Origin of the sequence: Tardiphaga sp. 768_D3_N2_1, assembly GCF_052076105.1 — a bacterium.
Taxonomy (GTDB): Bacteria; Pseudomonadota; Alphaproteobacteria; order Rhizobiales; family Xanthobacteraceae; genus Tardiphaga.
In genome coordinates this window covers 4,534,917-4,590,915 of sequence record NZ_CP197245.1, presented here as the reverse complement: position 1 = coordinate 4,590,915, position 55,999 = coordinate 4,534,917, and the positions used below count along the sequence as shown (strand labels likewise).

Genomic DNA, 55,999 nt, shown 5'->3' with positions numbered 1-55,999 from the left:
CGGCGAGCGCGTTCACGGCGATCGTGAGAGAGATAAGGGGGCCGCCGCCAACCGAGAGTAACGCGTCACGCACGTCTGCGAATGCGGGCAGAGCTGCAACGACAGCGCCGAAGCCAACGAGACTGGCAATCGTCAGGATCGGTAACACGGAGGAAACGGCACCGGCATCCAGACTTCCGCGCAGCGCCGGGAAACGCCTGAAGTTGAAAACAATGACGGTCAGAGTCGCAGCCGCGAGCGCAATAACAACCGACCAGACGCCGGCCACCGCTCCGATCGTGGTCTCACCCCATGCCTCTTTGGCCAAGAAGGAAAAATCCAGCCGCGGGAGGACAACCAGCGACATCAGGAAGTTGGTGCAGATGACGACAGCGAGCGGCAATGCGGCGATAACAATGGGCGGCAGGCTGGCGCTGTGCCCACCATGCTGAATTTCCGCTGGATCAAAATCACCGGCCGCTGTCGCCTGTACGCGAACCGTCTCGTCGATGGCGGGAGACTCTTCCGCACTCTTGCCATAACCCTCGCCGGCTTTACGTGCGGCCGCCTCTGCGCGGCGAAGCCACCACATGCCGATAACCATGATGATGATCGATGCGATGATGCCCAGACCGGGCGCCGCGAAAGCGGTTGTGCCGAAATACGGCATCGGAATGGCATTGTTGACGGACGGGGTTCCGGGCATTGCCGACATCGTGAACGTGAACGCCCCGAGACCGATGGTCGCCGGCATCAACCGGCGGGGAATGTCAGCGGCCCGGAACATTTCCTTTGCCATGGGGACCAGCACGAAAAAGGCAACAAAGACGCTGACGCCGCCATAGGTAACCACCGCCGAAGCCAGCACCACCGAGAGCATCGTGCGGCGTGTTCCCAACCGTTCAGTCAGGAAGCGCGCGATCGAGGTGATCGATCCGCTGTCGTCCATCAGCTTGCCGAATAGCCCGCCAAGCAGGAACATGGGAAACCACTGCGTAACGAATCGACCGGCACCGCCCATGAAGGTCTGCGTCCAATGCGCGAGAAGCGGCTCGCCTGAAATTGCAGCAGCCAGGAGGGCAGCCACCGGTGCTACGATGAGTACGGTCCACCCTCGATAGGCAAGCCACATCATCAAAGCGAGGCCGAGCAGTATTCCGACGAGTCCCATGGTTCAGTTCTCCACCGGCAACAATTTGAAATCCGAGACGTGCCAACGTCCGGGCTTGTCCTGGAGCACTATGAAACCTGGGTAAGACATGTGTGCTTCCAAAAAGAGATCAGCTTGCGCGCGTTGCGGCGGCTTCGTCTGTTGCGGTCGATGCTGGCTCGAAACATTGGCGTGGAAGAAGGAAGATCCATGTGACGAGCACAAAAGGCGCGGTAAGCGCAGGGATGGCGAGCGGCGTCAAGGCAACGTTCAGTGCTGCTTGCGCGATGACCGTAACCAGCGTGCCCAGCATGGCGTAGATCGCTATGCGCCAGCTCGGTCTGTAGAACACGGCACCGAGCGCAATCGCCGTCAGAACGGGGCTGAAACCGAGAAGGCCGCCGGTGATCAGTTCGCTTTCCGCGCCGAAGAGGTGGGCCGCCAGAACTGCCAGTATCGCGCCGGCGAGAGCAAATGCGGCGGCCGCCAGTGAGTTCACGGCCAGGCCAACGAGCAGCAGAAGGGCGGCCACACTGTTCGCCTTCAGGAAGACCTGTGAAATGCTTTGAAGCACACCCTGCAGGAGGTCGATCAGCTTGAGTGGGCTAGCCTCGTAGGATTGAAACGCAACGACAACGTCGCTGGCCGGTAGTGCAGCTCCTACGAGGCCGGAAAATCCATACGTGGCCAACAGAAGGAGCCACGTCGTGAGCACGAATGGAAATGTGAGACTGGAGAGCCCCCATGGTTTGACGGCATTGGCAGTCCCGAGCATGGCGATGACCGAAACTGGCGCCCCCAACACCACATAGACCCACATGAGTGCGTTCGGAGATAGAAATGTCGCCAACGCAAGTCCGACAAGGATGCCGTTATATCCATAGAGCCCCGAATGGAGCGACGCTCTGTCAGCGTTAAGCCATTGGGCCGTTAGATTTGCCACGACAACAGCGACGACGCCGGCAATGGCCACTCGGGGAACACCAGCTGCGTATGAACCCCAGGCGATCGCGACCAGAAAGAGAAGCCCGGTTAGTGGATTGTCCTGAAACATGACTTGCCCGATGCTGCGCAAATTGATGTCCATGAACCGCACTATTCCTGACGAGGCGGACAGGCTTTCCCACTTTCCCGGGATCTCTTTCATTGTTGGCTCCCTGAACGTGTCGGCACCTGCTGTTGGAGATCACCTGCTGTAACCGTCGATCCGCTAGCGCCATAGATAGGGCGGAGGTAGCGCGGCGCCGATGATCTCCTGACGTACCACGCTCCAGAACTCGCGTACCTTGGCTTTCACCTGCGCGGTTTCGCGGCCAAGCACCTTGAAAATCAGGCCGGCGTCATTGGGCAAACGACAAGCACCGAACGCAACACCCTCGGCAAGATTTATATCGGCTCCCGCACGCTCGTGGATACGGTCTGCCTTGTCCTTGGGGGCGCACAGGATCACGTTGGCGAACACATCAAAGGAGTCCATCACGCCGGTCTGCCGCATCACATATCGCCGCGGCTCGATCACGAGCTTCTCTGCGAATAGGGAACGACCGTCGGGACGTGCAGCTGCCGTCGATATCGAGAACACGGTTGCTCCGAAGCACTCGTCCGGATGATGGTGCTTTCGGCCGGGTTGAATAATCTCCGAAAGAAGCAATGTGGCCGATGGGGCGATGGAGATTTGTGTATCGCTGATAAACCGCGAGTGCCGGTGCGGGATCACAGGATCGGGAAGAAATTCAAGGTATGCGTCATCCGCAAGTGTAATAGTTTGGCTTTGCGCCGCATAGTTGGCGTCCATCGCATGGATCTTGGTCGCTGACTGGGAGGTGATGTGTGCTTGCGCGCGCGGATGAAGGATGATGTCCAGAGCGAGTCTGTCTCCCTGCAGCAAGCAGCCCGTGGTGGTGATCAGGAACACGTAGGCCAAACCTGGCATTTGTTCGTCGCAATGCAACGCGCGCTGCACCATGTAGGGAGTCCGGCGTTCCAGATTTGCCAGGATCGTTTCACCGGAGCGGTGCTCGAAGCCCAGACGGAGGAAACCTGTCTTGCCCACGGTGCCACTGCTCATCTGCTGTGGCTCATCCTGGAACGCGGCAAATTCCGGTGCCGATGCGCCGAGTGTTTCGGCGCGTGTCCAGGGAGGAAAGGCCGCCGGTATCATGCGGAACGCCGTGCGCGCGGGGTGATGTCGAACAGAAATTCCCGTTCGATCAGCGCGACCAATTCCGGAATGCCTTCCCCCGTCTTGCAGTTCGTGAACAGGAACGGCTTGGCACCGCGCATCATCTCCGAGTCCTGCTTCATCACCTCAAGGCTAGCCCCGACATGGGGCGCAAGATCTGTTTTGTTGATCACCAGGATGTCGGAATAGGTGATCCCGGGGCCGTTCTTGCGAGGGATCTTGTCGCCCGCGGCGACGTCGATGACATAGATGAAGTAATCTACCAGCGCGGGCGAAAAGGTCAGCGTCAGGTTATCGCCCCCGCTTTCAATCAGCACGACGTCGCTATCCGGAAAGCGCCGTTCCATATCCTCGACCGCAGCGAGGTTCATGCTTGGGTCTTCGCGCACCGCTGTATGGGGGCAGGCACCCGTCTCCACTCCGATAATGCGTTCCTGGAGCAGAATACCCTTGAGGGTGCGCTGAACATGCTTGGCATCTTCAGTCGTTACCACGTCATTGGTGATGATAAGCACCTTGATGCCAAGGTCGAGCAAACGCGGTGTAATGGCCTCGACGATCGCGGTCTTGCCTGACCCGACAGGGCCGCCGATGCCGATACGTGTGATGTTCTTCGACATCCGCAGCTCCCTTCAATATCAGCTCATGAACAGCCGGACATGCGCCTTGGTATGAACGGCGGCCAGAATATCCGTCAGCGGCGCAAAACTTGCCATGTCCGAAAGCCGCGCCGCTGCGGCGGTCTCGTACATTCCTGTCGCTTGTCCGGTGAGCTCGTAGAGAATCGTCTGCGTGTCGATGTGACTGACTTTCATCAACCGCAAGGCCGCGCCGAGGATCGTCGTCGCAACGCCATACTGATGCACGACAAACGCCTGGCTGGCCGGCAGATCCTGTACGGCAAAATTGATCGCGAGGGCTATCGGGTAGCAGCCGGGAGTGACAGACTTTTCGATCAATTCACGCCAGGTGCGAAGCAGCGGCGCGCCCACCACCTCCACACCCATCTCCGTGAACTTCTTGCCCATGCGAACCGACATCGTCCGCGCTTCGTCTGAAAGCTTGCGGGCGTATACCTGCGCATCGATTCGGGTGAGGGTGTCGACATCGCCGGCGGTTGCTGCGCGATGCGCGGCGATCAGGGCGATGCCGTCACCCCGCGCCGCCTGTTCTAACGCGGTGCGCGCGAACGCTCGAAGCGTTGCCACGTTGATGACGACACCTTTCTGAATGGCGGATTCCAAGCCGGAGGAAAATGCGAACGCGCCAATGGGAAACATCGAGTCGCCAAATTGCAGTATCCGCGAGAGAAATGCGGCGCTGCCCGGTGCATCAACGCCATCATTCGCGATGGTCATGCGCGGACCTCGCCGTTGCCGACGATGTTTGTCCCTGAGTTCCCGAGTGGGCATGGACATGCATCGGTGGATGTCCGTATACGCGGCCGCTCCCGGACTCGATACCGGCATAGCTTTCGTGCGTGTGGGAGTGCACCGGTCCTTCCGCGCCACCGAAGAGCCTCCGCGATTCATGTGGAGCGAGATAGGGAACAACGTCTCGACCGGATACGAACTCGTAACGGATTCCCTCAAAACGGTGTGTATTCATGACGGACGCCATCACCTTACGATCGACGGTGAGCGGGACATAGACGACTGTGTCCTTGACTAGCGCCGGCCAATGCTGATTTCCCATCGCGTGTCCTAGTTCAACACATGTCCGCATTGCCACTTCGCGAGTGAGGCTCATGAGTTCGTCCAGATGCACGATCATCACGTCACGCAGCTCGATTCGTGCAACGAGTGCCGAGAGCGCCTGGGCGTCCCAGAGCAGCACATCTCCATCGCGGATATGGGTGCCGCGGTCGATCGAGACTGCGATCTCCAGCCCCTTTGCAGTCGTCTTGCGGAAGCGGCTCTTCTGCGCTTCCCATTGGTCGATCTCCAGCAAGTCCGTATTCGCAGCAGACAAGCGCTCGGCCCATTCGCGATCGCCGATATTGCCCAGAACGGTCTCGATGAGAATCATGGTGAGCGCCTTAACTGAAGAAATACTTCTGGTTTAGCGAGATCGTGGTCAGGGGTTTCACGGTGGCGTGCTTGCCGTCGACGGTCACGGCGAAAGTTTCCGGGCTGACTTCAATTTTCGGCGTCCCGGCATTCCGGACCATGTCGCGCTTGCCGATGTTGCGCACGTTTCGCACCGGCATCACCTGCCGGTGAAGCCCCAGCCGCTCCTTGACCCCTGCAGCATGAGCGGTGCCGGAGACGAATGTGATGCAGTTGGCCGCCAACGCATGACCGTAGGCCCCGAACATGGGCCGATAGTAGGTGGGCTGCGGCGTCGGCAGCGATGCATTCGGATCGCCCATCACTGCCCAGCTAATAAAGCCGTTCTTGATGACGAGCTTGGGCTTGGCGCAGAAAAACGCCGGCTCCCACAGGACGAGGTCGGCGATCTTGCCGACTTCCACCGAGCCCAGCACGTCGGCAATACCATGCGTGATTGCCGGGTTGATGGTGATCTTCGCCACGTAGCGCAGCACCCGGAAATTGTCGTTGCCGGGCGCATCCTCCGGCAGCTTGCCGCGCCCGGTCTTCATCGCATCGGCGGTCTGGATGCAACGCAGCCAGCATTCTCCGATGCGCCCCATGGCCTGCGAGTCGCTCGAGAACATCGAGATGACTCCGAGGTCCTGAAGGACGTTTTCTGCGGCGATGGTTTCAGCCCGGATGCGGCTCTCAGTGAATGCAACGTCTGACGGGATGTCAGGGCTGAGGTGGTGACACACCATGATCATGTCATAGAGCTCCGCCTGTGAATTGATGCCATAGGGGAGCGTGGGATTGGTCGAAGATGGCAAGACGTTAGGAAGGCCGGCGATCTTGATGATATCCGGAGCGTGGCCGCCGCCGGACCCTTCGGTATGAAACGAATGGACCGTCCGCCCCTCAAATGCCTCGATCGAATCGTCGACGAAGCCGGATTCGTTCAGCGTGTCGGTATGGATGCATACTTGAGTATCCGTCTCGTCTGCGACGGTGAGCGCGGACCGAAGCACCGCCGGGGTGGTGCCCCAGTCTTCGTGACATTTCACGCCGACCGCGCCGGCCTCGATCTGTTCAAGCAGGGCCGCTTTGCCGTGTCCGTGGCCCTTGCCGAGAATGCCGACATTGAGCGGCCAGTTTTCGAATGCGCGTAACATCATGCTGATGTTTCCGGGACCAGACGTGACCGTCGTCGCGTAGGAGCCGTCCGAAGGACCGGTACCGCCACCGATTAATGTCGTCGTGCCGTTTGAGAGCGCCGCTTCCGCCTGCTGCGGAGAAATGAAATGGATGTGTGTGTCGATCCCGGCGGCCGTCAGGATCAGATGCGAGCCCGAGATGGCATCGGTGGCGAGGCCGATCTCCAGGCCAGGTGTAACCCGATCCATTGTCTGCGGGTTGCCAGCCTTGCCGATTGCGCTGATACGACCGTCCTTGATCCCGACATCCGCTTTCACGACGCCCAGCATCGCGTCGATCACGGTCACGTTGGTGATCACGAGGTCGGGAGCACCGTCCGCCCGCGTCACCTGGTTGTCCATGCCCATCCCCTCACGCATGCTCTTGCCGCCGCCGAAGACGAGCTCGTCGCCATAGCCGCCGCGTAAATCGCGCTCTATTTCGACAAACAAGCCCGTATCGCCCAAGCGGATGCGGTCGCCCGTCGTGGGGCCGAACAGGCCGACATATTCTTGTCGAGACATCGTAGGCATGGTGGCCTCATTCAAGATTTTCTTTTCGACGCGACCTCATGTCTTAAGTCGAGCGGAAGCCTCGCTTCTTCGCCTCCGCCACCGCTTTGGATTTAACCGTGGCGGCGTCCTTGCCTGCGGTAGGGCCATCGACGAGATTGTTGAAGCCATAGACGGCGCGCTTGCCGCCATAGGGAACGAGTTGAATCTCGCGCTCGTCACCGGGCTCAAATCGCGTTGCCGTCGATGACGGAATGTTCAGGCGCAACCCGAAGGCCGCTGCGCGATCGAATTCCAGCGCAGGATTGACTTCAAAAAAATGGAAGTGCGATCCGACCTGGATCGGGCGGTCTCCCGCATTGCGTACCTTGAGCGTCGTCACCGGACGATCGGCCTCGAATGTAATCGCCACTGAACTGCATATGTAGCCGCCGACAGGTACAACCTTTGTCGCCGGGTCGACATCTTTGGCAACAGCGGGCCCCACCTTTGGTCCAGCCATGCTGACCTCCTGTTAAGCGTTAGGCACTCACTGGACAGGCGTGTGCACCGTCACCAGGCGGCTGCCGTCGGTGAACACCGCCTCGATCTGCACCATTGGAATGAGATCGGCGACGCCATCCATCACATCAGCTTTGGTGAGGGCGGTGCGTGCGTCCTTGGTGACGTCTTCGATTGTTTTTCCGGCACGTGCGCCATCGAGGGCGACCGCTGAGATGACCGCGACGGCTTCGGGATAATTGAGCTTGAGGCCTTTGGCTCTTCGCTTTAACGCGACATCTGCCATCATGTAGATGAGCAGCTTGTCGAACTCTCTCGGAGTGAGCTGCATGCAATCCTCCGCGCTCTGTCTGCCTGGCTTGCTTTACTTGGGGGAAAAGCAGGGGCACGACCGAGCTAATTGGCTGTCGGTTCCATGAAGTGTTAGAAGCTCCATGCAACGACGTTTACCCGACAGTAGGTCCCTACAATTGGATGCGTCAATCAGGGTTCTCCCCCGGTCTTCCATCGGAATCACCCTGATGGACCAGCTGTCACCGGCGGACGTATGGTCCGGGCTATCGGTGCGGAGGTTCTTCGCTCCGATGCTATCTTGAAACGTGCGAATGACCGGAGACGCCCTGAACGTCGTGTCCTTCCTCTTTCTCGGCTTCTTCCTTGGGATGAGGCATGCGACCGACGCTGACCACGTGATCGCCATTGCGACGATTGTCAGCCGCGAGCGCAGCGTGGCGGGCTCGGCGCTGATCGGCGCTGCCTGGGGCGTCGGGCACACCGTCACGGTCATGGCAGTCGGCGCGGCAATCATCGTGTTCGGGGTCGTCATTCCGCCGCGGCTCGGCATGTCGATGGAATTTGCCGTCGGCATCATGCTCGTCCTGCTCGGCGTTCTCACCTTGAGAGGCATGTTGAGAGGTATGGGCCGCACGGGCGGCGAGACCCATGTGCATGCCGGTACTCCTCACAGGCATGAGCTCAATGTTCACGATCACCTCCATGCGCATGGCGACTACTTGCATCGGCACGCGCACGGTCACGGCCCCGGCGCGCACGGGCACACCGATGAGCGCACGCCGCTGGCGCGGTTTGACCGCAGTGGGCTTGGCCGGATCGCGTTCTATGACTGGCTGCGGCCTTTCGTGGTCGGCCTCGTGCACGGCCTTGCCGGATCGGCTGCCATCGCCCTGATGATCCTCTCGGTCATCCGTGAACCGGTCGCCGCGCTCGGCTATCTGCTGCTGTTCGGGCTCGGCACGGTTATCGGAATGATGCTCATCACATTGATCCTGTCGGCGCCGTTTGCGTTCACGGCTATCAATCTCCCCAAAATCAACTGGCGGTTACGCGTGGCATCGGGCGTGTTGAGCTTCTCCTTCGGGGTGGTCCTGATCTACGGCATCGGCTTTGCCGAGGGCGGCCTGTTCACCGATGCGCCGATCTGGGAATCCCATTGACCTGGCGGACGGTTTGGGATCCGTTGACGGATTTCTCGACTGCTGCGCACAAGACTATCTTGCAGCTGCATTCCGCAGTGCGGCAGCGATCGAAGTACTGCAGATGGTGACAGATACATAACGCTCGTTCACTCGCAGCTATAGAAATCCTTCAGAAATCCAAAAATACACTTACCTTGCCTGCCGGGTTGGAATACCCTTCAACCACAGCGTGCGCTGTGCTTCACGCATGTTCTGTCGATGAAACGTTGAGCTAAGTTCGACGAAAGACTTCGATAAGAGGGCGAGATGAACAAGACCCTTGCACACAAGTCCGGTCGGTTCGAAGAAACAAGCGAGACCGATCTGCGCGCGATCCTGGACCAGGTCTCTGATTGCTACCTGACGGTGGATGCCGACTTCAGAATATCGGCGATGAACGCAGCGGCCGCGCGTTGGGTCGGTCAGCCGGTCCAGAACGTACTCGGAAAATATGTGTTCGATGTGTTCGCAGAGACGGATCCGGCCGATCGGGCCGCGCTGATTGATCTTGTCGAAAGTCGTGAGAAGCGCAGGGTTGAGATTTCCAGCAAGACGCATCCGGGCTGTCGGGTGGAAGCGGATTTTCTGCCATCCGGTCAAGGGACCGCCGTCCTCTTCCGCGATGTCACCGATAGAAAAGCAGCGGAACTGGCCGGAGAGAAGGCCAGGGACCTTCTGAACTCGGCCCTCGACGCGACGTCTTCCGAGATCGCGATACTGGATGAGGAAGGGCGCGTCCTTGTCGCGAACCGGGCTTGGCATCGATTCATGACAGATACTGGAGGATATCTGCCGGACAATGGAATCGGTGAGCACTATCTCGATATCCGGGACCTGCATCCAGTCAAACCTCAACTACTCGCTTTCCGGTCCGGCATCAGGTCCGTGCTTACTGGCGAGACGCGGGAGTTCGGCTTGAACTTCAGGACCAAGGTGCGCGGCGGCTACCGCAGCTATCGTCTCCGTGCGTCTCGGATGGAGGTTCGGCGCTGGCGTCGCACTCTGATCTCGCGGGACGATGTGACCGAACTGGAAACAGCACTTCACGACGTGGACAACCTTGCCGTTCGCCTGGTCAATCTGCAGGAACAAGAACGCCAGCGGTATGCGGCGGAACTGCACGATTCCACAGTCCAGCATTTGACGGCGGCGAGCCTTAACTTGATGTCGCTGCGCGATCGAATGCCGGCGAAGGAGTTGGATCGCATCTTGGAGACTGTGGAGGAATCGGTTTCCGAGGCACAGCGGGAGATCCGATCGGTGAGCTATCTGCTCTACCCCCAGGCTTTGGACCAGGACGGGCTACGCCCCACATTATCCCGTTTTGCTTCCGGCTATTCCGACCGCACTGGAATAGCTGTTAACCTGCGCATCTCGGGTACTCTCGACGGTCTGCCGCTCAGTCTGAAGCGTACAGTGCTTCGGATAATACAGGAGGCGATGGCTAATGTGCATCGGCACGCGTATGCGAGCGCGGTGCATGTCGGCGTCGCGGTGGGCGCAAGACGGATCTCGCTGGGCATCGCTGACGATGGCGTAGGAATCGCGCGCGACGTAGAAGGAAAGCTGGCGAAATCGGGTGTCGGTATCTCCGGCATGCGGGCTCGCGCACATCAGTTTGGCGGCTGCCTGAAAATCCGCTCATCGGGCAAGGGCACAGTGGTCTTCGTGCGCATTCCGTTGTCCTCGGCGACCGCAGTCCTTCCGGCTGCCTAGCAGTGCGCGGCATTTCGGGGAGCCGGCTCTGTTTTTCAGGGTTTATACGAATACGGGGAACACCTGGATCTCGCTAATCTCCGTGCCTCGCGGCCCTAATCGGAGGTCGGCTTGCTCAACGGCCCGCCAGCGGTTCGCATTCTGATCGCGGACGACCATGATGTCGTCCGATCGGGTCTGCGCTCGATTCTGGAGCTTCGCGCCGGATGGGAAGTGGTCGGCGAGGCGGGCGATGGAAGGACGGCGCTCACGATGGCACTGGCACTCAAGCCGGATATCGTGATTACGGATTATTCGCTTCCCATGATGAACGGCGTCGAAGTCACCCGCCAGGTTCGGTCACGTCTCGATCGGACCGAAGTCTTAATGTTCACGATGCACGATACGGACGAGATCATTACGCAGGCGCTGGCCGCAGGCGCCAAAGCTTTCCTCCTGAAATCGGACGCGAAACAATACCTTGTCGCCGCAATCGAGGCGCTGGCGAACCGCAAGCCATTTTTTACGGGGCGTTTGTCGGAACGTATGTTGGATTGCTACTTGGCAAAGAAGACCGACAAAGCGGCTCCCTTGCTGACACCGCGTGAGCGTATCGTCGTTCAGTTGATCGCGGAGGGGAACAGTAACAAGGAGATCAGCGCGCTATTGAACGTCAGCATCAAGACTATTGAATCGCAGCGTTCGACGGCGATGAAGAAGATTGATGCGAATTCGACAGCGAGCCTTGTGCGTTATGCAATCCGGAACAAACTCATCGAGCCATGAGCGATGCCATTAGCGCCTCGCCAGCAATACGACCACAGCTATGGCGAGCAGGAGCGATAAGCCCTTCCAGACCATGTTCGGATTGCGCTCCAGGAGCGGCACGGTCGGAGGATTGAGAAACTCCGCCTTCGGATTGCGCAGGTCGTAAATATACTCGGAGAGTTCGTCATAGCGCTTCGCCGGGTCGGGATGTACGGCCTTGCGCAACACGCCGTCGATCCATTCCGGCACATCGCTGGCATTGTCGAGCAGCGATCGATAGCGCAGCTTGCGGTGCTGTGCGGCAGTCGTCGCTTTCGCAACCTCCGCTCCATAAGGCAGCGTCCCGGACAGCATCTGGTAGGTAAGGGTCCCAAGCGCATAGAGATCGGATTGCGATGTGGCGCGCTTGCCGAAAAACAACTCGGGTGCGGTGTATTGCGGCGTGCCGAGAATGTCGCTGTGCTTGCCGGGTGAATCGGCTTCGGCGACGCCATTAACACGGGTCGAGCCGAAATCGATGATCTTCACCGTGCCTGTCCGGTCGATCATGATATTGTCTGGCCGGATATCCTGATGGAGCATCTCCATCCGATGAAATGCCTGCAAACCGCGTGCGATCTGCTCGGTGATGCCGCGCACGGTTTCCAGGTCCGGCTTCGGATTGTCGAGCATCCACTGCTTCAGTGTCTGGCCTTCGATGAATTCGGCGACGATGTAGTGGTAGTTGCGCTTACGCAGCTGTCTGCACGGCTTCAGCACATGCGCGCTGTCGATGCGCCGCGCCACCCACTCTTCGATCATGAATCGCTTGAGATAGACCGGGTCGTCGCGCAGATCGATTGACGGAATCTTGATGACAACTTGCTCGTCGCTTTCGATGTCGACCGCGAGATAGATGTGGCTGCGGCTGCTGCCGTGCAGTTCGCGTATGATCTTGTAGCCGTCGAACACCGCGCGGGCTTCGAGCAATGGCGGTGGAGGTAATTGCGGCATCAAAATGTCGCTGGCCTCGCCATGCGGCACTGCATCGATTCGCACGATCTGCACGGTGAGGTTATCCGGGCTGTTCTGCGCATAGGCCTCATCGACGATCAACTTCGCGGCGGCGTCGAGATCGTCGGCGTGATCGGCGATCGCCGAAGTGACGAAACGCGGGCTGACGAAATCATAGACGCCATCGGTGGCGAGGATGAAGACATCGCCGTTGTCGATCTGCAGGGCCTGATAGTCGATCTCGATTTGCGGGTTCACGCCAAGCGCGCGGGCGAGGTAGCTCTGCTCGGATGAGACCACGACGCGGTGGTCGGTGGTGAGCTGCTCCAGTGCGCGGTCGGATACGCGATAGATGCGGGAATCGCCGACATGAAAGATGTGCGCTGCACGTGCGCGTATCACCATTGCACTCAGCGTGCAGACATAGCCGCGATCCCTATCGTAATGGTACCGGCCACGCTGCGTCTGGGATTGTAGCCACGAATTGGTTGCGGCGATGACGCGCTGCGCCGATGTCTTCACCGACCAGGATTCGGATGTGCAGTAATAGTCGGTGAGGAACGATTTGACCGCAGATTCGCTGGCTTCGCCGCTGACCGCGCTGCTGCTGATGCCGTCCGCGACGACGACGGCAATGCCCTTGAGGCTCAGGAGCGGCTCGGTCGGAATCAGGGCGCCGTGGAAATCCTGATTGGTGTCCTTGCGGCCCTTGTCCGAATATTGGCCGATCGAGATCGTCAGTTCACGCGGCATGGGGCACGGCACTAAAAGGACGCCCCGGCCGGAGAAGCCGGGGCGTCGTTGCGAGGATTGTGGATCGGCCTAGCGGGCGAGACTAGCAGCGCGCTTCGGAGCTGTCTTGATGTGGGTGGCATATAGCGTCAGACCGGTGAAGGTAAGGCCGCCGATGAGGTTGCCGAGCACGGTCGGAATCTCGTTCCAGATGATGTAATCCATGATCGTGAACTTGCCGCCGAGCATCAGGCCGGCGGGGAACAGGAACATGTTGACGATCGAATGCTCGAACGTCATCGCGAAGAAGACCATGACCGGCATCCACATCGCGATGACTTTGCCGCTGACGGTCGTTGAAATCATCGCGCCGACCACGCCGGTTGAGACCATCCAGTTGCAGAGCATACCGCGGATGAACAGCGTCAGCATGCCGGCTGCGCCATACTGCGCATAGCCGAGGGTACGACCTTCGCCGATATGGCCGATCACCTGACCCACCTTGTCCGGCGGTGTCGAGAAGCCGAAGGTAAACACGATTGACATCATGACGGCGACGACGATCGCGCCCATGAAGTTGCCGATGAAGACGAGCCCCCAATTGCGCAACACGCCGCCGGCGGTGACGCCGGGGCGCTTGTCAATCAACGCCAGAGGCGTCAGCACGAAGACGCCGGTCAGGAGATCGAAGCCGAGCAAATAGAGCATGCAGAAGCCGACCGGGAAGAGGATCGCGCCGATGATCGGATAGCCTGTCTGCACCGTGACGGTGACGGCGAACACGGCGGCGAGCGCCAGGATCGCGCCGGCCATGAAGGCGCGGATGATGGTGTCGCGCGTGGACATGAAGATCTTGGATTCGCCGGCATCCACCATCTTGGTCACGAATTCTGAAGGGACGAGATAGGCCATTATCTGAAAACTTCCTTTGGGAGTGAGGTGGTGTGATGCGGCGCGAGCCTACGGGGCGGCGGCGACGCTCATGTTGAGATAGATGCGGCCGTTCTCGAGCTTGACCGGGAAGCTGCGCGCGCAGCCCTTGTCAGCACCCGAGGCTTCGCCATCATCGAGATTGATGATCCAGTTATGCAGCGGGCAGGCCACCTTGCGACCGTGCACGATGCCTTCGCTAAGCGGGCCGCCCTTGTGCGGGCAGCGATTTTCCAGCGCGAACACCTCGTCGCTGGCAGTGCGGAACACCGCGATCTCGCGCCGCGGGGTCTTCACCGTGCGCGCGCCGCGTTGTGGGATCGCGCGCAGTGGGCCGACGTCGAACCAGAATTCGTTGGATGGGACCATTGTCATGTTCATTCTGCCGGGACGGCCATGATGGAGTTGATTGCTGCAAGCGGCGTAAATTCATGCTGTTCGCGGCCGGCGGCGCGTTCTGCCCACGGGTCCCTGCGGACTGCGCGTTGCGATTTCTCGAAGCGCGCCAGCAGAGCGCGACGGTTGTCGGCGTCGTCCATGATCGCCGCGCGGACCTTGTCGAGGCCGACATTTTCGACCCATTTCCAGACGCGTTCGAGATAGCCCGCTTCCTCGCGGTACATCTGCATGAAGGCGGCGATGTATTCGATCGCCTCGTCCTCCGTATCGACATGGCCGAGCAGATCGGTCTGGCGAACATGCAGACCCGCCGCACCGGCGATGTGGATGTCGTATCCGGACTCGACGCAGATCACGCCGATGTCCTTCACCGTGGATTCCGCGCAGTTGCGCGGGCAGCCGGAGACGCCGAGCTTCACCTTCGCGGGCGCCCACGAGCCGCACATGAAACGTTCGAGCTTGACGCCGAGGCCGGTCGAATCCTGCGTGCCGAAGCGGCACCATTCGGAGCCGACGCAGGTCTTCACCGTACGGAGGCCCTTGGCATAGGCCGCGCCGGAGACGAGGCCCGCACTGTTGAGCTGCGCCCATACTGCGGGCAGGTCTTCCTTGCGCACGCCCAGCAGGTCGATGCGCTGGCCGCCGGTGACTTTCACCGTCGGAATCTTGAAGCGGTCGGCGACGTCGGCAATGGCACGCAATTCGTCAGGTGTGGTCAGGCCGCCCCACATGCGTGGCACGACGGAGAAGGTGCCGTCCCTCTGGATGTTGGCGTGAACGCGCTCGTTGATGTAGCGCGATTGCGCGTCGTCGGCATATTCACCCGGCCAGGCGCAGAGCAGATAATAGTTCAGCGCCGGGCGGCAGGACGGACAGCCGCAGGAGGTTTTCCATGCCAACTCCTGCATCACCGCGGGGACGGACTTCAACTCCTTCGAGAGAATGAAGCCGCGGACTTCGCTATGGGTGAGGTCTGTGCATTTGCACATCGGCTTGCGGCCGGCGGCGGAGTAGCTATCGCCGAGCGTGGCTGCGAGCAGCGATTCCACCTTCGACGTGCACTGGCCGCAGGAGGCCGATGCCTTGGTGCGGGCGCGCACATCGTCGAGGGTGGTGAGGCCGTGGGCGGTGATCGCCTGCGTGATCGCGCCCTTGCACACGCCATTGCAGCCGCAGATTTCGGCGTCGTCCGACAATGCTGCGACAGCGGCGACCGGATCGAGGGCTACGCCGCCCTGATAGGCCTGGCCGAGGATCAGCGCGCTGCGCATGGCGCTGATATCGACGTTCTTTTTGAGCAGGTCGAAATACCACGAGCCGTCGGCTGTATCGCCATAGAGCACCGCGCCGATGATGCGGTCATCGCGCAAGACGACACGCTTGTAGATGCCGCGGGCAGGATCGCGCAGCACGATCTCGTCCTTGACGTCGCCCTCAGCGAAATCGCCAGCGGAGAACAGATCTACGCCGGTGACTTTCAGCTTGGTCGAGGTGGTCGAACCGATATAGCCATCCACGGTCTCGCCGGCGAGCGTCGCCGCGAGGGTCTTCGCCATGTCATACAGGGGCGCGACAAGGCCGTAGCACTGGCCGCGATGCTCGACGCACTCGCCGACTGCATAGATGTTGTCGTCGCTGGTCCGCAGATGGTCGTTCACGACGATGCCGCGCTTGACGTCGAGGTCGGCGAGCTTGGCGAGCACGGAGTTCGGGCGGATGCCGACCGCCATCACGACGAGATCGGCCGGCAGGGTCCGACCATCGTCGAGCCGGACCGACTCGACGCGTGAGTCGCCGAGGATGGCTGCCGTGTTGGCTCCGGTCAGCACCTCGATGCCGCGCGCCTCGATCGCCTTTTGCAGCAGATAGGCGGCGTTCGGATCGAGTTGACGCTCCATCAGTGTTGGCATCAGATGGATGACGGTCGTTGTCATGCCGCGCATGGCCAGGCCGGCTGCGGCCTCGAGGCCGAGCAGGCCACCGCCGATGACGACAGCGTGGCCGCCCTTGCCGGCTGCATCGAGCATCAAGTTGACGTCGTCGAGATCGCGATAGGTGACGACGCCGGGCAGTTCCGCACCGGGGACCGGAATGAGGATCGGCTTGGATCCGGTTGCGATAATCAGCGTGTCGTACGCCTCGATCGCGCCGGATTCTGTGGTAACGGTTTTCGCAGCGCGATCGATCGCGATGACGAGTTCGCCGCGTCTGAGATCAACCTTGTTGGTGGCGTACCACTCATCGGTGTGGATCAGAATGTCGTCATATGCCTTCTCGCCGGAGAGCACCGGCGACAGCATGATGCGGTCATAATTAACACGCGGCTCCGCGCCGAACACCACAACGTCGTAACGGTCTGGTGCGCGCGCGAACAACTCGTCCATGACGCGGCCGGCGGCCATGCCATTGCCGAGGATGACGAGCTTCTGCTTCTTTGCGTTCGGTTGATCGAGCATGTGCAAACCTGTTTGGACCGCTGCCGATCGGAAACAGGGACTCGCTCACCAAGCCCGGTAGGGATGGAGTCACGATGACCGCTTCGCACCTGACAATCAGGAAGCGAGCTGTGTCCCTGCGCCTGAAACCAACAGCGGTTTCAGCATCCGGCGGACGGCGGTCATCATTGACGTTGCTAGCACTGCAAACGGCGTGCCAATCTAGAATATTTCTAACTTTTTGATTTCTAAGGCATTTCCAGGTGGGCTTTGCTGTCGTGGAGCAGCCGGTGCCGCCGAAACGAGCGGTGCCACTGATTTCCTAGGCAGGTGATTAAATTTTGTGCGGCGCACTTCAGGTGCGATGATGGCCCCGATCCGGGCAGATCACGGGGGCGACGAATGACGCGCGGCTGGCGAAGATCACGTCAATTTATTTATTGGCGGATCGTTACGGTGGTGAGTTGCTCGTTCTCAGTGTTCGGCTGGCCACGGCGACGCAGCACGTAAAGCGTACCGAGGGCAGGGCGCCCGGCTTCGAGGCGGAGCTCGGAATTCTCCTTGCGCACGATCCCGAAGCCCTTTGCGGCGCAGGCTTCGAAATATGTCTCGCTATGGGCGAACCGGCCGGATGAGAGTAACGTGAAGTCGCCGTGATCCGTGCGTTCGATACTCGCTGCGAAGAGGCCGTCTGCAGGCAGCACGCGCGCAATCAGATCGATGAGCTCCTCGAGCCGGCCGAGATAGATCAGGAGATCGGCAGCGAAGACGAGATCGAAGCTGCGCGGGCCGTCCGCGAGATGGCTCATGACATCGGCCTTGATAAGGTCGTGATAAGCGTTCCGCCGTGCCGCGACGGCGAGCATCTTCTCCGACAGGTCGATGCCGGTCAGCCGCGCGCCGAACCGCCCGAGCGGCTCTGCAGCCAGTCCCGTTCCGCAGCCGAGATCGAGGATGGTCGCAAGTGTCGGTCGGCAGGACGCCACCATGTCGGCGAGCTGCTGCGGCACCTTGTAGCCAAGAATGTCCACAAGCTTGCTGTCGAAGCCCTCCGCGAATTCATCGAAGTGCGCTTCGACATAGGCTGCCGGTGCGCGATCATGCGTCTGTCCACCGACAGCATCCAGCAAATAGAGCTGCACGGGATCGTCCGGCTGGCCTTCCAGTCGCAGACGTCCGACCGTGGCGGCGGCTTCGTGCATGCCATAGGCGCTGAACAGCGCGAATGCGCTGCGCAAAACCTCGTCCAGTGGTTCGGTCTCTTGTCCCGCAAGCGTCGGGTAGCGGGCGATGGCGCCATGAACATCGCCGTCCAGCATCGAAGCGAAGGTGCGCGCGCGGGCGTAGAGACGCAGTGTCACGCCTTCAAGCGGCACAAAGCCGTTTGCGATTGCCAAGGCATCGGCACTCTCGCCAAACCGGCCAGCCATGTAGAAGGCCTGTCCGAGGCAAAGATGCGTGACCGCATCGATGCCGCCCCAGGACAGTGCGCGTTGCAGATGGGTGATGGCCTGCTCGGGACGGCGGGAGCCGAGATACAGCACGCCCAGGCCGAGATGAGCATCGCCAAGCGAGGCATCGCCCGACAGGGCGCGCAGATAGGCCGCTTCTGCATCATCGACACGCTGCAGCCGGTAGGCGAGGCTCGCATATTGCAGCCATGTCGTCGCGTGGTCCGGGTCGATGGCGAGCGCCTGTCGCGCACATGCTTCAGCCAGTTCGTCGCGTCCGCTCAACTGGTAGTCCGAAGCAAGCGCGCGCCACGCAGCAACATCTGTCGGCATCAGTGCGAGTGCGGCACGAATCGCGTCGATGGCCGTATCGCTCTGACCATGATTGCGGTTGATCGATGCAAACTGCCGCAGCGCCGAGCTTGCATCGTCGGCCTGTTCGATGAGCAATGCAAAAGCGGCGTGCTCGCGCGTCCAGCGATCGATCTGATCGGCGACGTGTCGGGCATCCGGAAGTGCGAGCGTGGTGAAATCCGTCGAGTCAGTCAGGAAATTCGAATCCAAAGTTGTGCGCTATGCTGCTTCTGCTCAATGCGCGCCGCGAAGGCAAGACATCGATCGTTCCGTAGAGGTTGTGTTGTTATCGCGCGGTTGTGTGCGAGTACTCGTCTAAGGTTGGATGATCTGATCTGTTGCCGCAGTTCTTAATCCGTATAAGCTGGTTGAAAAGAAACCGATCATTGGGTGGAAATGGAGAAGGCGCGGTGAAATCACCCGTCGTAAAGCGATCGATCGTCGTTGCCGGTCACAAGACGAGCGTCAGCCTCGAAGAGGCATTCTGGACGGCTCTGAAAGAGATTGCCGGCATGCGCCGGATCACGATGTCGCAGCTCGTCGGCGAGATCGACAAGAACCGGCAGCAGAACAACCTGTCCTCAGCAATCAGGCTTTACGCGCTGGCCCATTATCGGGCTCTCGTCCCGCAGCTCGCGCCGTCATAAGCGTCCGGCAAGTCCTGCAGCGGACCGGCTGGCGGCAAGGCGCATCTGCGCCTACATTCGGGTCCAGCTACGTTCACACCAGTCAGGGCCTCTGCATGACCGTTCACCAGCGCAATTTGTCCACCCCTATCGATCCCGTGAAGCTCGACCGTCTGGCCGAAGTCGCCGTGAAAGTCGGGCTGCAACTGGCGCCGGGGCAGGATCTGCTGCTGACCGGCCCCGCCGCGGCGCTGCCGCTGGTGCGCAAGATCGCCGAGCACGCCTACAAAGCCGGTGCCGGATTGGTGACGCCGTTCTTCTCGGATGAAGAGATGACGCTGGCACGCTACCGCTATGGCCAGGATATCTCGTTCGATCGCGCCGCCGGCTGGCTCTATGAGGGCATGGCCAAGGCACTCGGCAACAACACTGCGCGCCTTGCCATCGTCGGTGACAATCCGATGCTGCTGTCCAACGAAGATCCCGCCAAGGTGTCGCGCGCGAGCAAGGCCAATTCCATCGCCTATCAGCCGGCGCTGCAGAAGATCGCAGGCTTCGACATCAACTGGAACATCATCGCCTATCCCACGCTCTCCTGGGCCAAGCAGGTGTTCCCCGGCGATGAGGACGATGTCGCCGTGCAGAAGCTTGCGGATGCGATCTTCGCGGCGTCGCGCGTCGACAACGCCGATCCGATTGCGGCATGGGCGAAGCATAATGCCGCGCTGCGCAGTCGCACTGAATGGCTGAATGGCCTGCGCTTCCATGCGCTGCATTTCACCGGGCCAGGCACCGATCTCGTGGTCGGCCTTGCCGATGGTCACGAATGGGAAGGCGGCGCGTCGACTGCCAAGAACGGTATCGTTTGCAACGCCAATATCCCGACTGAGGAAGTCTTCACCACGCCGCATGCTGCGCGCGTCGAAGGCCATGTCCGTTCGACCAAGCCGCTGTCCTATCAGGGCACACTGATCGAGGACATCGCGGTGAAATTCGAGGGTGGCAAGATCGTCGAGGCGAAAGCCTCGCGCGGCGAGGAAGTGCTCAACAAAGTGTTGGACACCGACGAAGGCTCCCGCCGTCTGGGCGAGGTGGCGCTGGTGCCGCACTCATCGCCGATCTCGGCTTCAGGGCTGCTGTTCTACAACACGCTGTTCGATGAGAATGCAGCCTGCCACATCGCGCTCGGCCAGTGCTATTCGAAGTGTTTCGTCAATGGTGGCGATCTCACGCCCGAACAGATCGCGGCGCAGGGCGGCAACAAGAGCTTCATCCATATCGACTGGATGATCGGCTCTAGCGAGGTCGACATCGACGGCGTGCACAGCGACGGTCGCCGCGTGCCGGTGTTTCGCAAAGGCGAATGGGCGTAATGTCGTCGTTGCGATGATTTGAACCGGCGCGGATACGATGGCCCAACCTCACCGCGTCGGTTTTCTCCTGATCGATGGTTTCGCGCTGATGTCTTTCGCCTCGGCGATCGAGCCGCTACGGGCAGCCAATGTCCTGGCCGGCAAGAAACTGTATCAGTGGCTGCAGATCTCGACCGGTGCCGATGCGATCCTGGCATCGAACGGATTGTCGGTGGCCTCCGATCACACCATTGCCGATAGCGTGCGCTATGACACGGTTCTGGTTTGCGCCGGTGGCAATCCCGCGACCTTCGATGATCCGAAGACGCTGGCCTGGCTGCGCCGTCTGGCGCGCTCCGGCTGCGCCATCGGCGGTGTATCCGGTGGGCCTTTCATTCTCGCCAAGGCCGGCATGCTCGACGATGTCCGCTGCACGATCCATTGGGAACATCTCGATGCATTCATCGAGGCGTTCCCGGATATCGAGCCAACGCGAACGCTATTCGAGATCGACGGCAACAGACTGACCTGCGCCGGCGGCGTCGCGGCACTCGACATGATGCATGCCATCATACGCCGCGATCATGGGCAGGCATTGGCAGCAAAAGTCAGCGATTGGTTTCTGCAGACAGCTGTAAGGCTCGGCGATGATAGCCAGCGCATTTCACTGCGCGAGCGTCTCGGCACCAGCAATCGCGCGGTGTTGTCAGCCGTCACTGTGATGGAGCGTCGTCTGGCCAGCCCGGCAGTCCGCGATGAACTGGCGAAAGTGGCTGGCGTGTCCGTGCGGCAACTCGAGCGGCTATTCACCGCGCATCTCGGGGTGACCATCGAGCAGCATTATCTCACGCTGCGCCTCGCTAAGGCCCGCGCGCTGCTGCAGCAGACAAGCATGCCGGTCGTGGAGATATCAGCCGAGTGTGGTTTCGCCAGCGCCAGCCATTTCGCGCGCCTCTATCGCCGCGCCTTCGAGGTGTCGCCGTCGCAAGACCGGATGCTGGGGAAGAGCAAGGCGAAGTAAGGCCTAACTTCGCCGCGGATAGATGATCACCGACAGATAGGTCATCGGTGCCTTCACCAGTTCTTCTGGCCCGTGCCGCGCGGCGGCGTCGAAGAACAGCGTATCGCCAGGTTCCATCAGATAGGTCTGGTCGGCATGACGATAGCGCACCTTGCCGGATAGCATGTAGATCATCTCGACACCGGCATGGCGGAAGTTGCTATAGGCCTCGGCGTCCTCGTTCAGAGTGATCAGATAGGGCTCGACGCCGAGCTCGCCATGAATCGACTGGCCGAGCAATTGATAGTGATGACCGGATTTCGTACCACGTCGTTCGATCCGGGTGCCCGCGCCGGCCTTCACGAATGAGCAGTCGCGCTCTTCCTCCGTTTCGCGAAAGAAACGGCTAATTGGCACGTTGAGTGCTTTCGATAGTGCGTTGAGCGTGCCCAGCGATGCCGAGATGCTGCCGGTCTCGATCTTCGACAGCATGCCCGTGGATATGCCCGCCGATGTGCTGAGCTCTGCCACTGTCAGCTCCAGCTCCTTGCGGAGCTGGCGCACTTCATTGCCGATCTTGGACTCGAGAGAGCCGCCGGCTTCAAGTGGCGCGTTCGAACCGGTGCGCAGCTCTTCCGGCTTCGGTCGCGCGGGCGATGACTTGGTCTTCTTCGGTTTCGCTTTCACGGGGGCGTTTCCTACATGCGTCGATTTCCCGACAATAGCGATATTTCCTATAGGGAAAACTATTTTCTCTATGGTTGACATGGCGGTTTTATTTCAGGCAAGGTTCACGCGCATTCAACGAGTGAGACGCTCCTCATGTGCGGCATTGCAGGTCTGTTTCTGAAAGATCAAAGGCTGGCGCCCGAGCTTGGCGGACTGTTGTCCGGCATGCTGGAAGCGCTCAGTGACCGCGGTCCGGACTCGGCAGGCTTTGCTGTATATGGCGACGGCGATGCCGGTCAGATCAAACTGACACTGCGCGCTGCCCCGTCGTTTGATTTCGCTGAATTGATGGCATCGCTCGGCAAGGTGGCTGGCGCGTCGATTGAGTACCGGGTGTACGACACACACGCCGTTATCAGCATCCCCACGGACCGCGAGGCCGCCATCGCCGCTGCGCTCGTCGGCATGAAGGACGTCGATATGGTTGCGCGCGGCAAGCGCATGGCGGTGTTCAAGGAAGTCGGTCTGCCCGCCGATGTGGCGAAGCGCTTCGGTTTGAGCGCAATGAGCGGCACGCATGCCGTTGGCCATACCCGCATGGCAACGGAGTCCGCCGTCACCACCAATGGCGCGCATCCGTTCACCACAGGCACGGACCAGTGTCTCGTGCATAACGGCTCGCTGTCGAACCACAATGACGTCCGCCGCGAGCTGATTCGCCAGGGCATGACGTTCCGCACCGAAAATGATTCCGAAGTGGCCGCCGGCTATATCAGTTCGCAGATGGCGGCAGGCGCTTCGCTGCAGGATGCAATGACCTCGTCGTTGTCTGCACTCGATGGTTTCTACACATTCGTCATCGGTACCGAGACCGGATTCGGCGTGCTGCGCGATCCCATCGCTTGCAAGCCGGCCGTGATGGCCGAGACCGATCGCTGGGTCGCCTTCGGCACCGAATATCGCGCGCTCGTCGATTTGCCTGGCATCGACGTCGCCAAGGTGTGGGAGCCCGAACCCGCCAAAGTCTATTTGTGGGAGCGCCACTGATGCCCACGGTCGATCTCGCCTCATCGCCGCTGCGCGAGCTGAATGGCGCACTGCATAAACTCACACCCAACACCAACGAGACGCACTGGACCGTTACCAATCCGCGCGGCCAGCACAATATCGCGGTCGGTCTCGATCTTCCGGTCGAGATCGATATCGACGGCCATGTGGGTTACTACTGCGCCGGCATGAACAAGCAGGCACGCGTCACCGTACGCGGTAATGCCGGGCAGGGCGTGGCCGAGAATATGATGTCGGGCCGCGTTCATGTCACCGGCGACGCATCGCAGGCGGCCGGTGCCAGCGGCAATGGCGGCCTCCTGGTGATCGACGGCAACGCATCGGCGCGTTGCGGCATTTCGATGAAGGGCATCGATATCGTTGTGAAGGGCTCGGTCGGCCATCTCTCCGCCTTCATGGCGCAGGCCGGCAAGCTTGTGGTGCTCGGCGATGCCGGCGATGCCCTCGGCGACTCCATCTATGAGGCGCATCTCTACGTGCGCGGAACGGTGGCAAGCCTCGGGGCCGATTGCATTGAGAAGCCGCTGCGGGACGAGCACAAGACCGAGCTGAAAAAACTACTGGACGACGCGGGCGTCGAAGGCGTCAGCCCCGACGAGTTCAAGCGCTACGGATCGGCGCGCAAACTCTACCACTTTCACATCGACAACGTCGGATCGTACTGATGAGCGCGCAAGACCGCTGGATCCATACGCCGCCGCGCAAGTCGGCGACCTTCGATGATGCCGCCATTGCGGAAATCCGCCGTGCTGCCGCGACCGGCATCTACGACATCCGTGGCGCGGGCGCCAAGCGCAAGCTGCCGCATTTCGATGATTTGCTGTTTCTCGGTGCTTCCATCAGTCGCTATCCGCTGGAGGGCTACCGTGAGAAATGTGCTACCGATGTCGTCATCGGCGCGCGCTTTGCGAAGAAGCCGATCCATCTGAAGATTCCAATCACCATCGCCGGCATGAGCTTCGGTGCGCTGTCGGGTCCGGCAAAGGAAGCGCTCGGTCGTGGTGCATCGGCCGTCGGCACATCGACCACGACAGGCGATGGCGGCATGACGCCTGAAGAACGCGGTCATTCCGATTTGCTGGTCTATCAGGTGCTGCCGTCGCGCTACGGCATGAATCCGGACGATTTGCGCAAGGCTGATGCCATCGAGGTCGTGGTCGGGCAGGGCGCCAAGCCCGGCGGCGGCGGCATGCTGCTCGGCCAGAAGATTACCGAGCGCGTCGCTGGCATGCGCCGTTTGCCTGTCGGCATCGATCAACGCTCGGCCTGCCGGCATCCGGACTGGACCGGTCCTGACGATCTCGAAATCAAGATCCAGGAACTGCGCGAGATCACCGACTGGAATACGCCCATTTACGTGAAGGTCGGTGCATCCCGTCCGTACTACGACATCGCGCTCGCGGTGAAGTCCGGCGCCGATGCCATCGTGCTCGACGGCATGCAGGGCGGCACTGCGGCGACACAGGATGTGTTCATCGAGAATGTCGGCCTGCCCACGATGTGCGCGATCCCGCCGGCGGTGAAGGCACTGCAGGATCTCGGCATGCATCGCAAGGTACAGCTCATCGTCTCCGGCGGCATCCGCAATGGCGCCGACGTGGCCAAGTGCCTCGCGCTTGGCGCCGATGCGGTGGCGATCGGCACGGCCGCACTGATCGCGCTCGGCGATAACGATCCGGCGCTGGAAGCCGAGTACCAGAAGCTCGGCACCACGGCGGGTGCTTATGACGACTGGCACGAAGGTCGCGATCCCGCGGGCATCACCACGCAGGATCCTTTGCTGGCCGCGCGGCTCGATCCCGTCATCGCTGGGCGCAAGCTCGCGAACTACCTGTCGGTGATGACGCTTGAAGCGCAGACCATCGCGCGCGCCTGCGGCAAGAGCCACGTCCACAATCTCGAACCGGAAGATCTGGTGGCGCTGACAATGGAGTCGGCGGCGATGGCGAGGGTCCCTCTCGCCGGAACGAACTGGATTCCCGGCAGCAATATCTAACAGGCCGCCAATATCTCTTCGCAAAATTGGCTGGTTCACTTTCGGAGATGTCAATGACGACCTGGACCGAACTAGCCAAACAACAAGACCTCAAATACTTCCTCATCGCCTTTGTCGATCTGTTCGGCGGCATGCGCGCCAAGCTGGTGCCGGCGACCGCGATGGACAGTGTCGCGAAATCCGGCGCGGGCTTTGCGGGTTTTGCGGCCTGGTTCGACATGACGCCGGCCGATCCCGACGTGCTGGTCATGCCGGACATGGACACACTGACGCTGCTGCCATGGAAGCCCGGCGTCGCCTGGGTGACAGGCGATCTCTATATGGGCGGCAAGCCGGTCGCGCAGAATCCGCGCCAGGTGCTAAAGGGCTTGATTGCCAAGGCGGCCGAGCAGGGCGTCGAGCTCAAGACCGGCGTCGAATGCGAGTATTTTCTGATCGCGCCGGACGGCACCGCGATTTCCGATCCGGCCGATCAGCAAGCCAAGCCCTGCTATGATCAGCAGGCGCTAATGCGGCGCTACGAGATCGTCGCCGAAATCTGCGATGCGATGATTGCGCTGGGCTGGAAGCCGTATCAAAACGATCATGAAGACGCCAACGGCCAGTTCGAGATGAACTGGGAGTTCGATACCGCGCTGAAAACTGCCGATCGCCACGCCTTCTTCAAGTTTATGGTGAAGTCGATTGCCGAGAAGCACGGCTACAAGGCGACCTTCATGCCGAAGCCCTTCGCCAATCTCACCGGCAACGGTTGTCATGTGCATGCATCGCTGTGGTCGACCAGGGACGGTTCAAACGTCTTCGAGGACGAAAGCGGCGAGTTGGGTCTCTCGAAAACCGCCTATCACTTTATCGGTGGGCTCGTGCATTCCGCCGAAGCGATCTGCGCGATCACCAATCCCACGGTGAATTCCTACAAACGCATCAACGCGCCACGTACGCTGTCCGGCGCGACATGGTCGCCAAACACGGTGACCCATGGCGGCAACAACCGCACCCATATGATCCGCATTCCAGATGCAGGCCGTTTCGAATTCCGTTTGCCTGATGGCGCGGTCAATCCGTATCTGCTGCCTGCGGCGCTGTTGGCTGCCGGCCTCGACGGGATGGCCAATACCCGCGATCCCGGCCCGCGGCTCGACATCAATATGTATACGGACGGCGCAAAGGCGCCAAAGGCGAAGCAGTTGCCGCTCAACCTGCTCGATGCGCTGCGTGCGCTCGAAGCATCCGAGGTGTTAAAGGCGCAGCTCGGCGAAGTCGTGGTCGGGTCTTATCTGAAGCTCAAACATAGTGACTGGAACGAGCATTGCCGCCAGCTCACCGAATGGGAGCGGCAGACGACCTTGGATTGCTAGGGCAAGAATTCTTGCTCAAATCCGTGCTAAGGTCGTGGCCATCGTGTTGTCACAGGCCGCCACAAGCTGCCGCAACTTTGCCGCAGGACATTGGCGCAGATGACCATCGAAAGCGGCGATTTCTATTCCAGAATTCCGGTCTTTTACGGCTTCAACCGGGTGATGGACCCGTCCTTGTACAAGCCACTGCCGGATGACTGGATCGTCGGCGTCGCCGATATCGTCGAATCCACCAAAGCCATCGCCGAACAGCGCTACAAGGCCGTCAACATGGCCGGCGCCGCCGTCATCGCGGCGGTGACCAATGCGCTGGAAGGTCGTGAATTCCCGTTCGTGTTCGGTGGCGATGGTGCAAGCTTCGCAGTCTCGCCGGACGATCTCGATCGCGCCAGCGGGGCATTGGCGGCGACGGCGACCTGGGTAAAGCACGATCTCGATCTCGTGATGCGCGTGGCCTTGGTGCCTATCAAAGACATCCGTGCGCAGGGGCTGGATGTGCGCGTGGCGCGCTTCGGTCCGTCAAAGAACGTGTCCTATGCGATGTTTTCCGGTGGTGGACTGGGTTGGGCGGAGGCCGCGATGAAGCGCGGCGAATTCGCGGTGACTCCGGCGCCTGTCGGGACCTATCCCGATCTCTCCGGGCTCTCATGTCGCTTCGAGGAAATTCCATCGACGCATGGTTTGATCCTGTCGGTGCTGGTGACGGCTGCAACGGGAGCCGACGCATCGGCATTTCGTCGCGTCATCGAAGACATCATCGCGTTGGTCGAACGCAGTCCAAATGCGGGCCGTCCCGTGCCTGCTGGCGGACCAGCGCTGAAGTGGCCCCCTGCAGGGCTGGACTATGAGATTCTGGCCGGCCGAGGAGCGAACTCGCTGGCGCGTTTTCGCATACGGGTACTCATGCGAACCCTGTTCGTCTATGTCGTGATGCGCTTCGGCATCAGCGTCGGCGGCTTCGTGCCGAAGACATATGTGGAGCAACTGGTCGAGAATTCGGATTTCCGCAAATATGACGACAGCCTGCGTATGATTCTGGATTGCACGCCCGATCTCGAACGCGCGCTAGAGCAGCATCTTGTTGCAGCGGTCTCGGAAGGAACGGTGCGCTATGGTCTGCACCGGCAGGATGCTGCGATGATGACGTGTTTCACACCGTCTGCCATCCGCAGCGATCACGTGCATTTCATCGACGGCGCGCGCGGTGGTTATGCTTCGGCGGCCACCGCGTTGAAGGCCATGTCAGTCTGAAAGAAGCAAACCGAGTTACCGGCCGACGCGGGTCCAGTTCTCGCCACCGCAGAATGCGCCGACGCAGCCTTCGACCTTGAGCGTGTTAGGGCCGGTCAAGGCGAGGTTGCTGGTATAGATCTTCCCGTCATCGGCATTGTAGATTCGGCCGGACCACGTATTCGCGCCGGTGGGCCGCATGTCGTAGAACAGGTGAATGCCGATCATCGAGCGCTTGGCCAGCGCGGGATCCGGGTTCTTGTCGTCGATCGGGGGCTTGCCAGTCTGCGGATCGATCTTGTCACGCAGCGAAACGATGGTGCCGCACAGAATCGTGCCGCATTTGCTGACCCGCACTTGCGCATCGCCAGCCTGGGTCTGCCAGACACCCGTCGCTTCGCCACCCGACTGGGCTTGCGCAGCGGAGCCTGCGAACACCGCACCCAGCAATGCGATCATAACAATGAATCTGGCGGCCATGCGTGTCTCCTCGGATCAGGCGGTCTGCATAACAAGAAATTGGATTTGTGCAATGCCGCGGAGATGGGTTGAGCTGACCCAGCGTCTCAAATGATCATGATCGATTCAATTTGACGCAGCTTGCTCAGGTCAATCGGTGGCGGTCACCACGGTAGCCCGCAAAGGTCCATCTCGCCTTCATGCGGCGCGCGCTTCAGGTAGGACACAAGCGGGGTCATGACATCGAAGCGTATCCGCGCGCCGTGCTGTTCGGCATAGACCTCGCCGATAAACGGCTTCCAGTTGCGGCGCGTGTAAAACTCTGCGTGGTGCGGTTCGCAGAACAGCAGCGCAAAATCGGTGGCGCGTTCGTCTTTCAGCGTATGGAGTGCGGCTGTGAGCGCCAGGCTGGCCAGACCGCGACGACGATAGTCGGGATGCGTCACAACGCCTCCGATTCCGCCAATCCGCGTCTTGCGACCCTTCCACATGCCTTCGCGCCGATACAGGCCGACATGGCAGACCGGTTGCCCATCGTCCTCCACGATGACCCGCAATTCGGGATAGGCGAAGACCAGGTGTCCCCAGGGCAGTTTCTCGACGGCCTCGCGCGGCCAAACCAGGTCGAACAGCGGTTTGACGCTCGGCCATGAGGCATCGCCGGTCACAATCTCGATTTCGATGCTCATTTCGGTCGCCACCTCTGCGCTTTGTGCAGCCCTTATAGGTCGGTCCGAGGGTAGTAAACCTGTCGAATCCGGTGCTTATCTGAGAATAATATTCTAGGGATCAAGGAAACGTTGGAATGACCGAGGCGGAGCTCTCCAAATACCAGCGCTGGGCGATTTTAGCCGGCGCGGCGACGCTGTTGAGCTTGGCCATGGGCATGCGCCAGAGCTTTGGCCTGTTTCAACCCTCGATCCTGCGCGACACCGCCATCACCACGGCCGATTTCTCGCTGGCCACCGCTTTGCAGAACGTGATTTGGGGCATCTCGCAGCCCTTCATCGGTGCCATCGCCGATCGTTTCGGCACTCGTCACGTGATGATCATCGGCGTTTTGATTTATGCTGCCGGCCTCGTCTTCATGATGTTCGCGACCACGCCGCTGGTTTTCACCCTCGGTGCTGGCCTGTGTGTTGGCCTCGCGCTGTCCTGCACGGCCTCGAGCATGACCATGACGGTGGCCTCGCGCAGTGTGTCTGCTGCCAAGCGCAGTGTCACCATGGGTGCTGTGTCGGCCGCCGGTTCGCTCGGCCTCGTCATTGCCTCCCCGCTGGCGCAGACCCTGATCTCGACCGCCGGTTGGCAGGTTGCACTGATCGGTTTCCTCGGTCTGGCTGCTGTGATGGTCCCTGCCGCATTGTTTGCCGGCCAGTCCGACAAGATCGAGCACGCGGCGATCGATGAGGCGCCGCAATCGATGAGCGAAGTGGTGCAGTCTGCACTCGGCCATTCCGGCTATATCGTGCTGGCGCTGTCATTCTTTGTTTGCGGCCTGCAACTCGTCTTCATCACGACGCATCTGCCGAATTATCTGGCGATTTGCGGCCTTGATGCATCGCTCGGTGCGACGGCGCTGGCGCTAGTTGGCCTGTTCAACGTGTTTGGCTCCTACGCCTTTGGCTGGCTCGGTGGCCGTTATCCGAAACAGATTTTGCTCGGCGGAATTTACATCGCCCGCTCGCTGGCGCTCGCCACCTACTTCTATTTCCCGGCAACGCCGACCACGACCATGATTTTCGCAGCCGTGCTGGGATCGCTGTGGCTCGGCGTGGTGCCGCTGGTAAACGGCCTCGTTGCGCAGCTGTTCGGCCTGCGTTTCATGGCCACGCTCACCGGCATCGCCTTCCTCAGCCATCAGGCGGGATCTTTCCTCGGCGCCTGGGGCGGTGGAATGATCTTCTCGCATCTCGGCAATTATGACCGTGCCTGGCAATCCGCGGTGGTGATTGGCCTGATCGCTGGATGCTTCCAGATGCTGATGAATGTGAAGCCCCCGGTGCGACGCGATGCCGTCCCCGCTGCAATGCCGAGCGCGGCCTGATCGGGCTCGTCAAACGATCGGGATCGCCGGCGGTCGGGATCGCGAAGATGGGAGTGTCGGAGCCGGACGGAACCTTCTATAAGGGTTCCCGTTAAGCCAACTCTCCCATTATTGCGGATCTGGACCCATGACCTTCACGCTTCCCAACCTGCCTTACGCTTATGACGCGCTCGCGCCGCATATGTCGAAGGAAACGCTGGAATTCCATCACGATAAGCACCATCAGGCTTACGTGACCAATGGCAACAACCTGCTGAAGGGCACCGAATTCGAAGGCAAATCGCTTGAAGAGATCGTGAAGGGCTCGTTCGGCAAGAATGCCGCGCTCTTCAACAATGCCGGCCAACACTACAACCATCTCCACTTCTGGAACTGGATGAAGCCGAACGGCGGTGGCGACAAGCTGCCCGGCCGTCTCGAGAAGAAGATCACCGAGGATCTCGGTGGTCTCGAGAAGTTCAAGACCGATTTCGCCGCTGCAGGCGTCGGCCAGTTCGGCTCCGGCTGGGCCTGGCTCTCGGTCAAGAACGGCAAGCTGGAAATCTCCAAGACCGCCAACGGCGAAAGCCCGCTGGTCCATGGCGCGACCCCGATCCTCGGCGTCGACGTCTGGGAGCACTCCTACTACATCGACTACCGCAACCGTCGTCCCGACTATCTCAAGGCGTTCGTCGATCACCTCGTGAACTGGGACTATGTCGACGAGCAGTTCGGCAAGGCGATCTGATCGCATTCAATTTGCGCCTGATGGCGTGTGGGAAGGGCGGTGGCGCGAGCTACCGCCCTTTTTCGTTATGCTGTCGTATTTGTGCGAGGTGACGCGCTGCCTGCGACTTGCCGCCGCAAGCAGGCTGCGGCAGAACGAATGACGATAGCGGGCCATCAGGGGCGGCAGATATTCAATGAATTACGTTTTGGTTTTCATCGGCGGAGGCCTCGGCGCGACCCTGCGCCATGTCATCAATGTTACCTGCGCGCGGTGCATGGGCACGGGATTCCCGTGGGGCACCTTCATCATCAACGTCACCGGCTCTACCGTGATGGGCCTGATCGCCGGCTACCTCGCTTTCAAGGGCGAGGCCTCGCAGCCATGGCGGCTGTTTCTGATGACCGGCATTCTCGGCGGCTACACAACCTTTTCGGCCTTCTCGCTGGATGCGGCGCTGCTTTATGAGCGCGGCGAACTGGGGCTGGCGGCGGCCTATGTGCTGGGGTCGGTCGTGCTGTCGATCGCCGGGTTGTTTGCCGGCTTGGCGCTGGTTCGCCACTTCGCCTAACCCGCTCCCGGGCTTGCGATATGTTATAATATAACATACATATAAGCGAGGTGCCTTTGGCGCCGCGGTTTCATTGGCTCAGGCCCGATTTCATGGCGCATTCCCATTCTCACGGTCATGACCACTCCCATGGTCACGCGCACGGCCTTGGTCATACCCACAGTCATGGGCCTGCCAGCCCGCATCCGGCCCAGCCTGCGCCTTGGTCGATCCTGCGCATGACATTGCCGGCACGTGTCGGCGCCGCTCTGGCGGTCTCCGCAGCGCTCTGGGCGGTGGTTCTGCTGGCGATGAGGCCGTCATGAGCGCGCAGCTTTCATTTCGGGACGTCACGCTGGGCTATGACCGCCATCCGGCGGTGCATCACCTCAATGGCGAGATCGCGGCGGGCAGCCTTCTCGCGGTGGTCGGTCCTAATGGCGCCGGCAAGTCAACGTTGTTTCGCGGCATCGTCGGCATTCTGAAGCCGCTGACCGGTGCGATCATGCTGGGTGAGTTGAAGGCGCGCGATATCGCCTATCTGCCGCAGAGCGTCGATATCGACCGGACGTTCCCGATTTCGGTATTCGATTTCGTCGGCACAGGCCTTTGGCGCACGACTGGCATCTTCGGTGGCCTCGGCAAAAAAGCACGCGCGCAAATCGCGCAGGCGCTGGCTGCTGTCGGCCTCAACGGTTTCGAGAACCGCAATATCGGCACACTATCCGGCGGCCAGATGCAGCGCATGCTGTTCGCGCGCGTGCTGCTGCAGGATGCGCGGGTGATCGTGCTCGACGAGCCGTTTAATGCCATCGACGCCAAGACATCGGCGGATCTGATTGCGCTGGTTCGTCACTGGCACGCGGAAAAGCGAACGGTACTGGCGGCGCTGCACGATATGGATATGGTGCGCGCGCATTTTCCGGAAACTCTGCTGCTGGCGCGTGGCTCGGTGGCCTGGGGGGCAACGCAGCAGGTGTTGACGGCGGATAACCTGCTTGAAGCGCGGCGCATGTGCGAAGCTTTCGACGACGGCGCCGGCACCTGCGTCGTCGATACCACACATTCGCAGGCGGCCTGATCGACATGCTTTATGATGTGCTGATCGCGCCATTCCTTGAATTCGAATTCATGCGCCGCGCGCTGGCCGGTGTGGTCGCGCTGGCACTTGGCGGTGCGCCGATCGGCGTGTTCCTGATGCTGCGGCGGATGAGCCTTGTGGGCGATGCGATGGCGCATGCCATCCTGCCAGGGGCGGCCATAGGCTTCCTGTTCTCCGGGCTCAATCTGTTTGCGATGACGTTTGGCGGCCTGATTGCCGGCTTTTCAGTCGCGCTGCTCGCGGGTCTCGTTTCGCGCGTAACGGTCATCAAGGAAGATGCGTCGCTTGCAGCCTTCTATCTCGTATCACTGGCAGTCGGCGTCACGATCGTTTCGATGCGCGGCACCAATATCGATCTGCTGCATGTGCTGTTCGGCAATATTCTCGCGCTGGACGACCAGACGCTGCTGGTGATCGCCTTCAACGCGACGATCACGCTGCTGGTGATGGCCGTGATCTATCGCCCGCTGGTGATCGAATGCGTCGACCCGGTGTTTCTGCGCACGGTCTCGCGTGCTGGCGCACCTGCGCATCTCGCATTCCTCGCGCTGGTCGTCGTCAATCTCGTCAACGGCTTTCATGCGCTCGGCACGCTGCTTGCGGTGGGCCTGATGATCCTTCCTGCTGGCATCGCGCGGTTCTGGTCGCGCGATATCACGGGGATGATGATGATCTCCGTCGCGAGCGCAATGATCTCCGGTTACGTCGGTTTGGTGCTGTCGTTCCAGACCAAGGTGCCGTCCGGCCCCGCGATTATCCTCGTCGCCGCGGTGCTCTACGTATTTTCGGTTTTGTTCGGCAATGTCAGTGGCTTGGTGAGGCAGTTATTCCCCGGCCGTCATCTTGAGGCGTAGTTGTGTCAGTCTTGCGGAAATCCAGCGTATTCGCTCTCTGTGCTGCTCTATCGCTGCTCAGCGCGATCGTTCCCGCGCGTGCACAGGACAAGATCCACATCGTCGCCAGTTTTTCCATCCTGGGTGACTTCGTCCGCAATGTCGGCGGCGAGCGAGTCGCTGTGACGACCTTGGTTGGCCCGAATGGTGATGCGCATGTCTACACACCGACGCCGCAAGACGCGAAAAAGATCGCCGATGCGAAGCTTGTAGTGGTCAACGGTCTGGGCTTTGAAGGCTGGCTGCCGCGGCTGGTGAAATCCTCCGGCGGCAAGGCGACAATCGTCACTGCAAGCCGGGGCATCGCACCGCGTAAGCTCGATTCGCATGAAGATCCGCATGCGTGGCAGTCCGTGGACAATGCCAGAATTTACGTCACCAATATTCGCGATGCGCTGGCCAAGGTCGATCCGGCCGGTGCGGACGCCTACAAGGCGAACGCTGAGGCTTATCTCGCGAAGCTGGCCATCCTCGATAATGACGTGAAGGCCGCTGTCGCCAGCATTCCCGAGGCCCGCCGTAAGGTGATCTCGACCCATGACGCCTTCGGATATTTCGCGGCGGCCTATGGCATCGAATTCATTGCGCCGCAGGGCGTTTCGACGGATTCCGAGCCCAGCGCCAAGGATATTGCCGTCATCATCACCCAGCTGAAGCTCTCGAAAATTCCGGCTGTTTTTCTGGAAAATATTGCCGATCCTCGGCTGATGCGCCGGATTGCCGCCGAGACCGGGGCAAAAATCGGCGGAACGCTGTATTCCGATAGCCTGACGGCCGAAAACGGCGACGCCCCCACTTACATTGACATGGTCAGGCACAATATAAAGGCGCTGACGAGCGCGCTGACCAGTTAGCGCAGGGGCACCCCTGCTGCCGGCGCTGCCAAGTCCCTGAAAAGACCCCGCCGGAGTGATCATGTCTGAAGCGACTGCCAACAAAATTCCCGTGACCGTGCTGACCGGCTATCTCGGCGCCGGTAAGACCACGCTGCTGAATCGCATTCTGTCGGAAAACCACGGCAAGAAATACGCGGTCATCGTCAACGAATTCGGCGAGATCGGGATCGACAACGATCTCATCATCGGCGCAGACGAAGAAGTGTTTGAGATGAACAACGGCTGCGTCTGTTGCACCGTGCGCGGCGATCTCGTGCGCATTCTCGATGGCCTGATGAAGCGGAAGGGCAAGTTCGACGCCATCATCGTCGAGACGACCGGCCTGGCCGATCCCGCGCCGGTGGCGCAGACCTTCTTCGTCGACGAGGACGTGCAGGCAAATGCGCGGCTCGATGCGGTGGTCACCGTAGCCGATGCCAAATGGCTGAGCGACCGTCTCAAGGACGCGCCGGAAGCCAAGAACCAGATCGCCTTCGCCGATGTCATCGTGCTGAACAAGGTCGATCTCGTGTCGAAGCCCGAGCTCGCCGAAGTCGAGGCGCGCATCCGCGCGATCAACCCCTATGCCAAGCTGCACAAGACCGAGCGCGCGCAGGTGAAGCTGTCCGACGTGCTGGAACGCGGCGCTTTCGATCTCGATCGCATTCTGGAGATCGAGCCTGAGTTTCTCAGCGCAGATGACGGTCACGATCATCACCATGACCACGATCACGGTCATCACCACCACCATGATCATGACCATGGTCACGGATTGAAGCACTATCACGACGAGGACATGCAATCGCTGTCGCTGCGTACCGACAAGGCGCTCGATGCATCGAGCTTCATGCCGTGGCTGCAGGACCTGATGGCCAAGGAGGGCGGCAAGATCCTGCGCTCGAAGGGTATCCTGTCCTTCTCCGGCGATGATGATCGCTATGTTTTCCAGGGCGTGCACATGATGCTGGAAGGCGATCACCAGCGGCCGTGGAAGGATGGCGAGAAGCGCGAGAGCCGTCTCGTCTTTATCGGTCGCGATCTGCCCGAGCAGCTGATCCGCGACGGTTTCGAAAAAGTCATCCCGTCCTGATGTCCGATTTCAATCCACTGCAGGAGCAGGAATCCATCGTCTCGGTCACCGACCGTGTCGTGCCGGTGGCCATTGGCGCGGGTGTCACCGCCGTGCATTTTCTCGGCGACAAGGCCGCCTTTGTCGGTGCCGAGGAGAAGGTCACATTGGTCGATCCGGCAGGCGCCATGTCGCCCGTCGAGGTCGCCTTTGGCGGCATCCTATGCTCGACCTCCGACGGCAAGCGCATCGTGATGGGCTGCGACGACGGCAAGGTTGTCGTGCTCGATCGCGACGGCGTGGTCTCGACCTTTGCTACCGACGCCAAACGGCGCTGGATCGACAGCGTTGCCCTGCATCTCGACGGCGCCGTGGCGTGGTCGGCGGGCAAGACAGCTTTCGTGCAAGCGCCGAAAGGTGAGGTGAAATCCTTCGAGGTGCCATCGACGGTTGGCGGTCTGGCATTTGCCCCCAAGGGGCTCCGGCTTGCGATCGCGCATTACAACGGCGTGACGCTGTGGTTTCCCAACATGGCCGGCAATGCGGAAGTGCTGGAATGGGCGGGTTCGCATCTCGGCGTGACTTTCAGCCCGGACAACAAGTTTCTGGTCACTGCGATGCATGAGCCGGCGCTGCATGGCTGGCGCCTCGTGGACGGCAAGCACATGCGCATGACCGGCTATCCCGCACGTGTGCGCTCCATCGCCTGGAGCGCCGGCGGCAAGGGCCTCGCGACCTCGGGAGCAGATACGGTCATCATCTGGCCGTTCGCGAGCAAGGACGGCCCGATGGGCAAGGAGCCGGCGATGCTGGCGCCCCTCAAGGCCAAGGTCACCATGGTGGCCTGCCACCCCAAGCAGGACATCCTGGCTGCCGGCTACAGCGATGGCACCATCCTGATGGTCCGCATTACCGACGGTGCGGAGATTCTGGTGCGTGCCAACAAGGGGCAGCCTGTCAGCGCGCTGGCCTGGAATGCCAAGGGCACGCTGCTGGCCTTTGCCGATCAGGACGGCGACGCGGGGCTGCTGGAGCTGTAGCTCTTTCACCTCTCCCCCGGTGCGAAGCGAAGCTTCGCTAGAGGGAGGGGGAGTTCATAACGGTCGGTGCGAGGCGGCATTGTCATCCGCCCGTCACTTCCTGTACGCATGCAGGCATCATGCGATTTCTGGCGACATTTCAGACTTACGACTTCCTCGACACGTTGCTCAGCCTGGCGACCGCCTTTGTGCTGGGCACGCTGATCGGCGCCGAGCGGCAATATCGCCAGCGCACTGCGGGCCTGCGCACCAATGTGCTGGTGGCAGTGGGGGCTGCCGCCTTCGTCGATCTTGCGATGCAACTGGCCGACGCGGACGGTGCTGTCCGCGTCATCGCCTATGTGGTCTCCGGCATCGGCTTCCTCGGCGCCGGCGTGATCATGAAAGAAGGCACCAATGTCAGCGGCCTCAATACGGCGGCGACGCTGTGGGGGTCGGCTGCAGTCGGCTCCTGCGCCGGCGCGGACATGATCGCGCAGGCAATCGCGCTGACCGTCTTCGTGCTGGCCGGCAACACGCTGCTGCGGCCGCTGGTCAATGCGATCAATCGCTCGCCACTGGACGCGAAGTCCTCCGAAGCGACTTACTATGTGCGGCTTGCGGTTTCGCCGGACGTCGTCTCCGACATGCGCGAGCGGTTGCAGGAAGCACTGGAAGCTGCGAAGTACCCCGTCGGTGATGTCGATGTCATCGAGCAGAGCGAGACCCAGCAGGAGATCGTGGCCACGCTGGTCTCGACCGCGGTGGATCCCAAAGAACTGGACGCGGTCGCCGCCAAACTCGAGGTGCTGCCCGGCGTGCGCAATGCGACCTGGGACGTCAGTACCAAGGACTAGCGACTTTCTGGCACGGGAACCTTGTGGGCCGGGCCCCGTTGTCACCGCAGACAAATCGCGGTGAATGCCATGACGAAGATATACGTGCCTCGGAAACAGCTCGTGCTCGCGGCCTTGGCGCTCGCAGCGGTGTCCGGCATGTCGACCTCGGTCATGGCGAGACTCACTTTGACCCCACCGCCGGCGCGACTGGCGCAGGCGACACCGCCACTGCAGTCGACGCCGGGCGCCGAGAGTAAGCCAGCAGCACCGTCTGAGCCGGCGACAACCGGCCAGCGTCCTCAGGAGACCCCGCCGCAGCCGGCTCGCCCGGATGCGGAAGCGCGCGATGCCGGCGCCAAACCGGCGCTGCCGCCCGCGCCAGCCGAGAAGGTCGCGCCGCCGATCACGGCGAAGTAAGGCGCTGCCCGCAATCTGGTCTCGCTCATTTCACATGCCGCCCCCATACTCCCCGGCAACAAGATCACAGGGGGCTGCATATGAAGATCGATGACGTCCGACGCAACGCCTATTCGATGCCGCTGACCAATCCGTCGTTTCCGCCCGGGCCCTACAAATTCTACGACCGCGAATATTTCATCATCAGCTATCGCACCGACATGGAAGCGCTGCAGGCCGTCGTGCCGGAGCCGCTCGAAATCGTCGACAATATCGTGAAATACGAATTCATCCGCATGCCGGATTCCACCGGCTTCGGCGACTACACCGAAACCGGGCAGGCGATCCCGGTGCGCCTCAATGGCGTCGAGGGCGTCTATATCCACTCGATGTATCTCGACGACGATGCGCCGATCGCCGGCGGGCGCGAGCTCTGGGGCTTTCCGAAGAAGCGCGCGACGCCAAAGATCGCGGTGGAGAGCGACGTGCTGGTCGGCACGCTGCATTACGGCTCGGTGCTCTGTGCGTCAGGCACCATGGGCTACAAACATCGCCCGGTGGATCATGGCACAGTGATGCACGCGCTGCAGGTGCCGAACTTTATTCTCAAGATCATCCCGCATGTGGATGGCTCGCCGCGGATCTGCGAGCTGGTGCGGTATCACCTCGAAGAGATCAATCTGAAGGAAGCCTGGACGGGCCCCGCCGCGCTCGGGCTGTTTCCTCATGCGCTGGCGGATGTGGCGCGCCTGCCGGTACGGGAGGTCGTATCGGCGCTGCACTTCAAGTGCGACCTGACGCTGGGATTGGGCGACGTGGCGTTCGATTATCTGGCGCAGAAGTAGCAGCACGTCGCAAGTAACGGACTGCAGAAGAATGCCGATCGATCAGGAAGTGTGCATCATCTGCGCACCTTCAGCGATGCTGCGTAAGGTTGAGTAATTTAATTTGACATTTTATGGTTGTTGCCGGACAATTTTATTTTATTGCGAAATTGATTTTCAGGAGAATTGGGATGGATCGTCGTCGCTTTCTCGTGTCAGCAGGCATTGCCGCTGCGTCCCCGATATTCCCGGCATTGGCGCAAACGCCAGCCGCTTCGCCGCCAGCCGCAATGCCTGACATCACTATCATCAGCGCTTTACCGCCTTTACCCGCAGATCTTGCTGACAAGGCCGCACAGCCGCCAGCAGGTTTCGGTGAGCTCACACCTGTTGGCACTGCACCGCCGACGTCAGCTGAAGTGGATAAGGCTTACGACCTTCTGATCAATTCACCGATTGGTGGAGCACCGATCGATGTCGCGCAATATTTTCTCGCGGTCGGAGCCGGGGCGTATGGCGAGGACCTTCGTCCGTTCGCGCGCGAATGGCCGGTGCGGGCAAATCCGATGATCATGCATTTTTTTACGTCAACCCAGACGAAGCCCGAAGGTGACGTGACGGCGTGGTGCGCGGCATTCATGAACTGGTGTTTGTTGCGGGCGCGCGCCAAGAATGTCGACCAGATCGGAAGCGGGGCGGCTGGCTACATCAAAAAAGGCAAGGCATTCACGCCTGAAAGTCTGAAGCAATACAGTACCAACAGCGCAAGTTCAGGGTCATTTCGCTGCTGGAAGCCGATCTCTGCTCCGAAGCGGGGGGATATCGTTGTTCTCAAAAACGCAGGTACGGACAATCTGACGAGAGCCTGCCAGGGGACCGGACACGTTACATTTTTCGTCAAGGTCCCGTCTCCGGGCCTGGTGCAGGTGATTGGCGGCAATCAGAGCCAATCGGGAAGCAACGGCGCGATTACCGTCGCGAACATGTCGACCCAGCCCGGCAGCAGATTCATGAAATACGTTTCGTCTGTGAAAGATGTTCAGCCGAGGGCGTGATGACATGTGCAGGCTCACACTTCCACTGATCGGAATTGGCCTCGTACTTTCGACAGCCTGTCGTGCATCGGAACCGTCGGCCTATGAAAATGTGATCGCCAGCCTGTTCCGGCAGGCGATCGTCAAGATTGACGTGAGCAGCACCACTCCTGTCTTCAAGGAGAACGAGAAGCAGGAGAAGGTCAATATCTGCAAGTCGGAAGGCACGGGGTTCCTGGTCAATGCCAATCATGTCGTGACTGCGGAGCACGTCTATCTGCTGGCTCCGGAGTGCGGCGAGCGAAACATCGTCGTCAAATCGAAGAAGAACAATCTTCAGAAGCTTGCAGAGGTGGTCGCTGCCAAGGATGATGTAGGGCTATTGAAAGTCGATAGCGATTTTCCTGCCGAGATGTGTGCGCTTGGTCTGGTGAAGCAGGATGTCTATGGCACCCAGGCGATCCGGTTCGGCATACCTGGAGGATGGGATCAACCGGGGCCTCCGGCTGGCGTCAGGATCGATGAGAAGGATGGTTCATTTGCTCCGCTCACCCTTCTGGCGCCTGCCATTACCGAGAGGGGCGAGAGTGGCGGACCCGTCATCTATCTGTTCAATGTTGTTGGACTGACGCGGGCACGGCATACCCAGTATGTCGGATACAGCTTCATGACGGCTGCAAGCGTGATCCGTGCGCTGATGGCCGCGAAGGGAGTTCAGCCATCGGGGCATATCTGCAATCCCGTGGAAGCCAGCATGTGGACCAACATCAATCAGTCTCTTCCCGGCGGGCTATTTGGAGGGAATAACTCCATTTTCAAAGGGAGCGTCATTGGATCCATCAAGTTGGACCAGCAGCTATCCGCTCACACATCAGCGATCATGCCCGATATCTTTAAAGGTATCGGGAAGACAATCAGCGCATCGACACTCAACGTGAATCCAAGTCCAGCGGGGACCGATGTGTCAATCCAGGGCCAGTTTAACTCGAAACCGGAGTACAATGACGTTCTGGGCAAAGCCACACGCACGACTGACGAGGTTTCATCCGAGATGCGAGAGACACTATGGAAGGCTTACGTCACGGAGGCCGACAAAAATGGAAAATGGAAGGATGCAGTTATCCCGCCACGCTCCCAAAAGCCTCCACCCGTGCTCGCAAGGTAGTCTTGGCACTGCACTTCAAGTGTGATCTGACGCCGGGATTGGGCGAAGCGGCGTTCGCGCCCGGAATGACGAGTGGGCTGAAACAAAAAAGGCGGCAATGCTCTGGCACTGCCGCCTTCGTCTCTATTCATTCAGTCTGAACGACAGATCAGCGCACCAGCACGTTCTTGAACTGCCACGGATCGCTCGTGTCGATATCTTCCGGGAACAGACCCGGGCGACCTTCCAGCGGCGTCCAGTCCGTGTAGTAGCCTTTTACCGGGCCGAGATATGGCGTCTGGATCTCCAGCAGGCGCTGGAAGTCGATTTCGTCGGCCTCGACGATTCCTTCATTCGGGTGCTCCAGTGCCCACACCATGCCGCCGAGCACGGCAGAGGTCACCTGCAGGCCGGTGGCGTTCTGATAGGGCGCGAGTTCGCGTGTCTCCTCGATGGAGAGCTGCGAGCCGAACCAGTAGGCATTCTTGCCATGGCCGTAGAGAAGGACGCCGAGTTCGTCGATGCCGTCGACGATTTCGTTCTCGTCGAGGATGTGATGCTTCTCCTGCATCTTGCCGGAGCCGAACATCTCGTGCAGCGAGAGCACGGCGTCATCCGCGGGGTGATAGGCATAGTGGCAGGTCGGCCGGAATACCGCGGTGCCCGATGCGTCACGCACCGTGAAGTAATCGGAGATCGAGATCGACTCGTTGTGGGTGACGAGGAAGCCGTATTGCGCGCCGCGCGTCGGGCACCAGGTGCGCACGCGCGTATTGGCGCCGGGCTGCATCAGGTAGATCGCAGCGCCGCAGCCGGCCTCGTGGGTGTGGGCATTTTCCGGCATCCACTTTTCATGGGTGCCCCAGCCGAGTTCGGACGGCTGCACGCCTTCCGAGAGGAAGCCTTCCACCGACCAGGTGTTCACGAACACCTCTGGCGGCTTCGGTGACTTGGAGCGTTGCGTGTCGCGCTCGGCGATGTGGACGCCCTTGATGCCGGCCTGCCGCATCAGGTCCGCCCATTCGGCCTTGGTCTTCGGCTGCGGGGCATTGAGCTTCAGATCGGACGCGACATTCAGCAGCGCCTGCTTGACGAAGAAGGAGACCATGCCGGGATTGGCGCCGCAGCAGGAGACGGCCGTGGTCGAGCCGGGCTTGCGCGCCTTCTTGGCGGCCAGCGTCGTCTCGCGCAAAGCGTAGTTAGAACGTGCGGCCGCACCCTTCGAGGCATCGAAATAGAAGCCGAGCCAGGGCTCGTTGACCGTGTCGATATAGAGTGCGCCGAGTTCGTTGCAGAGCTCCATAATGTCGACGGAGCCGGTATCGACCGACAGGTTGACGCAAAACGCCTGGCCGCCGCCTTCGGTGAGCAGCGGCGTCAGCAGCTCGCGATAATTTTCCCGGGTGAGGCCCTGCTGGATGAAGCGCAGGCCATGCTTGTCGCACAGCGCCTTGCGGCCCTCGTCCTTGGGATCGAGCACGGTAATGCGCGACTTGTCGTAATCGAGATGCCGCTCGATCATCGGTACCATGCCTTTGCCGATCGAGCCGAAGCCGACCATCACGATGGGGCCAGTGATCTTCGCGTAGATCTGCGAGGCGGGGGATGAGGACATCAGCTTCTAACTCCAGACAGGATCAAGATGAACGCGCTGCGTCGTGCGCGGTTGGGAAAGGACAGTGACGATGTGACACCAGAATGAAATTTCGGGAATGAAATCTCGATGCCAGTATTAAGTGCAGCTCAGCGCATGCCAACCCAGAGAACGGTCAGCGAACGTGGTTCCCCCGAGGGCGTCTCGAATGTAATGGACTGCCCCGCAGAAAGGCCGATAAGCGCGGCTCCGATCGGGGTCAATACCGAAATTCGCCCGGCGTCCACGTCGGCGGAGGTCGGATAGACCAGTGTGACGTGTTTTTCCTGCCCGCTGATATCGTCGCGGAACGTCACGTTGGACTCCATGCCGACGATCCCGGACAATGGATGAGTATCAGGCACGATCGTTGCGCGCTCAACTTCGCCGGCCAGAAAGTCGGCGGTCACGGGGTACTTCTCTGCAGCGGCCTCGGCCAGTACGCCGAGACGCTCGCAGTCACTGCGGCGGAGTGTGATGGGCGGCAGCTCAGAGCGAAGGGAATGGATCATGGGTTTCACAGCCAAATGACGCCCGTGCGCAAAGCGCCCGAGCATTCCAAAATGATAAGGATGCTGAAATCGAACAAGCCCGGACGGCACGCGCGCGTGCGCCCGGGTCACATTCCTGCTTGAAGGTGACCGGCGCGGAGCAGTAAGCGGTTGCGGGGCAGGTTCGTCATGATGGCCGAAACCTATGTATCCTGCAGTGAAAGTCAACCGGCGCGCCGTTGATAGCAACGACGTCCAACGAGTGTGTCTGACGCGCGGTTGACGATTAGCTGCGGCGCTTGGCGGTTACTTCGATTTCGACTTTCATCTCGGGCTTGTAGAGCCCGGCGACCACGAGGAGCGTGGCTGCGGGCCTGATCTCGCCAAGATGGGTACCCGTCACCGCGAACACCTTGTCGGCGTCGCTGGCGTCCGTGATGTAGTAGACCGCACGCACGATATCGGCCAAGGCAAAGCCGGCCTCCTTCAGTGCGGCTTCAATCGTCTTGAAGCAGTTCTGTGTCTGTGCCGTGACGTCGGCCGGCAAGACCATGGTGCTGTAATCGTAGCCGGTGGTCCCGGATACGAAGCAGAAGTCGCCGTCGACCACCGCGCGGCTATAGCCGGCGATCTTCTCGAATGGCGATCCGGTGGAAATCAGTTCGCGCGTCATTGCCTGGCCCTCCTGCGGAGATGAGCCCCGCAATGCCGTGTCTCGGTGGTCAAATCAAGCTGCGTGGGCCAGATCGGCGGCCGCGGCAGCAGAGCGGACCCGCTTACCGCTTCCCAGGATGATGCCACGCGCGCCATCGAGCGCGCCGGGCTTCAGTTCGAGGCCGAGCAGGCGGTCGCGCTCGAACGGGCCGGGCAGTGCCAGATCGGCCATTTTCCGGGGCATGAAGCCGAAGCGGGCGTAATAGGGCGCGTCACCGAGCAGCACGATGGCGCCGTGGCCGCGCGCCGAGGCCTCGGCGATCGCGTGATTCATCAACGCGGCGCCAAGGCCAAGGTCGCGGACTCCCGGATCGACCGCCAGGGGGCCAAGCATCAATGCAGCTCGGCCCCCGGCGTCGACATGCCAAAGCCTGATCGTGCCGACCAGCCGGCCCTGATGCACCACCGAGAAGGCGAGACCTTCAGCGGGCAGTCGTCCGTCACGCAGTCGCTGGCAGGTGCGGGCATGGCGCGAAGCGCCGAAGCACACATCCAGCAGAGATTCACGGGCGGCGACGTCGGAGCCACGTTCCGCACGGATCTCGTACGAAGAGGCTGCGATGGGCAGGGCAACAGTGTTGTTAGTGGCGGTCTCGTGCAGATCGGTCATGGCATGTCGGTCCCCACTCCGTTTTTCAGGCGGAGTGTTGTCATCCAGAATGGAAGGTGACGGGATGAGAGCCGGCGGGCCGGCTCTCCGATTAGTCATATCCGGGGCAGGGTCCGGATATAGGGAGCGAAGTCAGATTTACAACGCTCAGATATGGAAGGTGCGCAGCGGCGGGAAGCCGTTGAATGCCACCGCCGAGTAAGTCGACGTATAGGCGCCGGTGCCTTCGATCAGCAGCTTGTCGCCGATCTCGAGAGTCACGGGCAACGGATACGGCAGCTTCTCATACATCACGTCGGCCGAATCGCAGGTCGGGCCGGCGAGTACGCAGGGCGTCATCTCGGCGCCGTCATGCGGCGTCTTGATGGCGTAGCGGATCGACTCGTCCATCGTCTCGGCGAGACCGCCGAACTTGCCGATGTCGAGATACACCCAGCGCACATCGTCCTCGTCGCTCTTCTTCGAGATCAGAACGACTTCGGTCTCAATGATGCCGGCATTGCCCACCATGCCGCGACCCGGCTCGATGATGGTCTCCGGGATCGCGTTGCCGAAATGCTTGCGCAACGCGCGGAAGATCGAGCGGCCGTACTGCACGACCGCCGGGACTTCCTTAAGGTACTTGGTCGGGAAGCCACCGCCCATATTGACCATGGATAGGTTGATCCCGCGCTCGGCGCAGTCACGGAACACGGACGAGGCCATCGCCAGCGCACGGTCCCATGCCTTCACCTTGCGCTGCTGCGAGCCGACATGGAACGAAATGCCATAGGGCTCCAGGCCAAGGCGCTTGGCGAGATCCAGCACGTCGACAGCCATTTCCGGATCACAGCCGAACTTGCGCGACAGCGGCCACTCGGCGCCGGCGCAATCGTAGAGGATGCGGCAGAACACGCGGGCACCTGGAGCAGCGCGCGCAATCTTCTCGACCTCGGCGGCGCAATCGACCGAGAACAGGCCGATGCCGAGCGCGTGGGCGCGCGCGATGTCGCGCTCCTTCTTGATGGTGTTGCCGAAGGAGATGCGATCCGGGGTGGCGCCGGCGGCCAGTGCCATCTGGATTTCCTGCACCGATGCGCAGTCGAAGCATGAGCCCATCGAGGCCAGCAGCGACAGCACTTCCGGCGCCGGGTTTGCCTTCACCGCATAGAACACGCGGCTGTCGGGCAAAGCCTTTGCAAAGCTCTGGAAGTTGTCGCGCACGACTTCGAGGTCGACAACGAGACACGGCTCGACATCGGTGCCCTCGTTGCGGCGGGCGCGGAGGAATTCCTGGATACGTTCGGTCATAGCACTCTCCCAAACGGCCCGGCTCAGGGACACGTTCAAAAAATGATGACGGTTCAGCGCCTTCGGACCCAGACACGCGATGGAAGCGTGGCAAAGCCAAAAGTACAGACCGTAAGTGCTGCCGTGGATTGGTTGGGAGTGACCCTACCGCACACCTGGCAATGAAGGACAAGCCTCTTCGGTATTCGCGCTGGCTGTTGGAAAGCCAGCAGAGACCAAAAAAGCCCGCTCCGTCGTTGCTTTAAGTCGCGTCCCCCGTTGAGAACGAGGTGCGCCGGTTCGCCTCCGGCTGCCAGTCACGGTTGCAAAGAACAAAGTCACCTTCAACGGCATCTCTGGAGAGAGATGCTGGCCTTTCGCAAAACTCTCTGGAGAAGAGAATTTGGAACGACCCTCGGCTTCTTCATCCCTTGGCGGCTGTCCGGCCTCTTGTCCGGATACCTACCGACTGACACACGACCACAGGCACGTGCGAAATTGGGCAAGACGGGAAATAGGTTCTTTGACCCTGGCGCGCAACAATTTTTTTGGGCTGTGGGGCATTTTATTCAACACCATCCCGCAGCGTTGCAAACGAGACGCACTCAGCGAGCTCGACATGAACGGATGTTAAGTTCGGTTAAGAAATTGGCGCGGTCTGAGGCTGGTCCGAAGTGCTGAACTACACCAGCGTCATGGTACTGTAGTCGTCTTCTCTTGCGGCTGTCATCTCGCTCTCGTCGACGTCCTCCGTGAAGGCGGAGGATCCCGTAAACGCTGTAGCTAGCGATGAATCGCGAACAGTTCAGTTACTGATTCGCCTGGTTCAAGGACGCAATTGCGAGTCAGGCCGGGCGACGACAGTTGGCTGTGACGAAGCCGGAGAGTGGAGCAGCAGCGCGAGCGCGCAGCAATCAGCCGCGGCGGGTGAACGGCTCGATCCGCGCTGCGGTGCGCAGGAAGGCGACCATGATGGCGACGCCGCACAGGAACAGGCAGACCTGCAGGATGTGCTCGCCCGTGGTGGAAAGGCCGAACAGGATCGACAGCGCCCAGCCGCCCGCGAAGGCGGCGCCGAACACTTCCGCGCCGATCAGGATCGCCGCCGAGATGACGGTGATGACGCTGGGCCAGTAGATGCGGCGAGGGGCGATGGAGGTGGTCATAATCTCAAGGTCCTGTTTCGGGCCGCAATCTAACGAAAAAGCCTGCTGCGGCAAGCACTAAAGGGCCCAAAAAAGCCCCATCGCGTGGTATAGATCGACGCATTCTCTGGGCTTTAAAGCAGGATTTCTTATGTCAGAAACGTCGGTCTCGCCGGTTGCGTCGAAAGGTCTCGAAAATCCGCTGCTCAAGGCCTGGACGACCCCGTTCGAGACCCCGCCGTTCGATGAGATCAAGCCCGAGCACTTCATGCCGGCTTTCGAACAGGCGTTTTTCGACCATTCAGCCGAAATCGCGGCGATCGTGAACGATCCTGCCACGCCGGATTTCGCCAACACCATTACGGCGCTGGAGCGCTCCGGCAAGCTGCTGAGCAAGGTCGCGTCGGTGTTCTACGATCTCGTCTCCGCTCATTCGAATCCGGTCATTCTGGAAATCGACAAGGATGTGTCGTCGCGGATGGCGCGGCACTGGAATCCGATCATGATGAATGCCGTGCTGTTTGGCCGCATCGTGGCGCTGCACGATAGGCGCGCCGAGCTCGGCCTCACCACCGAGCAGATGCGGCTGCTGGAGCGGACCTATACTCGCTTCCATCGCTCGGGCGCTGGCCTCGACGAGACCGCGAAAGCGCGTATGGCGGAGATTAACGAGCGCCTGGCGCATCTCGGCACCACTTTTAGCCATCATTTGCTCGGCGACGAGCAGGAATGGTTCATGGAGCTCGGCGAGGGCGATCTCGACGGTCTTGCCGAGAGCTTCGTCGCCTCTGCCAGGGCCTCGGCCGACGAGCGCGGCATGACCGGCAAGGCGGTCATCACCACGTCGCGCTCCTCGATGGAGCCGTTTCTGAAGAGCTCGGCGCGGCGCGACCTGCGCGAGAAGGCCTACAAGGCCTTCATCCAGCGCGGCAACAACGGCAATGCCAACGACAACAACGAAACCATCGTCGAAATCCTGAAGCTGCGCGAGGAGACCGCGAAGATCCTGGGCTTCGCGACCTTCGCGGCCTATCGGCTGGAAGATTCAATGGCGAAGACGCCGGAGGCCGTGCGCGGCTTGCTGGAGCGGGTGTGGAAGCCGGCACGCGCACGTGCATTGGCCGACCGTGACGCGTTGCAGGAGCTGATCGCGGAGGAGGGTGGCAACTTCAAGCTCGCTGCCTGGGATTGGCGCTATTACGCCGAGAAGCTGCGCCAGCGCCGCGCCAATTTCGACGATGCGGCGATCAAGCCGTATCTGACCCTCGACAACATGATCGCGGCGCAGTTCGACACCGCGACCCGGCTGTTCGGCATCACGTTTGCCGAGCGCAAGGACGTGCCGGTCTGGCATCCGGACGTCCGCGTCTGGGAGGTCAAGGATGCCTCGGGCGCGCTCAAGGCGATCTTCTATGGCGACTATTTCGCGCGGCCGTCGAAGCGCTCTGGCGCCTGGATGACCTCGCTGCGCGACCAGCAGAAGCTCGATGGCGAGGTGGCGCCGCTGGTGTTGAACATCTGCAACTTCGCCAAGGGCACCGATGGCCAGCCGTCATTGCTGTCGCCGGACGATGCGCGGACGCTGTTCCATGAATTCGGCCATGGCCTGCACGGGATGCTGTCCAACGTCACCTATCCCTCGCTGTCGGGCACGTCGGTGTTCACCGACTTTGTCGAACTGCCGTCGCAGCTCTATGAACACTGGCAGGAGCAGCCGCAGGTGCTGCAGACCTTCGCCAAGCACTATCAGACCGGTGAGCCGCTGCCCGACGATCTGCTCAAGCGCTTCATTGCCGCCCGCAAATTCAACCAGGGCTTTGCCACGGTGGAGTTCGTGTCCTCGGCGCTGATCGATCTCGAATTCCATACCCAGCCGGCCTCGGCGAGCGCCGACGTGGCGGCCTTCGAGAAGAGGGAGCTGGAGAAAATCGGCATGCCCGAGGAGATCGCGCTGCGACATCGCCCGACCCAGTTCGGCCACATCTTCTCCGGCGATCACTACGCGTCCGGCTACTATAGCTACATGTGGTCCGAAGTGATGGATGCGGACGCCTTCGGCGCCTTCGAGGAAGCCGGCAACATCTTCGATCCAACGGTGGCCAAGCGACTTCATGACGACATCTATTCGTCGGGCGGTTCGGTCGACCCCGAAGCGGCCTATATTGCCTTCCGCGGTCGTGCACCGGCGCCCGATGCGCTGCTCAGACGTCGTGGGCTGCTGGAAGAGCCTGAAGCTGCGTAAGGTGATGCCGCTGATGAACCGTTTTCTCAATCTGATTGCGATTGTTGCCGTGTTGGCGGGGTGTATCACCGCAGCCTCCGCTCATCCGCATGTCTTCGTCACGGCATCGAGCGAGCTGATTTACGCTCCCGATGGCACCATCACAGGTGTACGTCATGCCTGGGTGTTCGACGATATGTTCTCGACCTATGCGCTGCAGGGGATCGAGAGCAAGACCAAGGGCGTCTATACCCGCGAGGAGCTGGCGCCGTTGGCTCAGACCAATGTGGAGTCGCTGAAGGAATTCGCCTTCTTCACCTTCGCCAAGGTCGAGGGCAAGAAGCAGCGCTTCAACGACCCCGTCGACTACTATCTGGAGAAGCGCGACGCCGCTCTGGTGCTGCACTTCACGCTGCCGTTCAAGACGCCGTTCAAGGCGAAGAAGATGGAGCTGGAAATCTTCGACCCGAGCTTCTTCGTCGATTTTGGCCTCGAGAAGAAAGATCCGATCAAACTGGCTGGTGCGCCGTCGACCTGCACGATGGCGATCCAGCGCCCGTCGGACGGCGCCGCCAAGGCGCAGACTATGAATGAAGACACCTTCATGAATGGCGAGAACAGCAATTACGGCGCCATGTTCGCCAACAAGATCACGGTCGATTGCCCATGATGTTCGAGAAAATGACGATGCGCCGCGTGCTGTTGGCCGGTGCCGTGCTGGCCGTCACGTCAGTGATCGCCGATGGTGCGCTGCATGATGTGTTGGCCCAAAATCCGTTCGGGGCGCCGAAAGGCGTGTCGGATTCGCGGGTCGGCGGCATCATCGGTTGGTTGCTCACCAAGCAGTCCGAATTCTATCGCGAGATGTCTGCGACCATCCGTGCTGCCAAATCCGACGGCAGCGCGGTGTGGACGCTGCTGGCGATTTCCTTTGCCTACGGCATCTTCCACGCCGCCGGTCCCGGCCACGGCAAGGCGGTGATCTCATCCTATCTGGTCGCCAATGAAGAGACCGCGAGACGCGGTATCGTGCTGTCCTTCGTCTCGGCGCTGATGCAAGCGCTGGTGGCGGTGCTGATCGTCGGCATTGGCGCGTGGCTGCTGAATGTCACAGCCAAAACCATGTGCAGCACCGAGCGTTGGGTGGAAATCGCGAGTTACGGTCTGATCGCGGCCTTCGGCGCGCGGCTGGTCTGGAGCAAGGGGCGCGGGTTCTTCCGCGCCTTGCGGCCGTCGCTGCCGGCTGCGGGGGCGCAGCTCGCGGTGGCGCATGCCGGTGCGTCCGCGCATGCGCATGATCATCATCATTCTGACCACCACCATGATCATGGCCACGCGCATTCACATGCCCACGCCCATGTGGCGCATGCCGAAGCCTCCGCGCGTGCTCATGTCCATCATAATCATAGCCATCATGATCACGTCCATGACGAGCATTGCGGCCATTCCCATGGCCCGACGCCGGATCAGCTCGCAGGCCCCGGCGGCTGGGCGCGGGGCTTGTCGGCGGTGTTCACGGTGGGCATCCGGCCTTGTTCGGGCGCGATCCTGGTACTGGTGTTTGCACTGGCGCAGGGCATGTTCTGGGCCGGCATCGCCGCCACCTTCGTGATGGGCCTGGGCACCGCGATTACCGTGGCGACCATTGCCGTCGTCGCCGTCTCCGCCAAGGGTGTCGCCGGCCGCCTGGCTGGTGGACGTGACGGCAGCGGCGCGCTCGTGATGCGCGGGATCGAGTTCGGCGCGGCCGCCCTAGTGATGCTGTTCGGCGTCGGCCTGCTCCTGGGCTATGTTGCGGCTGAACGTGTCACCTGCTTCTGATCGCTATCCGACCCCGCATGGGCAGTCCGTCGTCTTGACAAGGTCCAGCCAAAGCGCGAAGCCACCGGCATCATGACAAATGTCGTTTCCCTTGAGCAGCCATCGGTCCCCTCCCTGGAGATGCCGGAACGCGTCGGCGTCCTGCTGGTCAATCTGGGAACCCCCGACACTGCGGATACTCGCGGCGTGCGCGTTTATCTCCGAGAGTTCCTGTCCGATCCGCGCGTGATCGAGAACCAGGGCCTGCTGTGGAAGCTGATCCTTAACGGCATCATCCTAACCACACGGCCGCGCCGCAAGGCCAAGGACTATCTGAAGATCTGGAACACGGAGAAAAACGAATCTCCGCTGAAGACGATCACCCGCGCGCAGTCGGACAAGCTGGCTGCGTCGCTCGATAGTCACACCCATCTCGTGGTGGACTGGGCGATGCGCTACGGCAATCCCTCCATCCGCTCCGGCATTGCCGAGCTGACGGCGAAGGGGTGCGATCGCATTCTGGTGGTGCCGCTCTATCCGCAATATTCGGCCGCGACATCTGCGACGGTCTGCGACGAAGTGTTCCGCGTTCTCGGCACCATGCGCGCGCAGCCGACGCTGCGGGTCACGCCGCCCTATTATGACGAGCCGGATTATATCGGCGCGCTGGCGACCTCGATCGAGAAGCATCTGGCGACGCTATCATTCGTGCCGGAAATGATTGTGGCGTCGTTCCACGGCATGCCGCAGAAATACATCGACAAGGGCGATCCCTATCAGGCGCAATGCGTGGCCACCACCGAAGCGCTGCGCAAACGGCTTGGGCCGGATGCGCCGAAGCTGCTGCTGACCTTCCAGTCGCGTTTCGGATTCGACGAATGGTTGCAGCCCTATACTGACAAGACGATCGAGCAGCTCGCCAAGGACGGCGTGCATCGCATTGCTGTCGTCATGCCGGGCTTTGCGGCTGACTGTCTGGAGACGTTGGAAGAGATCGCGCAGGAGAATTGCGAGATCTTCATGCACAATGGCGGCGAGCAATTCTCTGCGATCCCCTGCCTTAACGACAGCGACGAGGGCATGGACACGATCCGCCAGTTGGTGCTGCGCGAGCTGCAGGGCTGGATCTAGAGGCCGTCAACCTCTGCCGTCATCGTTGCTTTCTCGCGCAGACGTGACGGCGCTCGCTTTTCCCGGTCTCGAACCTTAAAATCCTCCCCGACGACAAAACAACGAGGCGCGCCATGTGTTGCGCGTCCATTTTGCCGCAGGGAGACTTTGATGTCCGGTTACGACATTTTCGCCATCGCCGTTGTGCTGCTGATCATCTTTACGCTGTTTGCCGGCGTGAAGACCGTACCGCAGGGCTATGACTGGACCATCGAGCGTTTTGGAAAGTTCACGCGTACGCTGTCGCCGGGCCTCAATCTCATCATTCCGTATTTTGATCGCGTCGGTCGCAAGATGAACATGATGGAGCAGGTGATTAGTATTCCCGAACAGGAAGTGATCACCAAGGACAACGCCACGGTGACCGTGGACGGTGTCGCCTTCTTCCAGGTATTCGATGCGGCCAAGGCGAGCTACGAGGTCTCCGATCTCAATCAGGCGATCATCGTGCTGACCATGACCAATATCCGTTCTGTAATGGGCTCGATGGATCTCGATCAGGTGCTGTCGCATCGCGACGAGATCAACGAGCGGCTGTTGCGCGTTGTCGATGCCGCCGTGTCGCCATGGGGTCTCAAGGTCAACCGCATCGAGATCAAGGATATCGTACCGCCGGCCGACCTCGTCGAGGCGATGGGCCGGCAGATGAAAGCCGAGCGCGTCAAGCGCGCCGACATTCTGCAGGCCGAAGGCCAGCGGCAGTCGGAAATTCTCCGTGCCGAAGGCGCCAAGCAGGGCCAGATCCTGCAGGCGGAAGGTCGCCGCGAGGCTGCGTTCCGCGATGCCGAGGCACGCGAGCGTTCCGCAGAGGCCGAAGCGCGTGCGACGCAGATGGTTTCGGAAGCCATTGCCAAGGGAGACGTCGCTGCGCTGAACTACTTCATTGCCGATAAGTACATCAAGGCGTTCGGCCAGCTTGCGGAATCGCCGAACCAGAAAGTGATCATGCTGCCGGTGGAAGCCATGAGCATGCTGGGTTCGCTGGCCGGTATCGGTGAGATCGCCAAGGCAACCTTCGGCGAGAGCGCAGCCTCGGCGCAGGCTGCTGCACGCCGCGGCGGATCGGTGCCGCCGGCCGGTTCTACGCCGCCGTCACCGCAACGTTGAGACCGCTGCAATGGCCGATATGTTTGTTACTTTGGGAACCTGGAACTGGTTGATCTTCGGCGTACTCCTGATGGCGCTGGAGCTGCTGGCGCCCGGCGTCTTCATGTTCTGGCTCGGACTGTCAGCATTTCTTGTCGGCGTGCTGTCATTCATCGTTACGCCGTCCTGGCAGGTGCAGATCCTGCTGTTCGGATTGTTTGCTGCGGCTGCCGTTCCGCTGTGGCGGCGCATCGCGCGTCAGAAGCCTGGCGCCAATCCGAACCCGTTCCTCAACAAGCGCAGCGACGCGCTGGTCGGTCGCGTTTGCACGCTGGACCGGCCGATTATCGACGGCGAGGGCATCGTGCGCATCGACGATACGGTCTGGCGCGTCAGCGGGCCCGATACACCGGCGGGTACGCGGGTGAAGATCGTGAAGGCGGACGGGGCGAGTTTGACGGTGGACGTGGCCTGATCAGTCGGCCGAAAGCGACTTGCTCCATCGCTCCGCGAAGCGGTGCAGCGGCATGAATGTAGCCTGCAACTCCCGCCCTGTATCCGTCAGTCCATAGCCGTCCGGCAGCAACGCGATCAGACCCGCGTCTCTGAGATCGCTCAGACGCGCTTGCAGCACGGTCGGTGAGGCGTCGTCACAGGCTTCGCGTAGCGCCCGCGAGGTCAGGGACCGCTCCCGGAGTTCCCAGAGAATGCGCAATGTCCAGCGCCGGCCCAGCAGGTCGAGCAGCGCCATGATCGGGCGGCCGGAGGTTGAGCCGCGCACGGCGCGTGTGGGCGGCTTGGAAACGGACTTTGCCATCACATTCTCTCTTGCAGGTCGCTACAAAATATGTAGCATGCCGCTACGATTATTGTAGCACGGGAGTTGGCTATGTCACGCGTTGCGCCACTGCAGCCGCCTTACGAGGCTGACATTCAGACGCAGTTCGATGCGATCATGCGTGGTGCGCCACCACTGATGCTGTTTCGCGTGATTGCGGGGCATCCGAGGGCATGGAGCAAGTTTCGTGCAGCTGGCCTCCTCGATCGTGGGCCACTGTCACTGCGCGAGCGCGAGATCGTCATCGATCGTACCTGCGCACTGACCGGCTGCGAATACGAATGGGGCGTCCATATCACGGCTTTTGCAGATGCGGCGAAGCTGACGGATGCGGAGGTGAGGGCGACCGTGAATGACGATGCACAGGCTCCGTGCTGGTCGTCAGCGGAGCAGGCGCTTATCGCGGGCGTCGATGCGTTGCATCACCGCGCCACGCTCAGCGATGCTGAATTCAAGGCGCTTGCCATGCATTACGACGACGCAAAGATCTTCGAGATCATCCTGCTGTGCGGTTTCTATCGCACGGTTTCGTACATCGCGAACGGGTTGGCGCTACCGCTCGAAGCCAACGCGGCAAGGTTTCCGCAGGCTACGAGCTAACGTGGTTTAAGCCACGCCCGCCCGCAGCAGATCGTGCAGATGCACGATGCCGACGGGCTTTCTGGCATCCGTGACCAGCAGCGCGGTGATCTTCGACGAGTTGAGGATTTCCAGCGCCTCGCCGGCGAGCAGGTCGCGGCTGATGGTCTTGGGATTTTTGGTCATGACCTCGTCGACCGACACGGTCATCAAGTCGGCGCGCATGTGACGGCGGAGATCGCCATCGGTGACGATGCCGACCACGTGGCCGTTGCCATCGGTGATGCCGACGCAGCCAAAGCCCTTCGAGGACATTTCCACCAGCGCATCGGACATCTTGGTGCCCAGCGGCTTGAGCGGCACGGCATCGCCTGAATGCATGAGGTCGCGGGTGTATTTCAGCATCGCGCCCAGCTTGCCGCCGGGATGCAGCACGCTGAAATCCACCGAGGTAAAGCCACGGCCCTCCAGCAGCGCGATGGCCAGTGCGTCACCCATTGCCAGCATCATCAGCGACGAGGTCGTAGGCGCGAGATTGTGCGGGCAGGCCTCGCGCGCCTTCGGCAGCGTCAGCGCGACATCGGCGGCCTCGGCCAGTGTCGAGGTGGCTTCAGACGTGATCGCGACTACGCCGATCCTGAAACGCTTGGCATAGGTGATGAGGTTCTTCATCTCCGGCTGCTCACCGGACCAGGACAGCGCCATGATGACGTCGTCGGGCGTAATCATGCCGAGATCGCCATGGCTAGCTTCGGCGGCATGAACGAAAAAGGCGGGTGTGCCGGTCGAAGCGAAGGTCGCGGCGATCTTGCGGCCGATATGGCCGGACTTGCCGAGGCCCGTGATGATCAGGCGGCCCTTGGCCTTGAGGATCAGGTCGGCGGCCGCAACGAAGGCCGGGCCGAGGTCCGACTGCAGAGCGGCAGCCAGCGCGGTGACGCCGCTGGCTTCGGCCTCTAGCGTGCGCAGAGCTGAGGCAATCGCTTCAATGGCCTGATCGCTCATCGCTGCCGTCGTTTTCGTCGGGAGACCGGGTGTCTTGGAGAGGGGCATCAATCGCATCCTGCGGCCGTAAATTGTCCGGCTGTGTCGTCGTCCTCTTAGCACGGCTGGGTCTGCCTGGCGAAACCCCGCCGATCACGATCTCAACGGGCCATTAACCATAAGCGTTTTAACTCCCTTAACCATGAGTTCCCGTGCGCGCCTCCGGGGCCGTTCCGCAGGAATTTTCTAAGTTTTTGATAGTGTTGGAGTTTTTCTGATCGTGAGGACGGGTCGAGTACGCGACCGCCGCAACCGCGCCTGGGCCAACGGCGCGGTGTCGGCATGTCTGTGTCTGAGCCTCCTCGCACCATCTCCGGCATTCTCGCAAGCATTGACGTCAGACCTGCTGGCGCCGGTTCC

The 55,999-nt window shown here is 61.0% G+C and carries 58 protein-coding genes (2 of these 58 only partly in view); 33 read left to right on the top strand and 25 right to left on the bottom strand.

Going from position 1 to position 55,999, the window contains the following annotated elements:
• The 9 genes from AB8A27_RS21520 to AB8A27_RS21480 all read right to left on the bottom strand — a co-directional run.
• Positions 1-1,150, bottom strand: partial view of a GntP family permease gene (locus tag AB8A27_RS21520; protein WP_441243665.1) — the 5' portion only. 296 nt of this gene lie to the left of the window's left edge; 1,150 of the gene's 1,446 nt are visible here — the first part of the coding sequence; the start codon lies at positions 1,148-1,150; its stop codon lies off the left edge, out of view.
• Positions 1,151-1,259: 109 nt separating this feature from the next.
• Positions 1,260-2,276 (bottom strand): urea transporter, encoded by a 1,017-nt coding sequence (gene yut / locus AB8A27_RS21515; RefSeq protein ID WP_441243664.1) that lies wholly within the window; start codon positions 2,274-2,276, stop codon positions 1,260-1,262.
• Between the two features lie 63 nt (positions 2,277-2,339).
• Positions 2,340-3,290, bottom strand: a complete 951-nt coding sequence (locus AB8A27_RS21510) for an urease accessory protein UreD (RefSeq protein ID WP_441243663.1) — start codon at positions 3,288-3,290, stop codon at positions 2,340-2,342.
• Positions 3,287-3,931: an urease accessory protein UreG gene (gene ureG / locus AB8A27_RS21505; RefSeq protein WP_441243662.1), complete on the bottom strand. Its 645-nt coding sequence runs from the start codon at positions 3,929-3,931 to the stop codon at positions 3,287-3,289. Before ureG ends, AB8A27_RS21510 begins: the two co-directional genes overlap by 4 nt.
• An 18-nt stretch (positions 3,932-3,949) precedes the next feature.
• Entirely contained in the window at positions 3,950-4,669 is a 720-nt protein-coding gene (locus AB8A27_RS21500) for an urease accessory protein UreF (protein WP_441243661.1), read from the bottom strand.
• On the bottom strand, positions 4,653-5,339 hold the full coding sequence (gene ureE, locus AB8A27_RS21495; protein WP_441243660.1) for an urease accessory protein UreE: 687 nt from the start codon (positions 5,337-5,339) through the stop codon (positions 4,653-4,655). The genes AB8A27_RS21500 and ureE overlap by 17 nt, the downstream gene beginning before the upstream one ends.
• A 10-nt stretch (positions 5,340-5,349) precedes the next feature.
• On the bottom strand, positions 5,350-7,071 hold the full coding sequence (locus AB8A27_RS21490) for an urease subunit alpha (RefSeq protein ID WP_441244978.1): 1,722 nt from the start codon (positions 7,069-7,071) through the stop codon (positions 5,350-5,352).
• Positions 7,072-7,114: 43 nt separating this feature from the next.
• Positions 7,115-7,552, bottom strand: a complete 438-nt coding sequence (locus AB8A27_RS21485; protein WP_441243659.1) for an urease subunit beta — start codon at positions 7,550-7,552, stop codon at positions 7,115-7,117.
• Between the two features lie 27 nt (positions 7,553-7,579).
• Complete coding sequence (locus AB8A27_RS21480; RefSeq protein WP_441243658.1) at positions 7,580-7,882, bottom strand: urease subunit gamma; 303 nt, start codon at positions 7,880-7,882, stop codon at positions 7,580-7,582.
• Positions 7,883-8,156: 274 nt separating this feature from the next.
• On the opposite strand from AB8A27_RS21480, the gene AB8A27_RS21475 reads away from it, so the two are divergent.
• The 3 genes from AB8A27_RS21475 to AB8A27_RS21465 all read left to right on the top strand — a co-directional run bounded on the left by AB8A27_RS21475 (position 8,157) and on the right by AB8A27_RS21465 (position 11,507).
• On the top strand, positions 8,157-9,005 hold the full coding sequence (locus AB8A27_RS21475; RefSeq protein WP_441243657.1) for a hypothetical protein: 849 nt from the start codon (positions 8,157-8,159) through the stop codon (positions 9,003-9,005).
• 288 nt (positions 9,006-9,293) lie between these two features.
• Complete coding sequence (locus AB8A27_RS21470; RefSeq protein ID WP_441243656.1) at positions 9,294-10,742, top strand: PAS domain-containing sensor histidine kinase; 1,449 nt, start codon at positions 9,294-9,296, stop codon at positions 10,740-10,742.
• A gap of 111 nt (positions 10,743-10,853) precedes the next feature.
• On the top strand, positions 10,854-11,507 hold the full coding sequence (locus AB8A27_RS21465; protein ID WP_441243655.1) for a response regulator: 654 nt from the start codon (positions 10,854-10,856) through the stop codon (positions 11,505-11,507).
• 9 nt (positions 11,508-11,516) lie between these two features.
• On the opposite strand, the gene AB8A27_RS21460 is transcribed toward AB8A27_RS21465, so the two are convergent.
• The 5 genes from AB8A27_RS21460 to AB8A27_RS21440 form a co-directional block, all read right to left on the bottom strand.
• Positions 11,517-13,235 (bottom strand): protein kinase domain-containing protein, encoded by a 1,719-nt coding sequence (locus tag AB8A27_RS21460; RefSeq protein WP_441243654.1) that lies wholly within the window; start codon positions 13,233-13,235, stop codon positions 11,517-11,519.
• 69 nt (positions 13,236-13,304) lie between these two features.
• Positions 13,305-14,126 (bottom strand): formate/nitrite transporter family protein, encoded by an 822-nt coding sequence (locus AB8A27_RS21455; RefSeq protein WP_441243653.1) that lies wholly within the window; start codon positions 14,124-14,126, stop codon positions 13,305-13,307.
• Between the two features lie 48 nt (positions 14,127-14,174).
• Positions 14,175-14,519: a nitrite reductase small subunit NirD gene (nirD, locus tag AB8A27_RS21450; protein ID WP_441243652.1), complete on the bottom strand. Its 345-nt coding sequence runs from the start codon at positions 14,517-14,519 to the stop codon at positions 14,175-14,177.
• Positions 14,520-14,521: 2 nt separating this feature from the next.
• Positions 14,522-16,999: a nitrite reductase large subunit NirB gene (nirB, locus tag AB8A27_RS21445; protein WP_441243651.1), complete on the bottom strand. Its 2,478-nt coding sequence runs from the start codon at positions 16,997-16,999 to the stop codon at positions 14,522-14,524.
• A gap of 416 nt (positions 17,000-17,415) precedes the next feature.
• Positions 17,416-18,993: a methyltransferase domain-containing protein gene (locus tag AB8A27_RS21440; protein ID WP_441243650.1), complete on the bottom strand. Its 1,578-nt coding sequence runs from the start codon at positions 18,991-18,993 to the stop codon at positions 17,416-17,418.
• A 200-nt stretch (positions 18,994-19,193) separates the two neighbouring features.
• Between AB8A27_RS21440 and AB8A27_RS21435 the strand changes: the two genes are divergently transcribed.
• The 3 genes from AB8A27_RS21435 to AB8A27_RS21425 all read left to right on the top strand — a co-directional run bounded on the left by AB8A27_RS21435 (position 19,194) and on the right by AB8A27_RS21425 (position 21,782).
• Positions 19,194-19,430 carry a ribbon-helix-helix domain-containing protein gene (locus AB8A27_RS21435; protein WP_441243649.1) on the top strand — a complete coding sequence of 79 codons (237 nt, stop codon included), beginning with the start codon at positions 19,194-19,196 and terminating at the stop codon, positions 19,428-19,430.
• Positions 19,431-19,525: 95 nt separating this feature from the next.
• The gene (locus AB8A27_RS21430) at positions 19,526-20,782 is read left to right on the top strand and encodes an aminopeptidase (RefSeq protein ID WP_441243648.1); all 1,257 of its coding nucleotides are present in this window, start codon (positions 19,526-19,528) and stop codon (positions 20,780-20,782) included.
• 37 nt (positions 20,783-20,819) lie between these two features.
• Entirely contained in the window at positions 20,820-21,782 is a 963-nt protein-coding gene (locus tag AB8A27_RS21425) for a GlxA family transcriptional regulator (protein WP_441243647.1), read from the top strand.
• A gap of 3 nt (positions 21,783-21,785) precedes the next feature.
• Here AB8A27_RS21425 and AB8A27_RS21420 read toward each other — a convergent pair whose 3' ends face one another.
• Positions 21,786-22,448, bottom strand: coding sequence for a helix-turn-helix domain-containing protein (locus AB8A27_RS21420; RefSeq protein WP_441243646.1), 663 nt, complete (start codon positions 22,446-22,448; stop codon positions 21,786-21,788).
• Positions 22,449-22,583: 135 nt separating this feature from the next.
• Between AB8A27_RS21420 and AB8A27_RS21415 the strand changes: the two genes are divergently transcribed.
• From AB8A27_RS21415 to AB8A27_RS21395, 5 genes are all read left to right on the top strand, one after another.
• Positions 22,584-23,477, top strand: coding sequence for a class II glutamine amidotransferase (locus AB8A27_RS21415; protein ID WP_441243645.1), 894 nt, complete (start codon positions 22,584-22,586; stop codon positions 23,475-23,477).
• Positions 23,477-24,163: a protein glxC gene (locus AB8A27_RS21410; protein ID WP_441243644.1), complete on the top strand. Its 687-nt coding sequence runs from the start codon at positions 23,477-23,479 to the stop codon at positions 24,161-24,163. The genes AB8A27_RS21415 and AB8A27_RS21410 overlap by 1 nt, the downstream gene beginning before the upstream one ends.
• The gene (locus AB8A27_RS21405) at positions 24,163-25,494 is read left to right on the top strand and encodes an FMN-binding glutamate synthase family protein (protein WP_439091221.1); all 1,332 of its coding nucleotides are present in this window, start codon (positions 24,163-24,165) and stop codon (positions 25,492-25,494) included. The genes AB8A27_RS21410 and AB8A27_RS21405 overlap by 1 nt, the downstream gene beginning before the upstream one ends.
• Positions 25,495-25,547: 53 nt before the next feature.
• Complete coding sequence (glnT, locus tag AB8A27_RS21400; protein ID WP_441243643.1) at positions 25,548-26,852, top strand: type III glutamate--ammonia ligase; 1,305 nt, start codon at positions 25,548-25,550, stop codon at positions 26,850-26,852.
• A gap of 99 nt (positions 26,853-26,951) precedes the next feature.
• Positions 26,952-28,103, top strand: a complete 1,152-nt coding sequence (locus AB8A27_RS21395) for a DUF3095 domain-containing protein (RefSeq protein WP_441243642.1) — start codon at positions 26,952-26,954, stop codon at positions 28,101-28,103.
• A 15-nt stretch (positions 28,104-28,118) separates the two neighbouring features.
• Here AB8A27_RS21395 and AB8A27_RS21390 read toward each other — a convergent pair whose 3' ends face one another.
• Together AB8A27_RS21390 and AB8A27_RS21385 are read right to left on the bottom strand one after the other, a co-directional pair.
• Complete coding sequence (locus AB8A27_RS21390; RefSeq protein ID WP_441243641.1) at positions 28,119-28,562, bottom strand: DUF2147 domain-containing protein; 444 nt, start codon at positions 28,560-28,562, stop codon at positions 28,119-28,121.
• A 143-nt stretch (positions 28,563-28,705) separates the two neighbouring features.
• On the bottom strand, positions 28,706-29,230 hold the full coding sequence (locus AB8A27_RS21385) for a GNAT family N-acetyltransferase (RefSeq protein WP_441243640.1): 525 nt from the start codon (positions 29,228-29,230) through the stop codon (positions 28,706-28,708).
• 116 nt (positions 29,231-29,346) lie between these two features.
• Between AB8A27_RS21385 and AB8A27_RS21380 the strand changes: the two genes are divergently transcribed.
• The 14 genes from AB8A27_RS21380 (at position 29,347) to AB8A27_RS21315 (ending at position 41,060) form a co-directional block, all read left to right on the top strand.
• Positions 29,347-30,588, top strand: a complete 1,242-nt coding sequence (locus AB8A27_RS21380) for an MFS transporter (protein WP_441243639.1) — start codon at positions 29,347-29,349, stop codon at positions 30,586-30,588.
• A 127-nt stretch (positions 30,589-30,715) separates the two neighbouring features.
• Positions 30,716-31,315, top strand: coding sequence for a superoxide dismutase (locus tag AB8A27_RS21375; protein WP_092145962.1), 600 nt, complete (start codon positions 30,716-30,718; stop codon positions 31,313-31,315).
• Positions 31,316-31,490: 175 nt separating this feature from the next.
• The gene (crcB, locus tag AB8A27_RS21370; RefSeq protein ID WP_441243638.1) at positions 31,491-31,865 is read left to right on the top strand and encodes a fluoride efflux transporter CrcB; all 375 of its coding nucleotides are present in this window, start codon (positions 31,491-31,493) and stop codon (positions 31,863-31,865) included.
• 92 nt (positions 31,866-31,957) lie between these two features.
• Complete coding sequence (locus tag AB8A27_RS21365; RefSeq protein ID WP_092145958.1) at positions 31,958-32,170, top strand: hypothetical protein; 213 nt, start codon at positions 31,958-31,960, stop codon at positions 32,168-32,170.
• On the top strand, positions 32,167-32,925 hold the full coding sequence (locus AB8A27_RS21360; protein WP_441243637.1) for a metal ABC transporter ATP-binding protein: 759 nt from the start codon (positions 32,167-32,169) through the stop codon (positions 32,923-32,925). The genes AB8A27_RS21365 and AB8A27_RS21360 overlap by 4 nt, the downstream gene beginning before the upstream one ends.
• Positions 32,926-32,930: 5 nt before the next feature.
• Positions 32,931-33,800: a metal ABC transporter permease gene (locus AB8A27_RS21355; protein ID WP_441243636.1), complete on the top strand. Its 870-nt coding sequence runs from the start codon at positions 32,931-32,933 to the stop codon at positions 33,798-33,800.
• A gap of 2 nt (positions 33,801-33,802) precedes the next feature.
• A complete protein-coding gene (locus tag AB8A27_RS21350; protein WP_441243635.1) occupies positions 33,803-34,693 on the top strand; it encodes a metal ABC transporter substrate-binding protein in 891 nt (296 codons plus the stop codon).
• A gap of 61 nt (positions 34,694-34,754) precedes the next feature.
• Positions 34,755-35,804 carry a CobW family GTP-binding protein gene (locus tag AB8A27_RS21345; RefSeq protein ID WP_441243634.1) on the top strand — a complete coding sequence of 350 codons (1,050 nt, stop codon included), beginning with the start codon at positions 34,755-34,757 and terminating at the stop codon, positions 35,802-35,804.
• On the top strand, positions 35,804-36,823 hold the full coding sequence (locus tag AB8A27_RS21340) for a WD40 repeat domain-containing protein (protein ID WP_441243633.1): 1,020 nt from the start codon (positions 35,804-35,806) through the stop codon (positions 36,821-36,823). Before AB8A27_RS21345 ends, AB8A27_RS21340 begins: the two co-directional genes overlap by 1 nt.
• A gap of 119 nt (positions 36,824-36,942) precedes the next feature.
• Complete coding sequence (locus tag AB8A27_RS21335; protein ID WP_441243632.1) at positions 36,943-37,659, top strand: MgtC/SapB family protein; 717 nt, start codon at positions 36,943-36,945, stop codon at positions 37,657-37,659.
• 69 nt (positions 37,660-37,728) lie between these two features.
• On the top strand, positions 37,729-38,058 hold the full coding sequence (locus tag AB8A27_RS21330) for a hypothetical protein (protein ID WP_441243631.1): 330 nt from the start codon (positions 37,729-37,731) through the stop codon (positions 38,056-38,058).
• Positions 38,059-38,138: 80 nt separating this feature from the next.
• The gene (locus AB8A27_RS21325; RefSeq protein ID WP_441243630.1) at positions 38,139-38,882 is read left to right on the top strand and encodes an acetoacetate decarboxylase; all 744 of its coding nucleotides are present in this window, start codon (positions 38,139-38,141) and stop codon (positions 38,880-38,882) included.
• A gap of 113 nt (positions 38,883-38,995) precedes the next feature.
• Complete coding sequence (locus tag AB8A27_RS21320; protein ID WP_441243629.1) at positions 38,996-39,916, top strand: CHAP domain-containing protein; 921 nt, start codon at positions 38,996-38,998, stop codon at positions 39,914-39,916.
• A gap of 4 nt (positions 39,917-39,920) precedes the next feature.
• Positions 39,921-41,060, top strand: coding sequence for a S1 family peptidase (locus tag AB8A27_RS21315; RefSeq protein ID WP_441243628.1), 1,140 nt, complete (start codon positions 39,921-39,923; stop codon positions 41,058-41,060).
• Between the two features lie 148 nt (positions 41,061-41,208).
• Here the strand turns inward: AB8A27_RS21315 and AB8A27_RS21310 are convergent, their stop codons facing one another.
• The 6 genes from AB8A27_RS21310 to AB8A27_RS21285 all read right to left on the bottom strand — a co-directional run bounded on the left by AB8A27_RS21310 (position 41,209) and on the right by AB8A27_RS21285 (position 46,922).
• The gene (locus tag AB8A27_RS21310; protein WP_441243627.1) at positions 41,209-42,654 is read right to left on the bottom strand and encodes a homospermidine synthase; all 1,446 of its coding nucleotides are present in this window, start codon (positions 42,652-42,654) and stop codon (positions 41,209-41,211) included.
• A 128-nt stretch (positions 42,655-42,782) separates the two neighbouring features.
• The gene (gene rnk / locus AB8A27_RS21305; RefSeq protein WP_441243626.1) at positions 42,783-43,184 is read right to left on the bottom strand and encodes a nucleoside diphosphate kinase regulator; all 402 of its coding nucleotides are present in this window, start codon (positions 43,182-43,184) and stop codon (positions 42,783-42,785) included.
• Positions 43,185-43,449: 265 nt separating this feature from the next.
• Positions 43,450-43,836: a RidA family protein gene (locus AB8A27_RS21300; RefSeq protein ID WP_441243625.1), complete on the bottom strand. Its 387-nt coding sequence runs from the start codon at positions 43,834-43,836 to the stop codon at positions 43,450-43,452.
• Between the two features lie 54 nt (positions 43,837-43,890).
• Positions 43,891-44,487, bottom strand: a complete 597-nt coding sequence (locus AB8A27_RS21295; RefSeq protein WP_441243624.1) for a GNAT family N-acetyltransferase — start codon at positions 44,485-44,487, stop codon at positions 43,891-43,893.
• Positions 44,488-44,634: 147 nt separating this feature from the next.
• A complete protein-coding gene (locus AB8A27_RS21290) occupies positions 44,635-45,777 on the bottom strand; it encodes a type III PLP-dependent enzyme (protein ID WP_441243623.1) in 1,143 nt (380 codons plus the stop codon).
• An 893-nt stretch (positions 45,778-46,670) separates the two neighbouring features.
• Positions 46,671-46,922, bottom strand: coding sequence for a hypothetical protein (locus AB8A27_RS21285; RefSeq protein ID WP_441243622.1), 252 nt, complete (start codon positions 46,920-46,922; stop codon positions 46,671-46,673).
• Positions 46,923-47,052: 130 nt separating this feature from the next.
• Here AB8A27_RS21285 and AB8A27_RS21280 point away from each other — a divergent pair, with 130 nt between their 5' ends.
• The 6 genes from AB8A27_RS21280 to AB8A27_RS21255 all read left to right on the top strand — a co-directional run bounded on the left by AB8A27_RS21280 (position 47,053) and on the right by AB8A27_RS21255 (position 53,653).
• Complete coding sequence (locus tag AB8A27_RS21280) at positions 47,053-49,143, top strand: M3 family metallopeptidase (RefSeq protein WP_441243621.1); 2,091 nt, start codon at positions 47,053-47,055, stop codon at positions 49,141-49,143.
• Between the two features lie 13 nt (positions 49,144-49,156).
• Positions 49,157-49,792 (top strand): DUF1007 family protein, encoded by a 636-nt coding sequence (locus AB8A27_RS21275; protein WP_441243620.1) that lies wholly within the window; start codon positions 49,157-49,159, stop codon positions 49,790-49,792.
• Positions 49,792-50,943 (top strand): nickel/cobalt transporter, encoded by a 1,152-nt coding sequence (locus AB8A27_RS21270; RefSeq protein ID WP_441244977.1) that lies wholly within the window; start codon positions 49,792-49,794, stop codon positions 50,941-50,943. Before AB8A27_RS21275 ends, AB8A27_RS21270 begins: the two co-directional genes overlap by 1 nt.
• A 72-nt stretch (positions 50,944-51,015) precedes the next feature.
• On the top strand, positions 51,016-52,053 hold the full coding sequence (gene hemH / locus AB8A27_RS21265; RefSeq protein ID WP_441243619.1) for a ferrochelatase: 1,038 nt from the start codon (positions 51,016-51,018) through the stop codon (positions 52,051-52,053).
• Positions 52,054-52,203: 150 nt separating this feature from the next.
• Positions 52,204-53,199: an SPFH domain-containing protein gene (locus AB8A27_RS21260; protein WP_441243618.1), complete on the top strand. Its 996-nt coding sequence runs from the start codon at positions 52,204-52,206 to the stop codon at positions 53,197-53,199.
• A gap of 10 nt (positions 53,200-53,209) precedes the next feature.
• On the top strand, positions 53,210-53,653 hold the full coding sequence (locus tag AB8A27_RS21255) for an NfeD family protein (protein WP_441243617.1): 444 nt from the start codon (positions 53,210-53,212) through the stop codon (positions 53,651-53,653).
• On the opposite strand, the gene AB8A27_RS21250 is transcribed toward AB8A27_RS21255, so the two are convergent.
• Positions 53,654-53,995 (bottom strand): winged helix-turn-helix transcriptional regulator, encoded by a 342-nt coding sequence (locus AB8A27_RS21250; RefSeq protein ID WP_092145922.1) that lies wholly within the window; start codon positions 53,993-53,995, stop codon positions 53,654-53,656.
• A 72-nt stretch (positions 53,996-54,067) separates the two neighbouring features.
• Between AB8A27_RS21250 and AB8A27_RS21245 the strand changes: the two genes are divergently transcribed.
• Complete coding sequence (locus AB8A27_RS21245; protein WP_441243616.1) at positions 54,068-54,616, top strand: carboxymuconolactone decarboxylase family protein; 549 nt, start codon at positions 54,068-54,070, stop codon at positions 54,614-54,616.
• A gap of 6 nt (positions 54,617-54,622) precedes the next feature.
• Here AB8A27_RS21245 and AB8A27_RS21240 read toward each other — a convergent pair whose 3' ends face one another.
• Entirely contained in the window at positions 54,623-55,648 is a 1,026-nt protein-coding gene (locus AB8A27_RS21240; protein ID WP_441243615.1) for a KpsF/GutQ family sugar-phosphate isomerase, read from the bottom strand.
• Positions 55,649-55,859: 211 nt separating this feature from the next.
• Here AB8A27_RS21240 and AB8A27_RS21235 point away from each other — a divergent pair, with 211 nt between their 5' ends.
• A protein-coding gene (locus AB8A27_RS21235; protein WP_441243614.1) for an outer membrane beta-barrel protein crosses the window boundary here: on the top strand, positions 55,860-55,999 show its beginning. 1,549 nt of this gene lie beyond the right edge of the window; only the first 140 of its 1,689 coding nucleotides appear in the window; the start codon lies at positions 55,860-55,862; its stop codon lies off the right edge, out of view.

Excerpts from the sequence above, each read along its gene's own strand:
- AB8A27_RS21375 (WP_092145962.1), top strand. The coding sequence starts at position 30,716 with ATGACCTTCACGCTTCCCAACCTGCCTTACGCTTATGACGCGCTCGCG.
- AB8A27_RS21455 (WP_441243653.1), bottom strand. The coding sequence starts at position 14,126 with ATGGCCTATCTCGTCCCTTCAGAATTCGTGACCAAGATGGTGGATGCC.
- AB8A27_RS21290 (WP_441243623.1), bottom strand. The coding sequence starts at position 45,777 with ATGACCGAACGTATCCAGGAATTCCTCCGCGCCCGCCGCAACGAGGGC.
- AB8A27_RS21500 (WP_441243661.1), bottom strand. The coding sequence starts at position 4,669 with ATGACCATCGCGAATGATGGCGTTGATGCACCGGGCAGCGCCGCATTT.
- AB8A27_RS21260 (WP_441243618.1), top strand. The coding sequence starts at position 52,204 with ATGTCCGGTTACGACATTTTCGCCATCGCCGTTGTGCTGCTGATCATC.
- AB8A27_RS21345 (WP_441243634.1), top strand. The coding sequence starts at position 34,755 with ATGTCTGAAGCGACTGCCAACAAAATTCCCGTGACCGTGCTGACCGGC.
- AB8A27_RS21275 (WP_441243620.1), top strand. The coding sequence starts at position 49,157 with ATGAACCGTTTTCTCAATCTGATTGCGATTGTTGCCGTGTTGGCGGGG.
- AB8A27_RS21510 (WP_441243663.1), bottom strand. The coding sequence starts at position 3,290 with ATGATACCGGCGGCCTTTCCTCCCTGGACACGCGCCGAAACACTCGGC.
- AB8A27_RS21405 (WP_439091221.1), top strand. The coding sequence starts at position 24,163 with ATGAGCGCGCAAGACCGCTGGATCCATACGCCGCCGCGCAAGTCGGCG.
- AB8A27_RS21270 (WP_441244977.1), top strand. The coding sequence starts at position 49,792 with ATGTTCGAGAAAATGACGATGCGCCGCGTGCTGTTGGCCGGTGCCGTG.
- nirB (WP_441243651.1), bottom strand. The coding sequence starts at position 16,999 with ATGCTCGATCAACCGAACGCAAAGAAGCAGAAGCTCGTCATCCTCGGC.
- AB8A27_RS21330 (WP_441243631.1), top strand. The coding sequence starts at position 37,729 with ATGACGAAGATATACGTGCCTCGGAAACAGCTCGTGCTCGCGGCCTTG.
- AB8A27_RS21325 (WP_441243630.1), top strand. The coding sequence starts at position 38,139 with ATGAAGATCGATGACGTCCGACGCAACGCCTATTCGATGCCGCTGACC.
- rnk (WP_441243626.1), bottom strand. The coding sequence starts at position 43,184 with ATGATCCATTCCCTTCGCTCTGAGCTGCCGCCCATCACACTCCGCCGC.
- AB8A27_RS21490 (WP_441244978.1), bottom strand. The coding sequence starts at position 7,071 with ATGCCTACGATGTCTCGACAAGAATATGTCGGCCTGTTCGGCCCCACG.
- AB8A27_RS21300 (WP_441243625.1), bottom strand. The coding sequence starts at position 43,836 with ATGACGCGCGAACTGATTTCCACCGGATCGCCATTCGAGAAGATCGCC.
- yut (WP_441243664.1), bottom strand. The coding sequence starts at position 2,276 with ATGAAAGAGATCCCGGGAAAGTGGGAAAGCCTGTCCGCCTCGTCAGGA.
- AB8A27_RS21430 (WP_441243648.1), top strand. The coding sequence starts at position 19,526 with ATGACCGTTCACCAGCGCAATTTGTCCACCCCTATCGATCCCGTGAAG.
- ureE (WP_441243660.1), bottom strand. The coding sequence starts at position 5,339 with ATGATTCTCATCGAGACCGTTCTGGGCAATATCGGCGATCGCGAATGG.
- AB8A27_RS21395 (WP_441243642.1), top strand. The coding sequence starts at position 26,952 with ATGACCATCGAAAGCGGCGATTTCTATTCCAGAATTCCGGTCTTTTAC.
- AB8A27_RS21285 (WP_441243622.1), bottom strand. The coding sequence starts at position 46,922 with ATGACCACCTCCATCGCCCCTCGCCGCATCTACTGGCCCAGCGTCATC.
- AB8A27_RS21245 (WP_441243616.1), top strand. The coding sequence starts at position 54,068 with ATGTCACGCGTTGCGCCACTGCAGCCGCCTTACGAGGCTGACATTCAG.
- AB8A27_RS21295 (WP_441243624.1), bottom strand. The coding sequence starts at position 44,487 with ATGACCGATCTGCACGAGACCGCCACTAACAACACTGTTGCCCTGCCC.
- AB8A27_RS21425 (WP_441243647.1), top strand. The coding sequence starts at position 20,820 with ATGGCCCAACCTCACCGCGTCGGTTTTCTCCTGATCGATGGTTTCGCG.
- AB8A27_RS21320 (WP_441243629.1), top strand. The coding sequence starts at position 38,996 with ATGGTTGTTGCCGGACAATTTTATTTTATTGCGAAATTGATTTTCAGG.
- ureG (WP_441243662.1), bottom strand. The coding sequence starts at position 3,931 with ATGTCGAAGAACATCACACGTATCGGCATCGGCGGCCCTGTCGGGTCA.
- hemH (WP_441243619.1), top strand. The coding sequence starts at position 51,016 with ATGACAAATGTCGTTTCCCTTGAGCAGCCATCGGTCCCCTCCCTGGAG.
- AB8A27_RS21315 (WP_441243628.1), top strand. The coding sequence starts at position 39,921 with ATGTGCAGGCTCACACTTCCACTGATCGGAATTGGCCTCGTACTTTCG.
- AB8A27_RS21410 (WP_441243644.1), top strand. The coding sequence starts at position 23,477 with ATGCCCACGGTCGATCTCGCCTCATCGCCGCTGCGCGAGCTGAATGGC.
- AB8A27_RS21415 (WP_441243645.1), top strand. The coding sequence starts at position 22,584 with ATGTGCGGCATTGCAGGTCTGTTTCTGAAAGATCAAAGGCTGGCGCCC.
- AB8A27_RS21475 (WP_441243657.1), top strand. The coding sequence starts at position 8,157 with ATGACCGGAGACGCCCTGAACGTCGTGTCCTTCCTCTTTCTCGGCTTC.
- AB8A27_RS21365 (WP_092145958.1), top strand. The coding sequence starts at position 31,958 with ATGGCGCATTCCCATTCTCACGGTCATGACCACTCCCATGGTCACGCG.
- AB8A27_RS21310 (WP_441243627.1), bottom strand. The coding sequence starts at position 42,654 with ATGTCCTCATCCCCCGCCTCGCAGATCTACGCGAAGATCACTGGCCCC.
- AB8A27_RS21255 (WP_441243617.1), top strand. The coding sequence starts at position 53,210 with ATGGCCGATATGTTTGTTACTTTGGGAACCTGGAACTGGTTGATCTTC.
- AB8A27_RS21250 (WP_092145922.1), bottom strand. The coding sequence starts at position 53,995 with ATGGCAAAGTCCGTTTCCAAGCCGCCCACACGCGCCGTGCGCGGCTCA.
- AB8A27_RS21340 (WP_441243633.1), top strand. The coding sequence starts at position 35,804 with ATGTCCGATTTCAATCCACTGCAGGAGCAGGAATCCATCGTCTCGGTC.
- AB8A27_RS21240 (WP_441243615.1), bottom strand. The coding sequence starts at position 55,648 with ATGCCCCTCTCCAAGACACCCGGTCTCCCGACGAAAACGACGGCAGCG.
- AB8A27_RS21480 (WP_441243658.1), bottom strand. The coding sequence starts at position 7,882 with ATGCAGCTCACTCCGAGAGAGTTCGACAAGCTGCTCATCTACATGATG.
- AB8A27_RS21280 (WP_441243621.1), top strand. The coding sequence starts at position 47,053 with ATGTCAGAAACGTCGGTCTCGCCGGTTGCGTCGAAAGGTCTCGAAAAT.
- AB8A27_RS21385 (WP_441243640.1), bottom strand. The coding sequence starts at position 29,230 with ATGAGCATCGAAATCGAGATTGTGACCGGCGATGCCTCATGGCCGAGC.
- glnT (WP_441243643.1), top strand. The coding sequence starts at position 25,548 with ATGACGACCTGGACCGAACTAGCCAAACAACAAGACCTCAAATACTTC.
- AB8A27_RS21355 (WP_441243636.1), top strand. The coding sequence starts at position 32,931 with ATGCTTTATGATGTGCTGATCGCGCCATTCCTTGAATTCGAATTCATG.
- nirD (WP_441243652.1), bottom strand. The coding sequence starts at position 14,519 with ATGACAATGGTCCCATCCAACGAATTCTGGTTCGACGTCGGCCCACTG.
- AB8A27_RS21335 (WP_441243632.1), top strand. The coding sequence starts at position 36,943 with ATGCGATTTCTGGCGACATTTCAGACTTACGACTTCCTCGACACGTTG.
- AB8A27_RS21485 (WP_441243659.1), bottom strand. The coding sequence starts at position 7,552 with ATGGCTGGACCAAAGGTGGGGCCCGCTGTTGCCAAAGATGTCGACCCG.
- crcB (WP_441243638.1), top strand. The coding sequence starts at position 31,491 with ATGAATTACGTTTTGGTTTTCATCGGCGGAGGCCTCGGCGCGACCCTG.
- AB8A27_RS21390 (WP_441243641.1), bottom strand. The coding sequence starts at position 28,562 with ATGGCCGCCAGATTCATTGTTATGATCGCATTGCTGGGTGCGGTGTTC.
- AB8A27_RS21380 (WP_441243639.1), top strand. The coding sequence starts at position 29,347 with ATGACCGAGGCGGAGCTCTCCAAATACCAGCGCTGGGCGATTTTAGCC.
- AB8A27_RS21360 (WP_441243637.1), top strand. The coding sequence starts at position 32,167 with ATGAGCGCGCAGCTTTCATTTCGGGACGTCACGCTGGGCTATGACCGC.
- AB8A27_RS21460 (WP_441243654.1), bottom strand. The coding sequence starts at position 13,235 with ATGCCGCGTGAACTGACGATCTCGATCGGCCAATATTCGGACAAGGGC.
- AB8A27_RS21470 (WP_441243656.1), top strand. The coding sequence starts at position 9,294 with ATGAACAAGACCCTTGCACACAAGTCCGGTCGGTTCGAAGAAACAAGC.